Origin of the sequence: Haemophilus haemolyticus (assembly GCF_001008205.1) — a bacterium.
GTDB classification, from domain to species: Bacteria; Pseudomonadota; Gammaproteobacteria; order Enterobacterales; family Pasteurellaceae; genus Haemophilus; species Haemophilus haemolyticus_Q.
In genome coordinates this window covers 1-56,380 of record NZ_LCTK01000030.1, presented here as the reverse complement: position 1 = coordinate 56,380, position 56,380 = coordinate 1, and the positions used below count along the sequence as shown (strand labels likewise).

The window sequence follows — 56,380 nt, the reverse complement described above, 5'->3', positions numbered from 1 at the left end:
TTATCGTCTAGCTTGTCAAGTTAACGTGAAAGGTAATATGGAAGTTGAACTTCCTGAAGAAATCTTTGGCGTGAAAAAATGGGAATGTACTGTTATTTCTAACGATAACAAAGCAACCTTTATCAAAGAGCTTAAATTGGCTATTCCTGAAGGCGAGGAAGTACCTTTCCGCGCGGGTGGTTATATCCAAATCGAAGCTGATCCACATGTGGTGAACTATAAAGATTTTGATATTCCTGAAGAATACCACGAAGACTGGGATAAATATGATTTATGGCGTTATGTCTCTAAAGTGGACGAGCATATCATTCGTGCTTACTCAATGGCCTCATACCCTGAAGAGAAAGGCATTATTATGCTTAATGTTCGTATTGCAACGCCTCCGCCTCGTCAACCTGATGCACCTCCAGGTCAAATGTCTTCATACATTTGGTCATTAAAAGCAGGTGACAAAGTTACTATTTCTGGTCCATTTGGTGAATTCTTTGCGAAAGAAACTGATGCAGAAATGGTATTTATCGGCGGTGGTGCAGGTATGGCTCCAATGCGTTCTCATATTTTTGACCAATTAAAACGTCTCCACTCTAAACGTAAAATGTCATTCTGGTATGGTGCACGTTCTAAACGTGAAATCTTCTATCAAGAAGACTTTGACCAATTGCAAGCTGAAAATCCAAACTTTGTATGGCATGTTGCATTATCGGACGCATTGCCTGAAGATAATTGGACTGGCTATACAGGCTTTATTCACAATGTACTTTATGAAAACTACTTGAAAAATCATGAAGCACCAGAAGATTGTGAATACTATATGTGTGGACCTCCAGTGATGAATGCTGCTGTAATTAAAATGTTGAAAGATCTTGGTGTTGAAGATGAAAACATTTTATTAGATGACTTTGGTGGCTGATTTTAGTTAATCAATTCATCATAAAAACTGACCGCACTTTGTGATGAAGTGCGGTCAAAATTTAAGGTGTTTTTAGAAAATTTTCTATGATTACAGGTAAGTTTTGTTGAATTTGCCAGTAATTCACAGATGTAGGAAATCCAGATGAAAAAATTAATAAGTGGTATTATGGCTGTGGCAATGGTATTAAGTCTTGCAGCCTGTCAAAAAGAAACAAAAGTTATCTCATTAAGTGGTAAAACAATGGGAACAACTTATCATGTTAAATACCTTGATGAAGGCTCGATGAAAGCAACATCTGAAAAGACGCATGAAGAAATTGAAGCTATCTTAAAAGATGTGAACGCTAAAATGTCCACTTACAAAAAAGATTCGGAACTGAGCCGTTTCAATCAAAATACTCAAGTGAATACACCGATTGAGATTTCAGCAGATTTTGCCAAAGTATTGGCCGAAGCGATTCGTTTAAATAAAGTGACTGAAGGTGCACTGGATGTAACTGTTGGCCCAGTTGTGAATTTATGGGGATTTGGCCCAGAAAAACGCCCAGAAAAACAACCTACGCCAGAACAATTAGCTGAACGCCAAGCTTGGGTTGGTATTGATAAAATTGCCCTCGATATGAGTGGTGCAAAACCGACATTAAGCAAAGCACTTCCTCAAGTTTATGTCGATTTGTCCTCGATTGCTAAAGGCTTTGGTGTTGATCAAGTGGCTGAAAAGTTAGAAGAACTAAATGCTCAGAATTATATGGTTGAAATCGGCGGTGAAATTCGTGCGAAAGGAAAAAATATTGAAGGTAAACCTTGGCAGATCGCAATTGAAAAACCAACTACAACAGGTGAAAGAGCGGTTGAAGCTGTCATTGGATTAGACAATATGGGAATGGCAAGCTCTGGCGATTATCGGATTTACTTTGAAGAAAATGGTAAACGCTTTGCTCATGAAATTGATCCGAAAACAGGTTACCCAATTCAGCATCATTTAGCCTCAATTACGGTACTTGCACCAACTTCAATGACTGCAGATGGCCTATCAACAGGGTTATTTGTACTGGGTGAAGACAAGGCGTTAGAAGTGGCAGAGAAAAATAATTTTGCCATTTACTTAATCATTAAAACAGATAGTGGTTTTGTCACAAAATCATCCTCTGCGTTCAAAAAATTAACAGAAACAAAAGAATAGTTATGCAAACTTTATTTTTTACTTTAATCGCTTTCGTCGCAATTATATTGTTGATGTCTATTGGATTTATTATCAAAAAACAAAGTTTAAAAGGCAGCTGTGGTGGTTTATCTACCCTTGGTATTGCCAAAGCTTGCGATTGTGATAAACCTTGCGATACGCTTCAATCAAAATTAGATGCGGGCGATGAACAAGCGAAAGCTGAATATGAGCAAAAATTTGCAAAAAAAGATGATGACTCGCAATTTTATGAAGTGAAATAACTTGCTCAAAAATGACCGCACTTTATGTGCAAAATAAAATTAACGGCAAAATTATTTTGCCGTTTTCTCATTCAATAACCAATGTGCTTCGCCTTAACCGAAGTTACGGGAGAACTATGTTAATTTCAAATACTTATAATCAACACTTTCCTCAATTGACGCAAGAGCAGCTTGCGAGAAATGCGACAAAAAAAGTCATTTGTGGTATGTCTGGTGGTGTAGATTCTTCTGTGTCAGCGTTTATTCTTCAACAGCAAGGCTATCAGGTTGAAGGCCTGTTTATGAAAAACTGGGAAGAAGATGATGATACGGATTACTGCACTGCAGCAGCTGATCTTGCAGATGCTCAGGCTGTATGTGATAAATTGGGTATCAAATTACATAAAATTAATTTTGCTGCAGAATATTGGGATAATGTCTTTGAGCATTTTCTAACTGAATATAAAGCAGGGCGTACGCCGAACCCAGATATTTTGTGTAATAAAGAAATTAAATTTAAAGCATTTTTAGAATATGCTGCTGAAGATCTTGGTGCTCATTACATTGCAACAGGGCATTATGTACGTAGAGCTGGTGATGATGAAAATGCAAAATTATTACGTGGTCTAGATGCCAATAAAGATCAAAGTTATTTTCTTTATACCTTAAGCCACAAACAAGTGGGGCAAAGTTTATTCCCCGTTGGTGAAATCGAGAAGCCGATTGTTCGCGCTATTGCTGAAGATCTTGGCTTAATTACGGCGAAGAAAAAAGACTCTACCGGTATTTGTTTTATTGGTGAGCGTAAATTTAAGGATTTCTTAGCGCGTTACTTACCGGCTCAGCCTGGTGATATTCGTACTGTTGATGGTGAAATTATTGGTCGCCATGATGGTTTGATGTATCACACGTTGGGACAGCGTAAAGGATTAGGCATTGGTGGTTTAAAAAATGCGGGTGATGAGGCTTGGTATGTGGTAGATAAGGATGTAGAAAATAACGAACTTATTGTTGCTCAGGGGCATGACCATCCTCGTTTATTTTCAAAAGGTTTGATTGCTAGCCAATTACATTGGGTTGATCGCGAGCCAATTCATGAGTTATTACGTTGCACGGTGAAAACACGTTATCGCCAACAAGATATTCCTTGTGTGATTGAACCGATTGATGATGAAACTATTCGAGTGATTTTCGATGAACCTCAATCAGCCGTCACACCAGGACAATCTGCCGTATTTTACCTTGGTGAAGTTTGTTTGGGCGGTGGTATTATCGAAGAAAGAATATAAAATAAAGATACTAAAAGCGCATTTTATGCGCTTTTAGACTATTTATTCAAACCAAATGACACTTGCCATTCGGCCCGTTTGGTTGTCACGGCGATAAGAAAAGAACAATTCTTTTTCATTGAATGTACAGTGATTTCCACCATAAATTTGCGTAATGCCTAGATTGTTTAATCTCTGAGTTGCGATTTGATAAAGATTACCTAGGTACTTACCTTCTTCTATGGCATCAGGTTGAAAGGCGAGTTTGGCTTTTTCATCTATCGCAATAAACTGTTTTACAACATCAATTCCAACTTGAAATGCAGTTGGTCCAATTGCAGGGCCAAACCACGCGACAATACCTTCAGGTTTAGCCTGAAAGCATTTGACAGTTTCTTCTAATACGCCATCACATAAACCACGCCAGCCAGCATGTGCTGCAGCTACTTCATTGCCAGATGTTGTGGTGAATAGAACTGGCAAACAGTCTGCCGTCATAACAGCACAAACTTGATGAGGAACATTTGTATAAACTGCATCCGCTTCAAGATTTTGTCCTGAGTAAGGTAATTGAATCACTCGAGTACTGTGTGTTTGAGTTAGAAATATAGGTGTTTGTGGCAAACCAAATTTTTCTACTAATAAAGTGCGGTTAGTTTTTACCGCACTTTTGTTATCACCGACATGATCGCCTAAGTTGAAACTAAAATAAGACGCCAAGCTCACGCCCCCTTCACGAGTAGTAGTAAAGGCATGAATATTCTTTGGAACGTTCCAATTTGGGTTTATCGCTTGCATGTTAATAATCTAACTCATCTTGATGTTCGAGATAGTCGGCTTTGAGTGCATTAAGCAATTCAACAAAGTCATCTGGTAATGGTGCATACCATTCCATCATTTCACCTGTAATTGGATGAGCTAAGCGTAGCATGACCGCATGTAAAGCTTGACGTTTGAAATTACGCAATACTTCCATAAAGTCTTCACTTGCATTTTGGGGTGGACGAGGGCGTCCGCCATAGGTTTGATCGCCTAGTAATGGATGGGCAATATGTGCCATATGAACACGGATTTGATGTGTACGTCCCGTTTCTAAACGTAAACGTAAACGGGTGTAGTTACGGTAATTCTCCATAATACGATAATGGGTGACAGCTGGTTTTCCCATTGGATGAACCGCCATTAAAGTACGTTTGGTTGCATGACGAGCCATAGGTTGATCGACTGTGCCACCTTTAGTCATAATGCCTGATGCTACTGCTTCATATTCACGCGTAATTTTGCGTTTTTGTAAGTCGCGTACTAACTTGGTTTGTGCTGGAATAGTTTTCGCAACAACCATTAGACCTGTCGTATCTTTATCTAATCGATGCACAATTCCTGCTCTCGGTACTTCTGCAATTGGCGGATAATGATAGAGTAGTGAATTGAGCACAGTTCCATTTGGATTGCCAGCACCAGGGTGTACGACAAGATCTTTGGGTTTGTTAATCACAATAATGTCGTCATCTTCATACACGATATTCAATGGAATATTTTCTGGTTCAAAACGTGTCTCATCTTCCACTTCTACGGTGATTTCTATTTTTTCTCCTCCGAGCACTTTCTCACGCGGAATATTGGCAATGCGATCATTAAGTTTTACGAGATCGGCTTCAATCCACGTTTTTAATCGGGAACGAGAATATTCTGGGAACAACTCTGCAAGTGTTTGGTCTAAACGCTGTCCGATTTGTTCTGGCTGCACTTCAGCCGAAAGGGTAATTTGTGGCATAAATAGCTCTCAAAAATTTTAAAAGTTGGCTTATTGATTAATGTTCTATACAATAGCGGACAATTGTATCTTATTTATTGGTTTTCGTAAAAATTAAGGAAAAAACAATGCGTAAAATAAAATCTTTGGCATTGCTTGCCGTGGCAGCATTAGTTGTTGGATGTTCAAGTGGTTCAAAAGATGTTGAGCAAGCATCAGTAAATGAGTTGTACACTAAAGGTGTCACATCATTACAAGAAGGCGGCTATTCTGAAGCTATTCGTTATTTAAAAGCAGCGACTGAACGTTTCCCTGGTAGTATTTATCAAGAACAGGCGATGCTAGATTTAATTTATGCAAACTATAAAGCACAAGATTATACGCAAGTATTATTGACGGTAGATAGCTTTTTACATCAATTCCCACAAAGTCCGAACCAAGACTATGCAGTGTATATGGCGGGGTTAACCAACGCTGCAACAGGTGATAATTTTATTCAAGATTTCTTTGGAATTGATCGTGCGACACGTGAAACCACTTCTATGCGTACCGCTTTTTCTAATTTCCAAAATTTAGTTCGTGTATTCCCTAACAGCCCTTATGCTCAAGATGCTTTAGCGCGTATGGCTTATATTAAAGATGCGCTTGCTCGTCATGAGTTAGATATTGCAAAATTCTATGCAAAACGTGATGCTTGGGTTGCAGTATCAAACCGTGTAGTTGGAATGTTGAAACAATATCCTGATGCTAAAGCAACTTATGAAGGTTTATCTTTGATGAAAGAAGCTTATGAAAAAATGGGTTTAACAGCATTAGCCAATGATACCCAAAAAATTATTGATGCGAATAAAGATAAAACCTTTGCACCAATTGAAAAACCAGATGAGCCAGAATTAAAAGTTCCGACTGCTAAATAGTCATAAGATATGAATAAAAAGCCCGAATAACTTCGGGCTTTTTGCTATATATTATCCTCGATGTGCATTTTTCATAATGCGATCTTTTGTTACTTTCCATTCACGCTCTTTGATATCATCGCGTTTATCATGTTGTTTTTTACCTTTAGCTAAACCAATTTTGACTTTTGCCCATGCACTTTTCCAGTAAAGAGAAAGCGCTACGATGGTAAAACCGTCTCGGTTTGCTTTGCCAAATAGGGATGCTAGTTCACGTTTATTTAATAATAACTTACGAGTGCGAGTTGGATCACAAACAATGTGCGTTGATGCAACATTTAATGGCTGAATGCTTGCGCCGAATAAAAAGGCTTCGCCATTTTTGAAAATGACATAACTATCACTAATGTTTGCCTTGCCTGCGCGCATTGATTTGACTTCCCAGCCTTGTAGTTCAAGACCTGCTTCAATTTCATCTTCTATAAAATAATCATGTCTCGCACGTTTATTCAGTGCGATAGTATTTGATCCTGGTTTTACTTTTTTCTTTGTCATAATTTTTATACCTTATTTTGCTTGGCGCATTTTATCGGATATCTATTTTTATAGCAAAAAAGATCATCTAGGGAGAACTGGCAGTCGCGTTTATTTTCAAGCTTTAAAAGATTTATAGAAAACTCAAGAAAAAATCACCGCACTTTTGTAAGAAAAAACAGACACATTGCTGTGTCTGTTTAAGTGAGATAAAAAAGATGAATTAAGTTTTGGTGATTTATATAAAGTGAATAAACGATTATTCCAAACGTTTTGCCACTTTAAGCCAATCAGCCTTAAATACACGCTGCATATTATTAATGGCATCAATAATATCATGGTGAACAAGTTGTTCATTTTGGATGCCTACGCAGTAGCCACCTTTACCTTGTAGCAATAAATCTACCGCGTATGCGCCCATACGTGAAGCAAGAATACGGTCAAATGCACAAGGAGAGCCGCCACGTTGAATATGCCCTAAAACAGTTGCACGAGTTTCGTGCCCAACGCGAGCTTCAATTTCTTTTGCCAGAGAATGGACATCGGTTAAAAGTTCAGTGATTGCAATAATTGCATGGCGTTTACCACGAATAATGCTACGTTCAATTTGTTGAATTAATTCTTCTCGATTAAATTCAATTTCTGATGCGACGATATATTCACAACCGCCAGCGATGCCTGCAGAAATCGTTAAGTCACTACAGTGGCGACCCATAATTTCAACGATAGAAATACGTTGGTGTGAGCTTGAGGTATCGCGTAAACGGTCGATAGCATCGACTGCAGTTTGTAATGCGGTTTGATAGCCGATGGTATAGTCAGTACCTGCAACATCATTATCAATAGTGCCAGGTAAGCCAACACAAGGGAAACCATGTTCTTCAGTTAACAATTTTGCGCCCATGTAAGAACCGTCACCACCGATAACAACAAGTGCATCAATGCCGTGAGAACGTAAAATTTCAGCACATTTCGCACGAACATTTGGATCCTTAAATTCAGGAAAGCGTGCAGAACCTAAGAACGTACCGCCACGATTAATCACGTCTGATACGCTGTAGCGGTTTAGTTGCTTGATTTTATTGTTGTATAAGCCTTGGTAACCATCATAGATACCAAATACATCTAGACCTTCTGCAAGTGCTGAACGTACTACGCCACGAATTGCTGCATTCATACCTGGCGCATCGCCACCACTTGTTAAAACTGCAATTTTTTTGATCATATTTACCTACTTTTAACCGTAATTGGAAACTGGCATAAGATTACATCATTAGAGGTATCTGCTCTAGCAAAATCTGATGAGATTTTGATCCGGCATAATTTTTTACATTATTTTTGACAGAACAGTTGCCACTTCAAATCTTGTAAATGCTTTCTTTCTATATCCACAACGTATTTTTGCAAATGTTGTTGCACTTTATCGACGGATAAATGTTTAGAAAGTGTTGGTTGCTGTACTTTTTGTGAATATTGATACTGAACAAAGCCACATTGTGGTAATTGTCGTCCTTTCATCACATTGACTTGCCAAGATGGATTTTCCTTTGTTGGCGAATAGATGACATATCCATTTAATTCCTGTGGATTCATCGAATTTCCTGGAATAGCATCGAAATGGAAATCTTTTACGCCTGTATTACGATAAATACGTTCTCTCAATGCGATCCGCTCTTTAATTGAGCGCGCTGGTTGATTGCGATCAAAGAGAATTTCAATTTCAGATTGCCAATTTTCTAGCGTATCTGGCTTGGCTACATAAACATAGCGTGCAATGGTTTCTAAATCTTGGCTGCCAGTAAGAGCATAATTTTTACCATTGTGCTCTAACTGCGTAGGAATATTTAATTGAGTCAGTTTAGTTGCACAGCCAGAGAGTATAAGTGCGGTCAATATAACAAAAATTTTATTCATTGATATCTCGCTTAAATACAAATTCAGTTTCAGTTGATGATGCTGAATCAAACCAATAACCACCTAAATCAAATTCTTTTAACTGTTCAATGTTGGTTAAACGATTTTGAATAAGATAACGGCACATTAAGCCTCGAGCTTTTTTAGCATAAAAGCTAATTACTTTGTATTTTCCATTTTTATTGTCTAAGAAAACTGGCTTAATAATTTTGGCATTAAGCTGGTTTTCTTTAACCGATTTATAATATTCATCAGAGGCTAAATTTATCAGAACATTATCACCTTGTTCATCTATAGCTTGTTGAACCGCTTGGGTAATCACATTTCCCCAAAAGGCATACAGATCTTTTCCTTTCGGATTGGCTAATTTTGTTCCCATTTCTAATCGGTAAGGTTGCATTAAATCAAGTGGTTTTAAAAGCCCATAAAGCCCTGAAAGCATACGTAAATGGGATTGCGCAAAGGCAACATCATCTTCCGAAAGTGAATCAGCATCTAAACCAGTATAAACATCGCCTTTAAATGCAAATAATGCAGCGCGGGAATTGTTTTCATTGTGAATTTTTGTCCATTCTGCAAAGCGTGCGGCATTTAGACCGGCTAACTTATCGCTGATAGACATAAGCGATGAAAGATCTTGCGGAGAAAGTTTACGACAAACCTCAATAAGTTGTTCGCTGTAATCAGTAAAGTGCGGTTGAGAAACAGGAAAATTTTTTACCGCACTTTCAAAGTCAAGGGTTTTCGCAGGGGAGATAATGGCTAACATAATCGTCCTTTTATGAAAAAATAATGGGCGTATATTAGCATAAAAATTTATACTAAACGCGTTTATATAGCCCATTTTCACTCATGATGAGATCTTGCAATTCAAGATCGAGCAACTGAACAAGTAAAACATCGACACTCAAGTTAAATTCTTCAGCTAAATCATCAATGCTCACAGGCGTGTAACCGATACGCGAATAAAGTTTCGGGTGACTTGGTGCTTCTACCAATCGGCGAGGATCGGGTGGTGGCGTGTAATTAGGCACTGTGATCTGGTCAAAATCGATTTCAGTTTGGCTATGGATAGAATGTTGGTATAGGGTTTCCAAAATATCCTTTGCATTTTCCACCAACATTGCGCCTTGTTTAATTAGGCGATTACAACCTTGGCTAAATTCACTTTGAATATTGCCTGGCACAGCAAAAACCTCTCGGTTTTGTTCTAATGCATACCGAGCGGTAATCAGAGAACCGCTTTTTTCTGTGGCTTCCACCACTAATGTCCCGACCGAAAGCCCGCTAATAATTCTATTACGACGAGGGAAATTTGTCGCAATAGGTGCTTGGTTTGGTAAAAACTCAGAAATTAATGTACCGTTGTTTTGCAAAATGAGCTCTGAAAGTTTGCGATGCTTTACGGGATAAATTTGTTCTAATCCGCTTCCTAAAACTGCAATGGTTTGTCCTTGAATATCAACAACTGCTTGATGGCAATGCCCATCTATTCCCAATGCGAGTCCACTGGTAATCGTAAAGCCAGCCAATGAAAGTTCCGTAGCAAAATATTTAGCCCAATATTCACCATAAGCCGTGCAGTAGCGACTTCCCACCATCGCAATTTGACGTTGTGAAAGTGCGGTCAAATTTCCTTTTACAAATAGCAGAGGAGGAAAGCTTGCTATCTGTTTCAATAGAAAGGGATAAAAGGGGGAAAAAGAATTTACCAAATGATTCCCCTCTTTTTGAGACCACTCTAGCGCAGGCTCAATAAATTTTGCTTCAGGCTTGAACCAACGACGAATTTGAATGGCGCCCCATCCCATTTGTCGGAAAGCAACATCATCATAATTGAGCAACTCATCTAGCGTAATATTGGATAAAATTTTATCAATTCCCACTCCGCCAAGTTTAGGGACTTGCATTAGGCGGAGTAGTGTGTAGGTAATATCTTGCATGCTTTTTCCTTTTTGATTTGAAAATTTAGTATGGAAAAAAAGAGTGAAAGAAACGATTAACTTGAAAGCATTTTGCGATTTAGATCGCAAAAATTCTTTTTGATGAGTAAAAAATTGCAAAATTTTTCTTATTTTGAAAATGTAAAAAATTCAATAATAAAAATTTGCTGATTGCAATCAATTTGGTTGAATATTCTTTTTATTTTATATTTGTTAGTTAAATATATATTTTATATTGTGTATTAATGATTATTTTTGATATAAAACGCTAAAAAATAGTTTGACAGTCAGTTTTTTATTCGTAATATGGAAAACGTTTTACACAGAAGGATTTTTATTTATGTCTCGTATTGTTTCTTTATCTCTCAACCTGCTGCTCTCACATTCGGTGTGCGGCTAAGTTGTGGATGAAAAACAGTCAGATGTAAATACCCAATTTTAAACCCGCACTTTATAAGTTGCGGGTTTTTTGTCTAAAAAAATACAGGAAAATGCACCGCACTTTTGGAGTGATTTCAGAAGGACTTTTAGTAAGGAAATTGTTATGACAGATCGCGTTATTATTTTTGATACCACCTTGCGTGATGGCGAACAAGCGTTAAAAGCAAGCTTAACCGTTAAAGAAAAATTACAGATTGCTTTAGCGCTTGAACGTCTAGGCGTGGATGTGATGGAAGTCGGTTTTCCGGTTTCCTCGCAAGGGGATTTTGAATCCGTGCAAACGATCGCACGCCATATCAAAAATAGTCGTGTCGCGGCACTTTCCCGTGCGGTAATTAAAGATATTGATGCGGCAGCTGAAGCCTTAAAAGTGGCAGAAGCGTTTCGTATCCATACATTTATTGCAGTTTCAGCATTACACGTTGAAGCCAAATTAAAACGTACCTTTGACGATGTGGTTGAAATGGCTGTAGCCGCAGTAAAACATGCACGTAATTATACTGACGATGTAGAATTTTCTTGCGAAGATGCAGGCCGTACAGGTATCGACAATATTTGTCGTATTGTTGAAGCGGCAATTAATGCAGGTGCAACAACTGTAAATATTCCTGACACTGTTGGTTTCTGCTTACCTAATCAATTCGGCAATATTATTGCTGAAGTACGTAACCGCGTACCAAATATCGATAAAGCTGTGATTTCCGTACATTGTCACAATGACTTGGGTATGGCAACGGCTAACTCCTTAACCGCTGTACAAAATGGTGCACGCCAAATTGAATGTACTATCAACGGCATTGGTGAACGTGCGGGTAATACCTCACTTGAAGAAGTCGTGATGGCAATGAAAGTTCGCCAAGAATTTATGGGCGTGGATACACGTATCAACACGCAAGAAATTCACCGCGTCAGCCAAATGGTGAGCCAACTTTGTAATATGCCTATTCAGCCAAACAAAGCAATTGTGGGTGCAAACGCCTTTGCTCACTCTTCCGGTATTCACCAAGATGGTATGTTGAAAAACAAAAATACCTACGAAATCATGTCACCAGAAACTATTGGCTTGAAGAAAGAGAAATTAAACTTAACCGCGCGTTCTGGTCGCGCAGCAGTAAAAGGCCACATGGCGGATATGGGTTACACCGAACAAGATTACGATTTAGACAAATTGTATGAAGCCTTCTTAAAATTGGCGGATAAAAAAGGCCAAGTATTCGATTATGACTTGGAAGCCTTAGCCTTTATTGATATGCAACAAGGTGATGAAGATCGTTTAGTGTTAGATAAACTTTCTGCACACTCCACTAAAGAATATCCAGCAACTGCTTTTGTTCAAGTAGAATTGGATGGTAAAAAATTAAGTACCTCTTCTATCGGTGGTAATGGTCCGGTTGATGCTGTCTACAATGCGATCTTGAATTTAACCGGCTTAGATATCAAAATGTCCCACTATAACTTAACTGCAAAAGGCGAAGGTGCTGAAGCGTTAGGTCAGGTAGACATCGTGATTGAACACGAAGGCCGTAAATTCCATGGTGTTGGTTTAGCGACAGACATCGTTGAATCTTCCGCACTTGCTTTAGTTCATGCAATTAATGCCATTTATCGTGCGCATAAGGTGGCAGATATTAAGAATCATAAACATCATTAACTCAATCCCCCTCTTTAGCAAAGAGGGGTTAGGGGAGATTTGGCAGAAGTAACATCAACCTCAGTGGTGAATTTTATATCGTTAAAATCTCCCCCCAGCCCCTCTTTACAAAATAGGGGAGAAATATGAAGAAAATTAACCGCACTTTAGTGTGAAAGAAATAGGAAAAATAATATGCAATCATATAACATCGCTGTTCTACCGGGAGACGGTATCGGTCCGGAAGTCATGGCTGAAGCCATCAAAGTATTAAATAAAGTCCAAGAAAAATTTGGTTTCAAACTTAACTTCAACGAGTTTTATGTCGGCGGTGCCGCAATCGATAATTGCGGTTGCCCATTACCGGCAGACACCTTAAAAGGTTGTGATGATGCGGATGCAATTTTGTTTGGTTCTGTAGGCGGCCCTAAATGGACAAATTTACCACCAGATCAACAACCTGAACGCGGTGCATTGTTGCCATTACGTAAACATTTCAAATTATTCTGCAACCTTCGTCCTGCTACCCTTTATAAAGGACTCGAAAAATTCTGTCCATTACGTGCAGATATTGCAGCAAAAGGGTTTGATATGGTGGTTGTGCGTGAATTAACGGGTGGGATTTATTTCGGTCAGCCTAAAGGCCGTGAAGGCGAAGGCGCACAAACTAAAGCATTCGATACCGAAGTTTATTACAAATATGAAATCGAACGCATTGCGCGTGCGGCTTTTGATGCGGCAATGAAACGTCGTAAACATGTAACTTCTGTGGATAAAGCGAACGTATTACAAGCTTCAATCTTATGGCGTGAAACTGTGACTGAAGTGGCGAAAGACTACCCTGAAGTCACCTTAGATCATATTTATATCGATAACGCGACCATGCAGTTAATCAAAGCGCCTGAATCTTTCGATGTACTCCTCTGCTCTAACATTTTCGGCGATATTATTTCTGATGAAGCGGCAATGATCACCGGCTCTATGGGGATGTTGCCATCTGCTAGCTTAAATGAAGAAGGTTTCGGTTTATATGAACCGGCTGGCGGTTCTGCCCCTGATATCGCAGGCAAAGGCATTGCCAACCCAATCGCACAAATTCTTTCTGCCGCGATGATGTTACGTTACAGTTTCAACTTAAATGATGCAGCTGATGCGATTGAAAATGCTGTGCAAAAAGTCTTAGCAAACGGTCACCGTACCGGTGATTTAGCCGATGATTCTAAGCCCGTTTCAACTGCGGAAATGGGTACGTTAATCGCTAACGCAATCTAATAAAAAACAATTAAAGTGCGGTTTAAAAACATCCTGAAATTTAACCGCACTTACTACTCTAACAAAAGCCTCTAACGAATTGAGAAAAATTATGGCAAAAACTCTTTACGAAAAATTATTCGATGCCCACGTGGTGTACGAAGCTGAAGGCGAAACGCCGATTTTGTATATAAACCGTCATTTGATTCATGAAGTGACCAGTCCACAAGCCTTTGACGGTTTGCGTGTTGCAGGTCGTCAAGTACGTCAAGTAAGCAAAACTTTCGGCACCATGGATCACAGTATTTCTACTCAAGTACGTGATGTGAACAAACTTGAAGGCCAAGCAAAAATTCAAGTATTGGAACTCGCCAAAAACACAAAAGCGACCGGTATTCAATTGTTCGACATGACCACCAAAGAACAAGGTATCGTGCATGTCATGGGGCCTGAACAAGGCTTAACCTTACCGGGCATGACTATTGTTTGTGGTGACTCCCATACCGCCACTCATGGTGCGTTCGGTGCTTTGGCATTTGGTATTGGTACATCTGAAGTAGAACACGTATTAGCCACACAAACCTTAAAACAAGCTCGCGCAAAAAATATGAAAATTGAAGTGCGCGGCAAAGTAGCACCAGGCATTACCGCAAAAGACATTATTCTTGCCATTATCGGTAAAACAACTATGGCGGGCGGTACAGGCCATGTAGTGGAATTCTGCGGCGAAGCGATTCGTGACCTTTCTATGGAAGGCCGTATGACCGTTTGTAATATGGCAATTGAAATGGGCGCGAAAGCGGGCTTAATCGCACCAGATGAAACGACTTTCGAATACTTAAAAGGTCGTCCACATGCCCCGAAAGGGAAAGATTGGGATGATGCAGTTGCTTATTGGAAGACCTTAAAATCCGATGATGATGCGAAATTTGACACGGTCATCACATTAGAAGCGAAAGATATTGCGCCACAGGTAACTTGGGGAACAAACCCAGGCCAAGTAATCGGTATCGATCAGCCAGTGCCAAACCCAGCAGAAATGACTGATCCGGTGACTCGTGCTTCAGCAGAAAAAGCCTTGAATTATATTGGCTTAGACGCTAACACTGATTTAAAAGATATCCCTGTAGATCAAGTCTTTATCGGTTCTTGTACTAATGCTCGTATCGAAGATTTACGTGCGGCAGCGGCTGTCATGAAAGGCCGCAAAAAAGCCGATAATGTAAAACGTATTTTAGTCGTGCCAGGTTCCGGCTTAGTGAAAGAACAAGCAGAAAAAGAAGGCTTGGATAAAATCTTTATCGAAGCTGGCGCTGAATGGCGTAATCCGGGCTGTTCCATGTGTTTAGGGATGAACGATGACCGTTTAGGCGAATGGGAACGTTGTGCTTCTACTTCAAACCGTAACTTTGAAGGTCGCCAAGGTCGTAACGGTCGTACTCACTTGGTGAGTCCTGCCATGGCTGCCGCAGCGGGAATGTTCGGTAAATTCGTTGATATTCGTGACGTAACATTAAACTAAGGAGCAGAAAATGGCAGGATTTAAACAACTTTCAGGCTTAGTAGTGCCATTGGATGTAGCAAACGTGGATACGGATGCGATTATTCCAAAACAATTTTTACAAGCGATTACGCGCGTAGGTTTCGGCAAACACTTATTCCATGAATGGCGTTATTTGGATGTAGAAGGCACCAAACCGAATCCGGAATTTGTGTTAAACTATCCACAATATCAAGGTGCGACCATTTTATTAGCACGTAAAAACCTAGGCTGTGGTTCGTCTCGTGAACATGCGCCTTGGGCATTAGCCGATTACGGTTTCAAAGTGATGATCGCACCAAGTTTTGCGGATATTTTCTACAACAACAGCTTAAATAACCACATGTTACCGATTCGTTTAAGCGAAGAAGAAGTAGAAGAAATCTTCCAATGGGTGTGGGCAAATGAAGGCAAACAAATCCATGTGGATTTGGAAGCGATGACCGTAACCGTAGGTGATAAAGTCTATCACTTTGAACTGGATGAATTCCGCCGTCATTGTTTGTTAAACGGCTTGGATAATATCGGTTTAACCCTTCAGCATGAAGACAAAATCTCAGAATACGAGAAAAACATTCCAGCGTTCTTGCGCTAAAAAGGATAAAAGTGCGGTGATTTTTCACCGTGCTTTTTGATCTAATCTAACGTTTTAATGATTCCATTATCGACCGAAAACATTTTTCTGTTTTCGATTTGCATCTCTTTTAATTGTTCTTGAGTAATGGCTGTAACAAACACTTGTGAACCGCTTTGTTGTAATCGTTCTGCCAACAATGCTCGCTTATATTGATCCAATTCCGATGCAAAATCATCGATTAAAAAAATACAATGGCGTTGCTTTTCTTTCATTAAATGCTCGCCTTGAGCCAGTCTCAATGCGCACATTAAAAGTTTAAGTTGTCCACGAGAAAGTATATCTTCCACTGGCAATCCTTGCGCTTTGAAACGAAAATCAGCTTTTTGAGGGCCAGAAAATGTGTAATTTAAGGTACGATCTCGTTCAAAATTTTGCTCAAGAACCTCTGCGTAATCTGTATTTTTTTCCCATCCTTGATGAAAGCTGACATTAATTTCTAATTCAGGGAGGAAAAGTTGGCAAGTTTGCTCGATTTCAGGGCGTAGTGCTTCTGCATATTCGGCACGCCATTGACTCACTTGGTGAGCGAGTTTGGCAAGCTCGACATCCCAAACTTTAATAGCGGAGTAGGGCTGATTTTGTGCAAGCGCAGCGTTTCTTTGTTTGAGTAATCGATTAAGATTGCTCCAAGCAGCATAAAAACTTGTTTGATGGTGAAAAAGTCCCCAATCTAAAAATGCTCGTCGATAACTTGGCCCACCATTCAGTAAGGTTAAGCCTTCTGGGGTGATTAATTGCATTGGCAAAAGATGCGCAAGATCGGAAATTTTATTGCCATCTTCGCCGTTAATTTTTACTAACGTGTTGCCTTGACGAAGTTTTTGTAATCCCACTGACCATTGATGTTGGCTTTCTTGGATTTGTCCAAATAAGGTAAAGTGAGGTTCGTCGTAAGAAATGATGCGATTTGTTACCGCACTTTTGAATGATCGTCCGTGACCAAGATAAAAAATGGCCTCTAATAAGCTCGTTTTCCCGCTTCCATTATTGCCGACCAAAAAGTTAAAGCCGGGATCAAAATCAAGATCCACGGCTGTTAAGTTACGAAATTTTTCGACGAGTAAGCGCGAAATCGCCATATTATAAACGCATTGGCATAATTACATATTCGCTACTGCTGTCTTCGCAGTTTTCGATTAAGCAACTCGAAGAGGCATCAGTTAAGCGCATGCGAACTTGATTGCATTTAAGCGCATTTAGCACATCAAGAATATAGGTGACATTAAAGCCCACTTCTAATTCTTCGCCATTGTAATTGACATCTACGATTTCTTCCGCTTCTTCATGTTCGGTGTTGGAAGCAGTAATTTTTAGTTGGTTTTCGCTTAAGTTTAAACGCACGCTACGCACACGCTCATTCGATAAGATTGATGCGCGAACAAAGGCTTGTTTAAGAATTTCCCAGCTGCCTTCGACAATTTTCGTTGCGTTACGAGGCAACACTCGGCGATAGTCAGGGAAGCGACCATCAATTAATTTTGATGTAAATACAATGTTTTTTAAATGGATACGTAAATTGTTAGTACCGATTTGTAAACGTGCTGGTTCATCGCTTGTTTCTAATAAACGAACCAGCTCTAACACGCCTTTACGCGGTAAAATCACAGAATGATTTTGTAATTCTTGTTCAAGTGAGATAGTACACACCGCAAGTCTATGTCCATCTGTCGCCACAGTACGCAATAAATTGCCTTCTGTTTCAAACTTCATACCATTTAAGAAATAGCGGGCATCTTGGTTTGCCATGGAAAATTGAGTGGCTTCAATTAAACGGCGCAAGGTATTTTGCGGTAATTCAAAATCTACTTCAGACTGCCAATCCGTAAGGTTGGGATATTCTTCGGCAGGTTGGGTTGTTAGCGTAAAACGGCTACGTCCAGACTGCACTAATGCACGGTCTTCTTCAAAAGTAACTGTGATTTCTGAATCATCAGATAAAGTGCGGCAAATATCTAAGAATTTTTTTGCTGGAATAGTGAAGGTGCCATTTTCAGAAGACGATGAAAGCTGAGTTTGACTCGATAATTCGACTTCCAAATCTGTGCCTGTGATAGTCAATCGATTGTCTTCAATTTGCAACAACACGTTGTTTAATACAGGAATGTTTGGACGACTACTCAATACGCCACATACTTGTTGCAACGGTTTTAATAAATTTTCTCTTGAAATACTAAATTGCATTGCGTTCTCCTTCTATGCGGACAAAGTGCGGATCAAATTCGCCCAATCTTCTTGAATGCTATTGTCTTGCTCACGGAATTTTGGTACTTCGCGGCAAGCGTTTAATACGGTCGTGTGATCACGGTCAAATGCGCGACCGATTTCAGGCAAACTACGGTTTGTTAATTCTTTTGCTAAGGCCATTGCAATTTGGCGTGGACGAGTGACTGAACGTGCACGGCTTTTTGATTTTAAATCTGAAACCTTAATTCGATAATATTCAGCCACCACTTTTTGAATATTTTCAATAGTAACCAGACGTTCTTGCAGAGCCAAAATATCTTTCAAGGTATCACGTACGAAATCAATATCAATGTCGCCACCTTTGAAGTCTTGCATTGCTTTCACTCGATTTAACGCCCCTTCGAGTTCACGCACGTTGGTACGCAAGCGTTGAGCAATGAAGAAAGCAACTTCTTCTGGCAAGTTCATATTATGTTCTTCCGCCTTTTTCAATAAAATCGCTACACGCGTTTCAAGATCGGGCGGCTCGATGGCTGTTGTTAAGCCCCAGCCAAAACGTGATTTTAAACGTTCTTCAATTTTTTCAATTTCTTTAGGATAACGATCTGATGTTAAGATAATTTGGCGACCAGTTTCAAATAAGTTATTGAATATATGGAAGAATTCTTCTTGGGTTTTTTCTTTTTCAGCGAAAAATTGAATATCATCCACTAAAAGCGCATCGAGAGAACGATAGAATTTTTTGAACTGATCCATTTTATTATCACGCACTGCTTTTACCATATGTTGCATAAAGTTATTTGCGTGAATATAAAGCACCCGCGCATTCGGTTTATTGGCTAAAATGCCGTTGCCAATTGCGTGTAACAAGTGGGTTTTCCCTAAACCTGTACCACCATATAAAAAGAAAGGATTGGCCGAAGGTTCGCCTGGTGCTTGAGCAAGTTTTTGACCAACTGCACGTGCGAGTTGGTTCGATTTACCTTCAACAAAGTTATCAAATAAGTGTTTAGTATTGAGATGCGATTCAAATTTTGTTGAAGCATTAGATTCAGCTTGAAAATCTACCGCACTTTCTACTACTTTAGGTGCAGGTTTGACCCCTTCTTTTAAAGAAATGCGAAGTTCAGGATTTTGTGCTAGTGTTTGACAAATTTGCTGGATTTGTGCGAGATAATGAGTTTCCACCCAGCCTTTCACAAACATATTAGAAGCATATAAAACAATATGGTTATCCGCCACCACATCAGCCTGTAAAGGACGAAGCCAAGTACTAAGATCGCTGGCTGAAACTTGATCTTGAAGTTGTAACAGGCAACTTTGCCAAAGGTTTGAGAGATTCACAAAAGGATCCTTGTTGTTTTTGTAATAGAGAAAAGTGCGGTAAAAATTGGCGGAGATTTTACAATAAATGCGTGGAAAGATCTTCTAAAAAATCGGCTTGAGATTTATACAAAAATCCGTATAATCCCCCCGATTTTGGAAGTCCGAGAGTTTTTCCCGAAAAATTTCCGTTTCTTATTTGACGAACGCGTATTTTATGATTAAAATTGCGCTCTATTTTTATTAACTCATAATCTGGATTTAGGTAGATTACAATGAAACGTACATTTCAACCTTCTGTATTAAAACGTAGTCGTACTCACGGTTTCCGTGCTCGTATGGCAACTAAAAATGGCCGTCAAGTTTTAGCGCGTCGTCGTGCTAAAGGTCGTAAAAGTTTATCTGCATAATCACCGTTCTTAGTGGTTAAGCTGAACTTTTCAAGGGAGTTACGTTTGTTAACTCCCGTTCAATTCAAAAATGTCTTCGAACAACCGTTCAGAGCTAGCACTCCAGAAATAACCATCCTCGCCAGAAAAAATAATCTTGAGCACCCTCGCTTGGGTTTGACTGTCGCTAAAAAACATTTAAAACGAGCTCATGATCGTAATCGTATTAAACGCTTAGTACGAGAAAGTTTTCGTTTATCGCAACATCGTTTACCCGCATGTGATTTTGTTTTTGTTGCAAAAGGGGGTATTGGTAAGCTTGATAATAGCTCTTTTGTACAAATCTTAGAAAAATTATGGCAACGACACATTCGTTTGGTGCAAAAATCTTAATTGGATTTATTCGTTTCTATCAAGTTGTTATTAGTCCTCTTATCGGACCGCGTTGTCGGTTTGTGCCTACTTGTTCTTGCTATGGCATTGAAGCGTTAAAAACACATGGATTGTTAAAAGGTAGTTGGCTTACTCTAAAACGTGTATTAAAATGTCACCCCTTGAACGCTGGTGGATTCGATCCTGTTCCACCTAAAATCAATAATAACGATGAGAAAAAATAATGGACTCAAGACGTAGCCTATTAGTGTTAGCGCTAATTTTTATTTCTTTCTTTGTTTATCAGCAATGGCAGTTGGATAAAAATCCACAGGTGTCAACTGAGCAAACAACTTCAATGACTGCCAATTCTGATGTTCCGGCAAGTTCTCCTTCTTCTAATTCGCAAGTTGTAGCAGATTCTCAAACTCATGGCCGTATTATTACTCTTGAAAACGATGTATTCCGTTTGAAAGTTGATACTTTAGGCGGTGATGTAATTAGTTCTGAATTACTAAAATATGATGCTGAATTGGATTCAAAAACACCGTTTGAGTTATTAAAAGACACCAAAGAACATGTGTATATTGCACAAAGTGGTTTAATTGGTAAAAACGGTATCGATACTCGTTCTGGTCGTGCGCAATATCAAATTGAAGGCGATAATTTTAAATTAGCAGAAGATGGTCAAGAGTCTCTTTCAGTTCCTCTTCTTTTTGAAAAAGATGGTGTGACTTATCAAAAAATCTTTGTATTAAAACGTGGTAGCTATGATTTAGGTGTGGATTACAAGATTGATAACCAAAGTGGTCAAGCTATTGAAGTCGAGCCTTATGGTCAATTAAAACATTCTATTGTTGAAAGCTCTGGTAATGTCGCAATGCCAACTTACACTGGTGGCGCATATTCTTCTTCAGAAACTAACTATAAAAAATATAGTTTTGGCGATATGAAGGATAATAATCTTTCTATTGATACTAAAGCTGGTTGGGTTGCAGTATTACAGCATTATTTCGTATCTGCCTGGATCCCTAATCAAGATGTAAATAATCAGCTTTACACAATTACAGATACTAAAAATAATGTCGCTTCCATCGGTTATCGTGGCCCAGTTGTTACTATTCCTGCTGGTGGTCAAGAGACGATTACAAGTTCATTATGGACTGGCCCTAAACTTCAAAATCAAATGGCTACTGTGGCAAATCACTTAGATTTAACGGTTGATTATGGTTGGGCTTGGTTTATTGCTAAACCGTTATTCTGGTTATTAACCTTTATTCAAGGGATTGTGTCTAACTGGGGGTTAGCGATTATTTGTGTAACAATCGTAGTGAAAGCAATTTTGTATCCACTTACGAAAGCACAATATACTTCAATGGCTAAAATGCGTATGTTGCAACCGAAAATGCAAGAAATGCGTGAACGTTTCGGTGATGATCGCCAACGGATGAGCCAAGAAATGATGAAACTTTACAAAGAAGAAAAAGTAAATCCACTTGGCGGTTGTTTACCAATTCTTCTTCAAATGCCAATCTTCATCGCATTGTATTGGACATTTATGGAAGCAGTTGAATTACGTCATGCTCCGTTCTTTGGTTGGATTCAAGATTTATCAGCACAAGATCCTTATTATATTTTCCCTATTTTAATGGGTATCTCAATGTTCTTGTTGCAAAAAATGTCTCCAACACCAGTGGCTGATCCAATGCAGCAAAAAGTGATGAACTTTATGCCATTAGTCTTTATGTTCTTCTTTTTATGGTTCCCTGCTGGTTTAGTGTTGTACTGGTTAGTTTCTAACTTAATTACAATTGCACAACAGCAATTAATTTATCGAGGGTTAGAGAAAAAAGGGTTACATTCCCGTAAGAAATAGTCACTAACTGGCAAAAAGAAAGGCACGAATAGTGCCTTTCTTTATTATTTGATCTTAATATATTCCGCATTTTGTAGAGATAGAGTTTTTTTAGTAGAAACAGGGATAAGCGTTATCCCTCTAAATTAAAAGTGCGGCTAGATTTTAAAGAGTTTTTTATGAAAGAAACAATCGTTGCTCAAGCTACTGCGCCAGGTCGTGGTGGTATTGGGATTTTAAGAGTCTCTGGGCCTTTAGCAACAGAAGTTGCACAAGCGGTGTTGGGAAAATGTCCTAAGCCAAGAATGGCTGATTATCTCCCTTTTAAGGATGCTGATGGCACTGTTTTAGATCAAGGGATTGCCCTTTACTTCAAATCACCAAATTCATTTACCGGTGAGGATATATTAGAGTTGCAAGGCCATGGTGGGCAGGTTGTATTAGATTTATTACTCAAACGTATTTTACAAATTGATGGAATCCGTTTGGCGAGACCGGGTGAGTTTTCTGAACAGGCTTTTTTGAATGATAAATTGGATCTTGCTCAAGCGGAAGCCATTGCTGATTTAATTGATGCAACATCAGAACAGGCAGCACGTTCCGCATTAAAATCTTTGCAAGGTGAATTTTCAAAGAAAGTAAATGAATTAGTTGATTCTGTGATTTATTTGCGCACCTATGTAGAAGCTAGCATTGATTTTCCTGATGAAGAAATTGATTTCTTGGCGGATGGAAAAATTGAAGCAAACTTACGCGGTATTATTAATCAGTTGGAAGATGTTCGCTCTGAAGCCAAACAAGGTTCTATTTTACGTGAGGGTATGAAAGTGGTGATTGCCGGTCGTCCGAATGCAGGCAAATCCAGCTTGTTGAATGCCCTTGCCGGCCGTGAAGCAGCTATTGTGACGGATATTGCCGGCACGACACGCGATGTGTTACGTGAGCATATTCATATCGACGGTATGCCATTGCATATTATTGATACCGCGGGTCTTCGAGATGCAACCGATGAAGTCGAGCGCATTGGCATTTCTCGCGCATGGACGGAGATCGAACAAGCCGATCGTATCATTTTGATGTTAGATAGTAGCGATCCTGAAAGTGCAGATTTAAGCAAAGTGCGGTTAGAATTTTTAGCAAAATTACCCACAACATTGCCTGTCACTATTGTTCGAAACAAAATTGATTTAAATGACGAACAAGCAAGTGAAAGCGAACAGGGCGGTTATCAAATTATTAGTCTTTCTGCTCAAACGCATGATGGTATACAACTTTTACGTGAGCATTTGAAACAAGCAATGGGTTTCCAAACTGGCATGGAAGGGGGCTTTTTAGCTCGTCGTCGTCATTTAGATGCACTTGAGAAAGCGGCAGAGCATTTACAAATCGGTTTGGTTCAACTTACTGAATTTCACGCAGGAGAACTTTTAGCGGAAGAATTACGCTTAGTACAAACGTACTTGAGTGAAATTACAGGAGAATTCACATCTGATGACTTGCTAGGTAATATTTTTAGTTCTTTCTGTATTGGAAAATAATTTCTAAATTATGAGCTTTTATACACTTTGTATTATTGCACTGGGCTTATCAATGGATGCTTTTGCTGTATCCATTTCTAAAGGTGTTGCATTAAGATCTTTTCGTTGCAAACAAGCTCTTTATATTTCTCTCTGTTTTGGATTTTTCCAAGGTATCATGCCTGCAATAGTTTTTTTGTAGGCTTGCAATTCAGTTCAATGATTCAAGATTGGGATCATTGGATTGGTTTTGTTTTACTTGCATTAATTGGCATTAATATGGTGCGTGAGGGATTAAATGCTGATTCCGAAGCAAGTGTAGAGTCATCTATAAATTTGAAACGTTTATTGACTTTGGGTTTAGCTACGAGTGTGGATGCCTTAGCAATTGGCATATCTTTTGCTTTTCTTTCTGTCGATATTTTTTCGGCTATGGTAATTATTGCACTGACTACTTTTATCGTTTCATTATTCGGTGTAAAGAGCGGTCATTTTCTTGGGCAAAAATTTAGATCAAAAGCGGAGATTTTTGGTGGAATAGTGCTGATTGGAATGGGTATTAGCTTGCTTTATGAGCACGGTGTTTTCACTTTTTAAGATGCTAATTTTCTACGTTTAGATTATAATCGGGGAAAATTTTATGTTTATAACAAGGGTTATAGAATGTTAATTGAAAAAATGCACAATTTATCAAATTCAAAGGCAGCTAAGTTTATTTTGGGTTTGATTACTTTATCGTTTTTAGTTGGCGGTATGTCCGGCTATCTTTTTAGTTCAAATGATACTTACGCTGCAAAAGTTAATGGTGAAGTGATTTCGCAACAAGATTTTTTAAATCGCTACAACCAAGAATTTGAGGCTCGTGCACAACGCGAAGGCGAAGCATTTATGGCTCAGTCTGATTCTCCAGAATTTGTTACCGCACTTCGTCAAAGCACCATCAATCGAATGATTGATCAAGAATTGCTTCGTCAATATGCGAAAGAATTAAAATTAGGCGTCAGTGATGAAATGATTAAACGAGCAATCGTGACAGATCCTAATTTTCAAGTTAATAGCAAATTTGATAACGCTGTTTATCAACAAGTATTACAACAAAATCGTTTAACGTCAGATGGTTATGCGGCTATTTTGCGTGGCGCATTAACCCTTGAACAAATGCAAAGTGGTGTTGCTAACAGTGAGTTTATCGTGCCTGTTCAAGCAAAAAATACCTCAGAAGTTTTCTTTCAAAAGCGTTCAGCTCGTTTAGCAACATTATCTCTTGCTGATGAAATGGCAAAGCAAGCGGTATCTGATGATGAAATTAAAGCTTATTACGAGTCTAATCAAAAATCTTTTGTTCAGCCAGAACAAGTGAAGGTTCAATATATTGATCTCTCAGGTAGCCAAATCGAAAAAGGTATTGAAGTTAAAGATGTAGAAATTGCGCAATATTATCAAGATAATAAAGCTCAATTTATGACTCAGCGTTTAGCTCATATTCAATTTGCAAATGAGCAAGATGCTAAGTCTGCTTACGATGAATTACAAAAAGGTGTAAATTTCGCTGATGTAGCTAAAGCTAAATCTTTAGATAAAGTTTCTGGTGAGAATGGTGGTGATTTGGGTTGGGTAAATGCGAATGAATTACCAAAACCCTTTGAAGATGCTGCAGCTGCGTTGCAGGTGGGGCAATATAGCCAGCCAATCAATGTGGATGGCAATTACCATATTGTTTTAGTGCAAGAGCGTAAAGCTCAAACTTTAGATGAGGTGAAAGCACAGGTTGCTGATTTAGTGCGTAAATCCTTATTAGAAAATCGTTATTACGCAATTGAAAAGCAAGTGCGTGATAAGGCTTTTGAAGATAGCAAATCTCTGAATACCGCGGCACAAGTTGTAGGTGTTAAAGTTCAAGAGAGCGGTTATTTTTCTCGTCAAAATGTACCTGCAGAATTAAATTTCCCTAATGTAGTTTCTGCCGTTTTTGAATCTGATATTGCCAATGGTGGCGCTAATTCAGAGCCTTTGAATGTCGGCGATTATCACGCTATTGTAGTGCGTGTGTTAGAACATAAACCTGAAGGTGTGAGAACATTGGAAGATGCAAAAGTGGATATTGAAATGTTCTTAAAACGCCAGAAAGCTGAAAATGTGCTTAATGAAAAAGCTCAACAAGCAGTAAAAGCATTAAACGAAAATGCTGAATCGAAAGTGGATGGAATTAATTTCTCAAGTGAGCAAATTTTTACTTTAAGTGAAAATAAAGATCCAATTTTAACAAATGGCGTATTCTCAATTGCTAAACCAGAATCAGGTAAAATGGTTTACCAAGTTGCTCGTAATGAGAAAGGCGATGTAGTTATTGTTGCTCTAAATAAAGTAGAAGACGGCGTGCTTAACGATAAAGAATTAAGTCAATTTAGCACTCAATTATTACGTACAAGTCAGGCAGAAGTTCAAGCGCAATTAATGCAAGGATTGCGTGAGAGAGCAAAAATTGAAGTAAATGATTCTTTCATCAATCAAGATGATGAAGCACAGCAATAATTGATTAAATTGCAATCTCAGATAAATTTTGATAAAAAGTGCGGTAAATTCACCGCACTTTTTTATAGGGAGCAAATAATGGCAGAAGAAACAATTTTCAGCAAAATTATCCGTAAAGAAATTCCTGCAAATATCGTCTATCAAGATGAATTAGTCACAGCGTTTCGTGATATTTCACCACAAGCTAAAACACATATTTTGATCATTCCAAATAAAGTAATCCCAACAGTGAATGATGTGACGGAGCAAGATGAAGTAGCGCTAGGTCGATTATTTAGCGTAGCGGCTAAACTCGCCAAAGAAGAGGGTGTTGCGGAAGATGGGTACCGCCTAATTGTGAATTGCAATAAACATGGTGGGCAAGAAGTATTCCATTTGCATATGCATTTAGTCGGTGGTGAACCTTTAGGTAGAATGTTAGCGAAATAATGAAAAAATATTTTTTAATTTTGGTGAGCCTTGTGCTCGCTGCTTGTTCAAGTTCAGTAGAAAACTTAACTTATTCAACGAAGCCGATTTTAAATATCACATCTAATCTTTCACCTTTAATTCAAGTTGAAACGAGTCAAAAATCAGCGCTTATAAAAAATAAAAGTCAGCAACTTTTGAATATAAGTTACTACTTGTATTGGTACGATCATTTAGGGGTAACCCAAACTTGGGAAAATCAGCAAGAAAGCTATTCTGCTCAATTTTTGCTAAAACCACAAGAAGAGAAATTGATCGATTTAATTAAACCTACTGTAGAAAGTAAAAATTATCGCCTTTATTTAAAATAATTTATGAGCACGTTGTTAATTGATTTAAAAGGAAAAGAGTTGGAACAAGAGGAAGTTGAGTTACTTTCTCATCCTCTTGTTGCGGGATTGATTTTATTTACTCGAAATTTTGAAGACAGAGAACAAATTCAAGAATTAATTCGTTCTGTTCGTCAACGAGTGAAAAAGCCTTTATTGATTACGGTGGATCAAGAAGGTGGACGAGTTCAACGTTTCCGTGATGGATTCACGATGTTACCTTCAATGCAGGCTTTTCAAGAAATATTGTCGGCAACTGAACAAGTGAACTTTGCTAAAGAAGCAGGCTGGCAAATGGCTGCAGAAATGATTGCCTTGGATATTGACTTGAGTTTTGCGCCGGTGTTGGATTTGGGGCATGAATGTCGAGCGATTGGTGATCGCAGTTTTTCATCTGATGTAAAAAGTGCGGTAAATTTAGCAACTGCTTTTATTGATGGTATGCATCAAGCAGGTATGGCATCTACAGGTAAACATTTCCCCGGTCATGGCCATGTATTAGCTGATTCTCATTTAGAAACACCTTATGATGATCGCGTAAAAGACGAAATTTTTAGTTGCGATCTCCAACCTTTCCAGCAGTTGATTTCACAAAATAAACTTGATGCTATTATGCCTGCGCATGTTATTTATAGACAATGTGATAGTCAACCAGCAAGTGGTTCAGAATATTGGCTGAAAGAAATCTTACGAAAACAATTAAATTTCCAAGGTGCGATTTTTTCCGATGATCTCGGCATGAAAGGCGCTGGCGTAATGGGCGATTTTGTAGAGCGTAGCAAAAAAGCGCTCAATGCAGGTTGTGATCTTTTGTTATTGTGCAATGAACGTGAAGGTGTCATTCAAGTATTAGATAATCTAAAACTTACTGAAAATGAACCGCACTTTATGACTCGTCAAGCTCGCTTAAAAAATTTATTTAAACGTAGAGTGTTCAAGTGGAATGACTTGATTTTAGATCAACGTTGGAAATTGAATTACCGAAATCTCGCAGACATTCAAAGCCGTTGGCTAGATATTCAGGCTACAAGAAAATGATTGATTGTCGATACTATCAACAAAATGAATGTCGTTCTTGTCAATTGCTTGAAATACCTTATAGTCAGCAGCTAACTGAAAAACAACATCATTTAAAGCAGCAACTGATTTCTATTAATTGTGATGGAGCTCAATGGTTGGCTCCTTTTCAATCTGATGAACAAGGCTTTCGTAATAAAGCTAAAATGGTTGTTAGTGGTAGTGTTGAACGCCCGATACTTGGCATTTTAAAAAATCCTAATGATCCACAAAGTGCGATTGATTTGTGTGATTGCCCCCTTTATCCAACTCATTTTTCATTGATTTTTCCTGTTTTGAAGGATTTTATTGGCCGTGCTGGTTTAGTACCTTATAACATTGCTAGACAAAAAGGCGAGCTTAAATATATTCTGCTCACAGAAAGTATCGCGACGGGAAAATTAATGTTGCGTTTTGTATTACGCACAGAAAATAAATTGTCATTAATTCGTCGAGAATTACCAAAATTATTGGAAAAATTACCGCACTTAGAAGTGGTTAGCATTAATTTACAGCCACAGCACGCGGCCATCTTAGAAGGTGAACAAGAAATTTTTCTGACAGAACAACAATTTTTGCCTGAGAATTTCAATAGTATTCCGCTCTTTATTCGCCCACAAGGTTTCTTTCAAACCAATCCTAAAGTGGCGGCGGGATTATATGCAACCGCTCAGCAATGGGTGAGCGAATTACCAATCTATAAAGTCTGGGATTTATTTTGTGGTGTGGGAGGATTTGGCTTACATTGCGCGAAAGCTTTACAGGAAAAATGGGGAAAAAGTATAGAGTTAACTGGAATTGAAATTTCCTCATCCGCTATTTTCGCTGCGAGCCATTCCGCTAAAATATTGGGTTTAGAACATGTAAATTTCCAATCACTAGACGCGGCAAGTGTGATGAAAAATCAGAATGAGAATAAGTCAGATCTTGTGATTGTAAATCCACCACGTCGTGGAATTGGAAAGGAATTAAGTGAATTTCTTAACCGAATTCAACCGCACTTTATCTTGTATTCCAGCTGCAATGCCGTGACAATGGGTAAAGATTTACAGTATCTCACTTGTTATAAACCATTGAAAATTCAACTTTTTGATATGTTTCCGCAAACATCTCATTATGAAGTATTAGTTTTACTAGAAAGAAAAAAGATTAATTAAGGTGAGATAGAAAAAGCTAAGGGATTTGAAAGAAGGGTGGTGGAACTAAGCAGAATTGGTCTTAACAGCAAGTGGCTTACTGCACGCATCCCTGCGGGATTTCTACCTAGCCCACCATAGATTAAAAAATGCATCTTGGTGTTCTAGCTTTTGCGGCATAAAACTATGCAATAAGGTTATAAACCTTTAAAGCCACTATATCAGGAGACCAATCCTGTCTTCCCACTATATTTGTAAGAAGTTGGGTAATGATAGAATCCTTTATATTAATTGTCAATTAATGTTTTGAATATTATTTCTAATTAAACAAAAACCATCCAAATTGATTTTGGATGGTTTCATTTTGAATGATTTATGATGAAAAATTATCTTGCGCCATATACAACAATGGTTTTTCCATGAGCGTGGATAAGATTCTGATCTTCTAACATCTTAATAATACGTCCTACAGTTTCTCGTGAACAACCAACCATTTGCCCTATTTCTTGACGTGTAATTTTGATTTGCATCCCATCAGGATGTGTCATTGCTTCAGGCTGTTTAGCTAAGTTCATTAGCGTTTGAGCAATACGGCCTGCGACATCTAAGAATGCTAAATTACTGACTTGGCGTGAAGTATTTTGTAAACGTCTTGCCAATTGTGCGGTTAAAAACATTAAGATTTCTGGGTTTGCTTGAATTAATTGACGATATTTTTTATAAGAAATCTCAGCAATTTCACATATTGTTTTTGTTTTTACCCAAGCAGAGCGTTTTGATCCTTCATCAAACAATCCTGCTTCACCAAAGAATTCTCCTGCACCCAAATAAGTGAGAATCATCTCTTTACCTTCATCATCTTTTGCTGACACCATTACAGAGCCTTTAATGACATAATAAAGTGTCGTTGCATCTTCACCTGCGTGAATTAAAGTCGATTTTGCGGGATATTTATGTAAATGGCAGTGAGTAAGAAACCAATCTAAAACTGGATCTCGTTGAGTTGCCTCTTCTTCTTGAGAGGAGGTTACAACTTCATCAAGTTCGGTTAATTCATTTGACATTCGTGCTCCTTACATTCCTGTTTCAAAAATTCCGTTTTATTTTTGATGTCAATGGATTCATGCAATTCAGACCATACAATCACCGCAATTCCATTGCGAATTTGAGTCAGTAAAAGTTGTTTTTTTTGGTTGAGTGAAAGTTCTTCTATACCGTAATCGGTTCCTTCGCGTAAAATTACGCTTTCTACGATATTATCTAATGTTTCTGCTTCCAGTTCTTGCCAAGGAATAATCATATATTTACTCGGTAAAGTCAATTAGGCAAAAAGTGGCTCGATAAAACGCCATTGTTGTTCGAAAGACTGGCTTGCATTCAGACGGAAATTAGTACGAACATAGCGCATAAATTGTCCTTCACATAGTGTCACTAAATGCGAAGCAATTATGCGTTCATCCACATTAAAGCCTCGCCCTTCACGCAATTTTCGCATCTGTAAGATATTGACAAACTGCATTTCAAGACGATTAAAAAATTGCGCGACTCGAACTTGTAATTGTGCATCTTCAAACATTAATGCATGGCCCGTTAGAATTCGAGTTAACCCTGGATTTTTACGGGCAAAATCTAAAATCGTTTGTAAAATATCATGAATGCGATTCATTGTTTGGGTTTCGTTACGCATAGAAGCGGTAATACGGCTTAATAAGGTATTTTCGATGTGCTCGATTAAGGCTTCAAACATTTTTGTTTTGCTTGGAAAGTAACGATATAACGCAGCTTCTGATACCCCAACTTCTTTTGCTAGACGAGCCGTTGTCATACGTTCCATGCCGCGTTCGGAATGAAGCATATGTATCAATACAGTAAGCACTTGTTGACGACGTTCTTTTACCGTTCTTTTTTCAATTTTTGGTGTTTCAATTTTAGGCGTAATGTCTTCTACGCCTGATAAAGATAATTGTTCTTCTACCATAAATTATTGTTTACCTGAATGACCGAAACCGCCTTCACCACGTTCGGTTTGTTGAAAATCTTCTACAATATTAAATTCAGCTTGTACTATTGGCACGAAAACAAGTTGAGCAATGCGATCACCGACTTCAATGTTGAATGGCTCATTTCCACGGTTCCACATTGATACCATTAATGGCCCTTGATAATCGGAGTCAATTAATCCCACAAGGTTTCCTAGCACAATGCCGTGTTTATGACCAAGGCCCGAGCGAGGCAAAATCACTGCAGCTAAATTTGGATCCGCAATATAAATTGATAGCCCCGTCGGAATTAATTTGGTTTCACCAGGTTGAATTTCAAAGCTTTCATCGACCAAAGCACGTAAATCAAGACCTGCAGAGCCTTCAGTTGCATAAGTTGGCAGAGGAAATTCATTTCCAATGCGAGAATCTAAAATTTTTACGTCAATTTTTTTCATGTAATACTCCGTTTGAAATTCATTTTTAGGTAAAAGTGCGGTTGGAATTATAAGGTTTTTTGATAGCGTTCAATGATTTCATTGACTAAATCAGTTGCAAGTTCCACTTTTGATTTTAGCGATAATTTTTTATGACCATTTTTCCAGAAAAGCTCCAAGGCGTTTTCATCAGCGTTAAAAACTTGTCCGCCAGATACATCGTTGGCACAAATCATATCAAGATTTTTGCGTTCAAGTTTATCTTTTGCATAATCATCAACATTTTGGGTTTCGGCCGCAAATCCAACAGTAAAAGGACGATGTGTTTTTAAATGTCCTACATCTGAGATAATATCGGGATTTTTAATTAACTTGATAGATATTTCATCCCCAGATTTTTTGATTTTTTGGTCAGCAACTTCAGCTACTCTGTAATCAGCAACGGCCGCACAGCCAATAAAAATTTGATTTTTCACCGCATTTTCAAGAGAAACTTGCCACATATCTTGTGCTGAGATGACATTGATTCGATTCACATTTTTGGGTGTTGTTAAATTCACTGGTCCTGAAATTAGCGTGACGTTCGCCCCACGTTCGGCAAATGCTTCAGCAATTGCAAATCCCATTTTCCCTGAACTATGGTTAGAAATATAACGAACTGGATCGATTGCCTCACGCGTTGGTCCTGCTGTAATGGCGACATTTAATCCTTGTAGATCTTGTTTTTGAGAGAAAAAGTCAGAAAGTGCGGTAAAAATTTCCTCTGGTTCTGACATACGCCCTTTCCCCATATCGCCGCAAGCTTGAAAACCACTATTCGGGCCAATAAGCTCAATTCCACGCGTTTGAAGAGCCGTTAAATTTTGTTGAGTAATGGATTGGTGATACATCTGCTGATTCATTGCTGGGGCAAGAAAAATTGGCGCATCAGTAGCAAGACAAATTGTTGAAAGTAAATCATTCGCCATGCCTACAGTAAGACGGGCAATAAAGTCTGCACTAGCTGGCGCAATAATAATCGCATCAGCCCATTTGGCAAGTTCAATATGACCCATTGCCAGCTCAGCTTGTGGATCAAGTAAAGATTGTGCGACAGAATTGCCAGAAATGGCTTGAAGCGTTAAAGGAGTAACAAATTCTGCCGCAGCTGGGGTTAATACTACACGTACTTCAGCTTCTGCTTTGCGTAATAAACGAATCAACTCTATTGTTTTATAGGCCGCAATACCGCCAGTTATGCCAACTACAATATGCTTTCCGTTTAATTTCATGTTTCAACCTTTGTTAGTGCTTAGCCACAATTCTGTTATTTTACTTTAATTTTATTGAATGCCCAATGCTATTTTTGCGATACATATCGTAGACTTTACATAAGTTACTCGTAAAACAAGAAAAGAGCGGTCAAAATTTTTTCTATTTTGCGTTTAATATTTTATGGAAAACAATGATGATTTAATGCCACGGGAAAAATTGCTTAAATTTGGCGTAGACACTCTTGCTGATTATGAATTGCTGGCGATCTTTTTACGAACTGGCATAAAAGGTTGCCCAGTCATTCAGCTTTCGAAAAATGTCTTATCGCATTTTGGTTCCTTGCATGCGTTACTTTCTGCAGATGAGAAATCCTTTTGTTCTGTGAAAGGCTTAGGCATTACGCAATTTATTCAATTGCAAGCAATTACGGAAATGACCAAGCGTTATTTAAAGCAAGAGATGTTAAGTACGCCAATTATTAATGATCCTGAAACGGTAAAACTTTTTTTACTCACTGAATTGCAAAATGAGGAAAGAGAAGTGTTTATGGTTTTATTTTTGGATAATCAACATCGTCTGATTAAAAAAGAGCGGTTATTTTTAGGTACAATTAATGTATCAGCGGTTTATCCTCGGGAAATAATTAAAGAAGCACTTTATTGTAATGCAGCTGCTTTAATTTTGGCGCATAATCATCCTTCGGGTATAACGGAGCCGAGTTATTCGGATCAGCTTATTACTAAAAAAATTCAGGAGTCAGCAGAATTAATGGAAATCAGAGTGCTTGATCACCTAATTGTCGGAAAAACAGATTGCTATTCTTTTGCAGAGAACTTTTTATTATAAATTTTTATAATGTTGACCATTTTTTTACCGATTACATTCAGGAAAATCGCATTTGCACTTGAGAAATGAAAACAAAGCCAGTATAATTTGCGACCTTTAATATAGTAAGCGGGTCGGATTAGCGCGACCTGACGAGGTAGCAAGCTGGTTTTAACTGGCTTTAAACAATCCGAACCGTAAGCTCGAGCTTATATTTAATTATTGGAGATTATTATGTCTAGAGTTTGTCAAGTAACAGGCAAGCGTCCAGCTGTGGGTAATAACCGCTCACACGCAATGAATGCGACACGTCGTCGTTTTCTTCCAAACCTTCATACTCACCGTTTCTGGGTTGAAAGTGAAAACCGTTTCGTAACCTTACGTTTAACTGCGAAAGGTATGCGTATTATTGATAAAAAAGGCATTGATGCAGTATTAGCTGAAATCCGTGCTCGTGGCGAAAAAATCTAAGGAGCTAAAAAATGGCAGCTAAAGGCGCTCGTGAGAAAATCCGTTTAGTTTCTACTGCAGAGACCGGTCACTTCTACACAACTGATAAAAACAAACGTAATATGCCTGAAAAAATGGAAATTAAAAAATTTGATCCAGTAGTGCGTAAACACGTTATCTATAAAGAAGCAAAAATCAAATAATTTTGCTCATTTAGAAAAAGCCCGACATTGTTCGGGTTTTTTTGTATCACAAATTTATTAAGGAACAAATCATGCCGGAACTTCCCGAAGTCGAAACTGCACTACGTGGTATTAGCCCTTATCTTAAAAATTTTACGATTGAAAAAGTTGTCGTGCGCCAGCCTAAATTGCGCTGGGCCGTATCGGAGGAATTGATAACTCTAAAAAATGTAAAAATTGTCGATCTCACTCGTCGAGCAAAATATTTGATTATTCACACGGAAAAAGGCTATATCATCGGGCATTTGGGCATGTCAGGTTCAGTGCGAATTGTGCCACAGGATAGCGCAATAGATAAACATGATCATATTGATATTGTGATGAACAATGGCAAATTATTACGTTATAACGATCCTCGTCGTTTTGGTGCATGGTTGTGGACGGAGAATTTAGATGACTTTCATCTTTTCTTAAAGCTGGGGCCTGAACCGCTTTCTGATGAATTTAATGCAGAATATTTATTCAAAAAATCTCGTCAAAAATCCACCGCACTTAAAACCTTCTTGATGGATAACGCTGTGGTGGTGGGCGTTGGTAATATTTATGCGAATGAAAGTTTGTTTATTTGTGGTATTCATCCATTAAAACTCGCTAAAAATCTGACCCGTAATCAATGTATTTCCTTAGTGAACACAATTAAAGATGTATTGACAAAAGCCATTATTCAAGGTGGAACGACACTTAAAGATTTCTTACAGCCGGATGGGCGCCCAGGATATTTTGCACAAGAATTATTGGTATATGGCAATAAAGATAAACCTTGTCCGAAGTGCGGTGGAAAAATTGAAAGTTTAGTGATAGGCCAGCGTAATAGTTTCTTTTGCCCGAAATGTCAGAAAATGGGCTAGGGTGAATAGCTGTTCAATGGAAAATAGAATGAAAATAGCGGTCAGAAACGACCGCTATTTTTAATTTACTGGAAATTCTTCAATGACAACAGGAAGTTGTAATATTTTGCCTAATCGTAGAATGGTGACGAGAACTTTTGAATTAGGTTTTGTATTTGCGATAATTTGCATCATTTCTCGGGCTGAAATGCCTTCTTGATTATTTAATTCCAAAATGACATCGCCTAATTGAATGCCTGCTTTTGCTGCTGGGCTATTCGGGCTTACACCAGTGATGACTATGCCTTCTTCACTACTTGAACTGATGTCACTTTGCACACCAAAATATCCTCGGATAACACGTCCATCTCGTATAATTTTCTGTAAAACATCATTTGCAATATCCATTGGAATGGCAAAATTTAGTCCTTCAGCGATTTCATTGGCGGTTTTACCAATACTAAGGGTGCTGATTCCAACTAATTCACCTGCAGAATTAATTAATGCACCGCCTGAGTTGCCTCGGTTAATTGAAGCATCGGTTTGGATGAAGTTTTGTCTGCCAACAGAATCACCTACTGCATTACGTCCTACAGCGCTAATAATACCTTGTGATACGCTTTGCCCTAAGTTGTAGGGATTACCGATTGCTAATACCACATCACCAACGTGAGCTTGACGATTTGAGTTTTGTGGAATGGTTGAAAGATTATTTGCACGAATTTTGAGAACAGCGAGATCAGTGAGATTATCTGAACCAACAAGACTAGCCTCAAAAATATTTCCGTTTTGCAACGCTACTACAATTTGATCCGCATTTTGGATAACGTGTTTATTCGTCAGAATATAGCCATCTTTACTCATAATCACGCCAGAACCTAAGTTATTCACTTGTAGCTGATCATTATCATTAATGCTGGCAGATGAAAAAGAGCGGTTATAAACATTCACTACCGCAGGTGAGGCAATACGCACCGCATTTTTGAACGATACAATATCGTCTGAAGTGAAAATATTGCTGTTATTCAGTCTTGGAACCGCAAACAAAATCACGCCTGCAGCCGCCAAGCCCCAAAGTGCGGAATGGAAAAGTTTTTTAAGCATTTAGATTCCTTTCGGTGTGTAAGTTAATTTTATATCGTCACCGATTTGTTCTAATTCATTGAGTTGCCATAATGGTGCATCGGCAAGTTTAGTTAAATTCGGTAATTGGCATAAACCACGAGCATTGTCGCCAAGTAATTTGGGCGCAATGTAAATAATTAATTCATCGACTAATTTCGCATCAATTAAACTACCCGCTAAATTTGCTCCAGCTTCTACCCAAAGGGTATTTATTTGTCGTTTTCCCAGTTCTCGCATTAATTCTTTTAGTAGATTTTCTTTTGGAAGAATAATTTGTTCGCAGAAATCAGGAAAGCCTGTTAAATCTCGTGTTTCACTAGAGACTAACCAAACGGGAGAATGCGTTAAAAAAAGTTTATGAGTCGGCTGAATGCGATGTTGTGAATCTAAAATGACTCGCACAGGCTGGCGAAGATCTTCTTTTTTATATTCTGTTTTTAGATTTTCAGGGAATTCATCCCAGCGTACGTTCAGGCTTGGATTATCTGCAAGTACTGTTGCTGAAGTAGATAAAAGTGCGGATGATTTTGCTCGCATTTTTTGTACGTCCGAACGAGCATCAGAGCCTGTAATCCATTTACTTTCTCCGCTTGCCATTGCTGTTCGTCCATCTAAACTCATTGCAAGTTTGAGTTGAACAAAAGGCATACCTTGACGCATTCGTTTTAAAAAGCCTTTATTTATTTTTTCCGCTTGATCGTTTAATAAATTCACCGCACTTTCGATGCCTGCATCAGACAACATTTTCAAACCTTTTCCTGCGACTTGAGGATTCGGATCTTGCATAGCTGCAATGACTTTCACTACGCCAGCCTCGATTAATCCTAATGCACAAGGCGGTGTGCGACCATAATGAGAACAAGGCTCAAGCGTAACATAAGCTGTCGCACCTTTCGCATTTTCACCCGCTTGAGCTAAGGCAACGCGTTCAGCATGAGGTTGCCCAGCTTTAAAATGAAAGCCTTCCCCCACAATTTCACCATTTTTTACCAATACGCATCCCACTGATGGGTTCGGAGTAGTGGTATATTGACCTTTGGTGGCTAAATCCAAGGCGCGTTGCATAAATTTGCGATCTTGTGCGGAAAATTCGCTCATGGTTAATCCTTTAAGCTCTCAATTTCTTTGGTGAATTGATTAATATTATCGAAACTCAAATAGACCGATGCAAAACGAATATAAGCCACTTTATCGAGTTTTTTTAACTCATTCATCGCGAGTTTTCCAACCAGTTTACTTGGTACTTCACGTTCACCCGTCGCGCGTAATTGAAAAATTATATGGTTAATTGCTTGTTCAACATCATCCGCACTTACAGGGCGTTTTTCCAACGCATGCTGAATACCACTGCGTAATTTATCTTCATTGAACGGCTCTCGAGTGCCGTCAGTTTTAATAATTTTTGGTACGATTAATTCGGCTGTTTCAAAGGTAGTAAAACGCTCATGACAATGACCGCACTCACGACGGCGACGAACCTGATAGCCATCCGATACCAAACGGCTATCAATTACCTTGGTTTCTTCTGTAAAACAAAATGGACAGCGCATAGACAATTCTCCGTAAAAAGGCTGTTATCTTAGCAAAAAATCGGTTCTTTGACGATGAGCTTTATGCCTTTCTTGTCTTCTTTTGTACGAATAATAAGCCAAACCAATCTTTTGTTTGTTTTAATAATTTTTCGATATTTCCAGTTTGTTCAAATCTTGAGGTTTGCGCCAATACGCGTGACCAATATGGATCTGCTTGAGCGCCGGATTTGCTGTCTTCACGTAGTTCCTGAAGTTTTCTAGAAATATTGTCAAAATCAACCGTGATTTCATCGTTCACAATAAAATCATTAATATTTTTTATGGTTGGTACTAATTGGATTTCTATTTGGCTTTGTAAATAATCTTTTACGTAAATTTTTAATTGAGCGAGAGCGGTTTCACGCTCAATAGGCGGTAGTTCGATAACTTGATCTTGCGTAATTAATTTTGGTGGTACCGCATTTTCTTGTGTGACACATTGAATCAAATAATAAATCCAAGGACGGATGCAATAGCGATCTTTGTATTTCGCAAAATGCCAGTGAATCACCTGTGAATCATCGCCAAATAAAGGCTCCATATAACCAAATAGACGAATTTCTTGATTTTCATTTTGCCAATCTGCGGAGAGATTGAAATCGACGGAAGCGTGTTTGGCTTCACCAAGATCTGATATTTTCTTTTTAAATTCCAAAACATTGTCTCGAATATTTTCAGCATAAACTTTTCCAAATTCGGCTCGAGGTAACACGCCTTTAACTTCTGCTTGTCTAAAATAATCAGCAAAATTTTGTTCATCAAGGTAGATTAAGTCATTATTGAGAGAGTAATTATCTAATCCACTTAAGGTGAAGTTTTCACTGTCGGCAATACGAGCATCTTCATCACGGAAATAGACACCGAGTTGTTTTTCAAAGAAAAATTTCACAGGGTTTTCCACAAAGCTGACTAAACGATCCAGTTCAATTTCTTCGATTTTTTCTGGGTTTTCTGTCATGGTGACGGCAAATTCTGAATTGCTAGCAGTCGCGTCAAATTGTGCTATTGGCAACCATTTTGTCGCAAAAGAGCGGGTAAATTTCTCGTTATATTTGAAATTATCTGGGCTAAATGCCGTCATCGGATGCTCAATCACCGTAAGGGTATTTTCGCTTTGCCCTTGATTAATATAATCTAGGAGTTGGCTTACCAATACAGAAGGTTCTTTCGGTTGATTATCTGTAATGGAACGGCCAACATAGCTGATATAGCAATAATCACGCGCTGCCAATAAGGCTTCTAAGAACAAATAGCGATCATCATCACGGCGAACACGGTCGCCTTTTTGATGGTGATATTGCATTAAATCAAAACTGTTTGGTGTTTGTGTTCTAGGGTAATCCGCATCATTCATTCCAAGTAAACAAACTACTTTGAATGGCACAGAACGCATTGGTAATAAGGTGCAAAAATTTACTTTCCCTGCAAGGAATTTGAGGCTATTTGGCGCATCTTCCAATTTCATTGTGATGACATCGGCAATCACGTCAGCTTGTAATTCTTCAGTAAAATGGAGCGCTTTTAGATGCTCAGCTAATTCATTAATTTTCTCTTGAATATAGAAAATCGTGTCGCTTGTGTCTTCATTTTGCACGAAGAAATTTGATAAAAGTGCGGTTAAGATTTCCTGCCATTTTTCAATAGAATGCGCTTGTTGCAGCGTTTCATGTAGAGCGGAAAGTGCGGTGAAAAAGTGAGATAAATTTCCAGCAAGTTCACCCTTTAAGCCATAACTACTGTTTAACCCGAGACTATCTTGCCAAATGCCGTGTTCTTCACGCATTGCATAGCCTAAAATCATTCGTTCTAATCCAGCTTGCCAAGAATTGAAATTGATGCCATCTTGATTTTTTTGCAAACCGAAACGAATCCCTGAATCCGCCACCCATTCTCTCACTAATGGTAAATCAGCAAGAGAAATATTAAATCGTTCTCTCATCGCAGGAATATCCAACAATGCTAAGACATCTTCCGCACTAAAATTGCTTTCTTTTAAGCGTAATAAAGTTAAGTAACTTGAGACCAACACATCGCTTTCTGCAAGTTTATTATCCGAAAGTGAAAATGGAATTTGTGGCGCATCTCCATTTTTTTGCCCGAAAACCGACTGAATATAAGGCGTGTATTGGTTTATATCTGCCACCATAACAACCACATCTTTTGGCGTAAGGTTAGGATCTTGATTGAATAAATCTAATAAATAATCGTGCAATACTTCCACTTCTCGCATAGCACTGTGGCAAGAATGTAAGGTTAAAGTGCGGTCATTTTTTGCGATATTTAGCGGTTTATTTTCTAAATGTAGAATTTGAGACTGTAATTGTCCAAGCAAACTGTTCGATTCAATTTCTTGATAGGCATTGATGGGATAAGTTGGAATATGTTCTTCATCTCTCACCAATGTATAGAGAAAATCTCGCCCCATTTTTCCCCAAGCCGCCAGTAACGGATTACCTACTTGAAGGTTTTCTTTTTGATAAGTGACATCAAACTGAGCGTTTTCTAGTTGAGAAAGTTGATCCTCGTTAAAGAGCGGTTGATTTTCATCTTGTTTATTGAATTGATAACGCTGACGAGAACGCAAATAATCTAGGCGTAAATCACTAATATCTCCCCAATACTCTTGGCATGGATTATTAAAAAATAAATGAATATCCACTTCTGATGACATCGCTTGCAAAATATTGAGATAAGCAGTTGGGAGCGCAGGAATACCAAAAATAAATATGCGTGAAGGTAATTTTTTCGGTGCTTTTTTATCGGCAAGCAAGGCTAAGAACTGATTATGCAAAGCCGCTCGATGGGTGGCTTCACCCACATCTGATTTAACATCGACAACCAATGCACGCCATAACTCACCTTGCCATTTTGTATTGCCTTGAATTTGCTCAAACAACGTATTGTTGAGGTTAGGTTGTTGTTTTTGTATTTGAGCAGTGATTTGTTCATCTTCGCCTTTTTCCCAAGCAAAAATCCATTCAGGTCGATAAACCAAATATTGGTCAAATAAATCGGCAATTTTGCTGCTGAGTTGATAAAGTTTGTATTGTTCTGAATGTGGCGAGGACGCTAAATAATTGCGTAAAGGTGAAAAATTTTCTTTCTCGAGAAAAGTCGGGATTAATCGCATTAAGCGCCATGTCATTGAATCTTTATCAAAAGGGTTTTCCAATGCCGTTGCGGATAAATTTTGAGCATAAAGTTGCCAAATAAAACTTGCTGGCATAGGAAATTTGAGGTTTGCTGAAATGCCTGTTTCTTTCGCTAATTCAATTTGCAGCCATTGCGCCATTCCCGGGCTTTGCACCAGGATAATATCTTGCTGAAAAGGATCTTCTGGCGGTAACGATTTGAATAAGGAAGAAAGGATTTCTTTTTGTTTTTCGAGTTGATTGGAATAATAAACAATGAACACAATGGCGACCTTTTGTGATGATTTAATCTAGAAAAAGACAATGCCATTCTACTTAGTTTTTATCGAAATTTCACCCATAGGATAACGCACAATGACGCGTTCGTTTTGACATTGAACACGAAAAGTTAAGCCATTTTGTTGTATCAATTGTTCACAAGGTAACCCTAAAAATTGGCGTTGAGCTTGATTCTCCGCAACCTGTATCGCCTGAAAATCTTGATAAGTTTTCACCGCACTTTTTCGCTGGCTTGCCGTCCATTGATTGAAAGCAATAAATAAAACGCTAAATAAAGCTAAAGAAAATAATAGGGTCGTGAGCGACATGCCTTTATTCATCTGGAACATTAAAATCACTCCAACTTTTTTCTGCTAGCTGCCACTGACTATATTGTTGCACTAAGGTTGTTACGACAGATTTGCCATAGGCCAACGTCACCCCATCTAAAGTTAAATTTCCGTTGGTGATCACTGCTCCACTAATCCGTCCTTTGCCTGTTAGTTTTAAATCTCCCTCTGCAATTAATACGGTAGAGACGGTGCCATTAATTTCAACTTCCGCTTGTGAATCTGAAAACCAATAAAGTTTAGGTGTTTTATTCGCGTTTAAAATTTTGGGCGGAGAAGAAAAGTGCGGTCTAAACTCGGTGAGTTTTTCTGTGTGAATAAAATCTTTCAATGCACCTTGATTATCGCCTCGTGTAGGCGATTTTTTAAATAGACTCATTCTTTCACACCAAAGAAAATATTGAATTGCATCGGTGGCACCACCAAGTGTGATGCTGATTTGCTTTACACTTTCATTATTATTTAACGGTAAATCAATACAGGCAGTTTGTTTTTTCTCCTCTGTCATTTTTTGCAGTTGTAATGTTCTTTCCACATAGTGCCCTCGTTGATTTTGTTGCGCACGAAAAAAACTTAAATGGCTGTCATCCAACAATAAGATTGCGGTTAATAATCCCGATATAAAAATCAGAATAGTCAGCGTAATAATGCCTTTTTGTATTGTCATTATTTTTGATTCCGTTATTTTTGATTCCATAGTGCAACGACAAGGGATGTTTCATAACTGATGTTTGGGGTTTGTTTTAAATTTCCTTTTAGCTTGATTTCTAATCCTTTGCCTTCAATTAACCAATTAAATTGTAGGGTAGTGACTTCGTATTCATTGTTGTCTAATAAATCTGTCCAACCACCCCCTGCGTTGCAAGCGGTTTGTTGAAAAGCTCGTTTACAAGTTTCTGCTGTGCAATTAGTAGGAATAACACTTTGATAAGTCAGTTTGGTTTTTATCGTTTTGTTACTCACTTTATAACCGAATAATTCTTCAGTGCTGTTTTTCGATGTATTTTTCCCATTTTTCATACAGGTTTTTGGTGAATCTTTGCCAATACACCCATTTTTATTTAAATCATAAAAGAACAACACGCAGCTATTAAGTGGGGCGTTATCTTCTTGGCTAATGAAAATGGCAGTGCCTTGTTCATCTAATTCAAATAAAGATAAATTGCTTTCTGTTCCTTTTGTATTTAATGCTCTAAATCCTAATCGCCGAAGATCTTTACCAATGAGCTGTAATGTTCGTTGTAATTCTGCTTGTAGTTTTAAATGCAATAACATGTGTTGATTTTGAGTTTGTATTTGCACATAAAAATGTGAAATGCTTAGCAATAATAAAGATGATAACGCCAGCGAAATCATTAGTGCTAATAGGGTTTGCCCTTTTAATAATATTTTCATGATTGATTGCATGCACTAGCCGCTTGATTGGTTTTCAAACGAATACTGCCAACATTGAAAAATGAAAATAATGTACGTTCATTTTCCGCTTGCAGAATAAAGCAACGAGTCACACTGGTATTACGCGCACCATAAAACCTCGTGATTTCTTTGGGATAAATATAATGGCTTTGAATCATCGTTTTTTTAGGAAAATAAGGATAGTAAAAATGAGCATAGGCTTCTTTCGGGCAGTTTATTGGGTTTAAACAATCGCAAGTTTGATCATTTTTTACTTGTGCCGTTAAGCACCATTGTTGTGTCGCAAGGTTACGATTTATCAGCAGGAACCAGACTTCTGATGAATTTTCTGCCCGAGCTTGAATTTGTCGTAGAAATAAATACAGGCGATGTTGCTCTTTGGCTAAAATCGTTTTAGGTGAGTCTGTTTGCCATAATGGCACGGCAAAACTCAGCGCAATGCTGATAATTGCTAGCCCAATCAATAATTCCACTAATGTCACACCTTTCTGCATAAAACTCTCCAATTTTCTACCGCACTTTAATGGTAAATAATTAATGGAAAAATCACTTCATGCTATTTTTGCGATCCGTATCACAAAGTTTTCCTGAAAACCTATAAAAACCATTGTTTTATAATTTTCAACTGGTTATTTTGGCAAATCTCGCTATAATGGCGCGTAATTTTTCTGTTCTTTAAAATCTGGTGGAAATATGAATCCAATGTTAAATATCGCAATTCGTGCGGCACGAAAAGCGGGCAATGTGATTGCTAAAAATTATGAACGCCGTGATGCTATCGAAAGCACACAAAAAGGTATTAATGATTATGTGACAAACGTTGATAAAGCGGCAGAAGCAGAAATCATTGAAATTATTCGTAAATCTTATCCTGACCACACCATCATCAGTGAAGAAACGGGTGCGCTTGAAGGCAAAGATAGCGATGTACAATGGGTGATTGATCCACTAGATGGTACCCGTAATTTTATGACGGGCCTTCCTCATTTTGCCGTCTCTATCGCAATTCGTGTAAAAAATCGTACTGAAGTTGGGGTTGTTTACGATCCAATCCGCAATGAATTATTTACCGCTGTGCGTGGTGAAGGCGCAAAATTAAATGAAGTACGTTTACGTGTAGATAGTAAACGTGAAATTCAAGGTTCAATTTTAGCGACCGGTTTCCCATTCAAACAACCAAAATTAATGCCAACTCAATTTGCAATGATGAATGCCTTAATTGAAGATGCCGCGGATTTCCGTCGCACTGGTTCTGCAGCATTAGATTTATGCTATGTAGCGTCAAATCGTATTGATGGTTATTTTGAAATGGGCTTAAAAGCATGGGATTGCGCAGCGGGCGATTTAATCGTGCGTGAAGCGGGTGGTTTAGTCTGTGATTTTGATGCAGGTAACGGCTACTTACGCAGTGGTAATATCATTGCCGCACCATCACGCGTAATAAAAGAAATGTTAAATAAAATCCGCCCTTGTTTAGGTGCTGAATTTAATAATTAATTCTTTGATAACTGGAATAGCGCCAATAGGGCGCTATTTTTTTATGAAAAATCTACCGTACAAATCATATTTATCCTATTGAAGTGAATCACAAACTGCGTGCAAAAGTTAGGATTTTCGGTAGAATTTGGGTGAGAAAAATGCACTTTCATACGGATTTAAATTGGCGTGTGTTTTTTAATTAGTAAATAACTCGTCAATGGACGAATCTGAACCTCAACGAAGAAAACGACGACATTATGCTTCCAGAACTTGGCTTTTTCCTTCTTTTGCTCGCAACAGCTAGCGCATTTTTTCTTGCGTTAGTGCCACAATTTGGGTTATTCAAAAAAAATTCGACTTTAATTAATGCCGCTTGGCCGCTTAGTTATATTTTTACCCTTGCGACGACGTTCTCAATTGGTTTGCTTGCTTATTCTTTTGCGGTGGATGATTTCACCCTTGAATATGTAGCGGCACATTCTAATTCCCAATTACCTACATTTTTTAAAGTGGCTGCCACTTGGGGCGGACATGAAGGTTCAATGTTGTTTTGGTTATTTTCATTGAGTTTATGGCTTGCTGCTTTTGCTTTTTTTAATCGAAAAAATGACCGCACTTTTTCCGCTCAATCTTTATCTTTATTGGGATTGATTTGCTTTGGTTTTGTGGTGTTTATTTTATTTTATTCCAATCCATTTGGACGCATTTTCCCTGCACCCGCAGAAGGGCGCGATCTCAATCCAATGTTGCAAGATGTGGGACTTATTTTCCATCCACCGTTGTTATATCTTGGCTATGTGGGCTTTGCGGTGAATTTTGCAATGAGTTTGAGTGCCTTGATTTATAACCAATCTGCACGACAAATTGCGCGCTCAATGCGTGGTTGGGTGTTGGTTTCTTGGTTGTTTTTAACCATTGGTATTGTGCTCGGCGCGTGGTGGGCATATTACGAACTCGGCTGGGGCGGTTGGTGGTTTTGGGATCCCGTAGAAAATGCGTCTTTAATGCCTTGGTTGCTTGGTTTAGCGTTATTGCACAGTTTAATGGTGACGGAAAAACAAGGCGTATTTAGTTATTGGACAACGCTTTTTTCTATGCTTACTTTTGCCTTTAGTGTATTAGGCACGTTTATTGTTCGTTCTGGAGCTCTCACTTCTGTGCACGCTTTTGCATTGGATAACACGCGCGGTTATGTGTTGTTATTAATTTTCTTTGTTTTGACGGTGTTAGCCTTTGGATTATTCGCCTTACGAGCAGGCAGTTCATCAGAAAGAGCGGTGAAATTTCAGTTCGTTTCTAAATCGGGTGGTATTTTATTGCTGAATATTTTGCTGACCATCGCCACTGTTTCTACCTTTTTAGGCACCTTTTACCCCATGTTATTCCAAGCGATGAATTGGGGATCAATTTCGGTGGGAAGTCCTTATTTTAATAGTATTTTCTTTCCAATTATTACGGTCATTTTAATCCTAATGGTGATTTCACTCACCATTCGTTGGATGCAATTTGATCGCACATTATTGATACGTTGCGTATGGTTGTTGATTCCGTCTTTAATCCTTGCTGGCTTGATGATTTGGCAACAGATACGAAATAATTCTGCGTTGAATTTCCATGCTTTCGCCTTTGTGTTATTAACTCTTGCGATTTGGCTTTTATTTGTCACTTTATGGCAAAATTGGCAACAAATTCGCTTGTCTCAATTTGGTATGATTTTAGCGCATTGTGGCGTGGCGATTGTGACTATCGGTGCGGTGATGAGCGGTTATTTTGGCAGTGAAATTGGTGTGCGTTTAGCACCGCAACAAAGTCAAATGCTGGGGCAATATGAATTTCACTATCGCCAATTTTCTAATGAAATCGGGCCAAATTTTACGGCAGAAGTTGCCTTTTTTGACGTAACTGAAAATGGCAAACCTTACGCAGAAATTATCCCTGAGCACCGTTATTACGATGTGCGAACAATGACAATGAGCGAAGTGGGGCTTGATGGCGGTTTTTGGGGGGATTTATATATTGTGATGGGCGATTCTCTCGGCAAAGGAGAATTTACTTTCCGCTTACATTATAAACCTCTGATTCGTTGGCTTTGGGCTGGCGGTATTTTAATGGCCTTTGGCGCACTTTGTAGCGTTTTCGGATTACGCAGAAAACAGGAAAAATAATGAACAAAAAACTTATCTTTTTTGCACCGCTCTTTGTGCTCTTAGGTGTGTGTGTATTATTAATTGCAGGGTTAAATCAAGATCCGAAAAAAATTGCTTCGGCTTTAATTGATAAACCTGTTCCGGAGTTTTATCAGGATAATTTACATGAGCCGTCACAAATCGTAAGCCCGAAAGATTTTCCCAAACAGCCATTTTTATTAAATGTATGGGGCAGTTGGTGTGGTTATTGCAAGGAAGAACATCCTCTGTTGATTGAGATTGCAAAAACGTTGCCTATTGTAGGTGTGGATTATCGCGACAATCCGCAAAATGGCATTGAAATGCTTAAACGAATGGGCAATCCGTTCGTCTTAACCATTGATGATAGTCATGGGGAATTGGGATTAAAATTGGGCGTCGATGGTGCGCCAGAAACTTATCTTGTAGATGAAAATGGTGTGATTCGTTATCGCCATTCGGGTTTACTGGATAAAGAAACTTGGCAAACGGTATTTTTGCCAAAAATTGAAGCAATGAAGAACAAATGAAAAGCATATTAGATATTTTTACTCGCGGTTTTATTCAGGTTCAAAAAATAGTCTTTTTTGCGACCGCACTTTTATTCGCATTTTCCTTATTCGCCCAAGCGGAAATGGTGGATACCTATCAATTTCAAAATCAAGATGATCGTACTCGCGCCGTAGAGTTGGCAAAATCTTTACGCTGTCCACAATGTCAGAACCAAAATTTGGTGGAATCTAATTCGCCTATTGCTTATGACTTGCGTCTTGAAGTGTACAAAATGGTGGATGAGGGCAAAAGTAATCAGCAAATTATCGATCAAATGACCGCTAGATTTGGTGATTTTGTGAATTATAAACCACCGTTCAAATGGAATACGGCATTGTTGTGGCTATTGCCAGTCGCTCTTTTAATTTTAGCTGCAGCATTGCTTTATTTCTCAAATAGAAAAAAATCGGCTTTATCTTCAGTCGAACAGAGAAGCGTGTTGGAAAAAGAACAACGATATTTTTCTGTTAATGCTGAGTCTCATTCGGATCCTAAGCAAAAGGAACAAAAGACAGATTTTTTCGGGAAAACTAATCACAAACTTTCTTTTGTGGTTTTCTTTTTATTAATGGCCATTCCAACCGCTTATTATTTTTCCCTTGATCGTTTTAGTCGTGTTCAACAAGGTGAGCAATCAATGATTGAGCAACATAATCAAAATGTTGAAATGAATGATGAACACAAAAATGAAAATATGATTGAGAAGATCCAAAATAAACTGCGTACTGATCCGAATAATGCGGAAACTTGGCTTCAACTTGGGGAAGCCTATGTGCAGAATAATGAATTTGACAGTGCGCTTATTGCTTATTCTAATGCAGAAAAAATATCAGGCAGTAAACCTAATATTTTAGGCTTGGCAGCTACCGCACTTTATTATCAAGCAGGTCAGCAAGTGACCTCAAAAGTAGAGCAACTTTTGAATGAAGCTTTGGCAAAAGATAAAAATGAAGTATCGAGTCTTTCTTTGCTAGCGACGATTGCCTTAGAAAATCGCCAATATCAACAAGCCAGTGCGTATTTACAGCAGTTATTAGATTCTGGGAATGCGGCAGTGGATCGTCGTTCAGTTATTCAACGAATGAAGATGTTGGATTTTTTACAACGTGGTGAAAAAGGGCAAAATCCGTGAGCCAATATTCTGAAAACATTATTATTGGTGCAGGTGCGGCAGGATTATTTTGCGCGGCACAGTTGGCTAAGTTAGGCAAGTCAGTGACAGTTTTCGACAACGGCAAAAAAATCGGACGTAAGATTTTGATGTCGGGCGGTGGGTTTTGTAATTTCACGAATTTAGAGGTTACGCCTGCTCATTACCTTTCGCAAAATCCTCATTTCGTCAAATCGGCACTGGCTCGTTATACCAACTGGGATTTTATTTCTTTAGTGGCGGAGCAGGGGATTGCTTATCACGAAAAGGAATTGGGGCAATTATTTTGCGATGAGGGCGCAGAACAAATCGTTGAAATGCTGGAATCTGAATGCGATAAATATGGCGCTAAGATTTTATTGCGTAGTGAAGTTTCTCAAGTTGAACGGATTCAAAATGATGAAAAAGTGCGGTTTGTTTTACAGGTAAATTCAACCCAATGGCAATGTGAAAATTTGATTGTCGCGACGGGCGGGCTTTCTATGCCAGGGCTTGGTGCAACGCCATTTGGTTATCAAATCGCGGAACAATTTGGCATTCCTGTTATTCCTCCACGAGCGAGTTTGGTACCTTTTACGTATCGAGAAACAGATAAATTTTTAACCGCACTTTCAGGTATTAGCTTGCCAGTCACGATCACAGCGCAGAGCGGAAAATCTTTTCATAACCAGCTTTTGTTTACTCATCGCGGTATTTCAGGCCCTGCGGTATTGCAAATTTCCAATTATTGGCAGCCCACTGAGTCAGTGGAAATTGATTTATTACCGAACCACAATTTAGAAGAGGACATTAATCAAGCAAAACAACATTCACCAAAACAAATGTTGAAAACCATCTTGGTTCGATTATTGCCGAAAAAATTGGTTGAACTCTGGATTGAACAAGGCCTTGTGCAAGATGAAGTTATCGCTAATATCAGCAAAGTGCGGGTAAAAAATCTGGTGGATTTTATTCATCACTGGGAATTTACTCCAAATGGTACGGAAGGCTATCGTACGGCTGAAGTGACAATGGGCGGTGTGGATACTAAAGTAATTTCTTCTAAAACAATGGAAAGCAACCAAGTCAGCGGTTTATATTTTATTGGTGAAGTATTGGATGTGACTGGCTGGTTAGGTGGCTATAATTTCCAATGGGCGTGGAGCTCGGCTTATGCTTGTTCACAAGGAATTAGTGAAAAATAGAAGGGGTGTAGAAAATACGTTAGAATTCTTTTAATTAAATCATAAAATAAGGAAGTAAAATATCAAAAAATCTCCCATTACATGCAGCCACAGTAGGCTCTTATTTACGCTCACAAGCATTAAAAGAGGCTCGTTTAAAATTTGGATAAGGTGAAATTTCTCGTGAACAATTAACTGAGATTGAAGATCAAGAAATTACAAAGTTATTCCAAGCATCAGTTAGATGCAGGTATCCAAATCATCTATTTATTGAGCATTTTAAGAAATTGAATGCTATTGTTGGTGATCGTGGCATAGTTAAATACACCATCCCTAGTCCCAATCAATTAATGTATCCTATCCTGTGGGATATGGGCATTTATGCTACACGCGAAGAAATCGCTAAAGAGGTTTGGGACGAAGATTAATTTGATTTTATTGGTAGATAATAATGGCTCCTTATGGAGCCATTTATTAACGCTGAATTAAGTAACGCAATTTTGTTCCATCTTGCTCTACACTTAGCAGTGTATAGCCATGATTTTTAGTATCAATAGGAATGTTATTGATAGATTGTGCGCAATCGCTTAATAGTTCTAAAATTTCACCTTTTTGTAATTGTGGCATGGTTTCTAACATTACAATAGCGGGGTAAGGGCAGGGTTCGCCTAACGTATCTAATGTATAATCGGGTGAAATGTCTTTTGGATCTTTATCTAATTTTTGAACAATAGTAAATGCCATGATTATGCTCCTTTTGGTTAATTACATCCACAGCCAGTTTGTGCGGTTATTTGAGATTTTGCTTTGGCTAAGAAACGACGTTCCCACCAGACTACGGCAATTAAACATAAAATTAATAAACCGTAATTCACAAGTAAGCCACCTACGGGCCCGAAAGATTTTAGTAAATTAAGTTTTTCGTAATCAAGTGCTAAAACAGGGGCGATATCATCCCAAACATAGGCGAGATAAGTTGAACCGACTACATTACCTAAGCCAACCCACATAAAGTGTACTTGACCTTCCATTGAGCGATACATCCAACCTGTTTCACAACCACCAGCGAGTACAATACCAAAGCCGAATAATAAACCGCCAATAATCGCATTGGGGCCAGCCCACATAATCTTAGGCGAAACGCCAAGTTGAATGTAGCTAAATACACCAATGGTACCCACTAATATTCCAAAAATAATCGCTTTTGCCATATAAGCACGCCCAGTTACCCATAAGTCACGGAAAGCTGAGGTAAAACAAATTTGAGCTCGTTCAATTAATAACCCGAAAGCCAAACCACAAACCATAGCAAAACCAAGTTTAATAGATTGAGTCATGACATAAAGTGAAGCAATAAGATAAGCAAAAAATACAACCATACCAATCCAGAAAAGGCGTTGTGCTTGTTTAGGATCTGTTTCTTTTATTTTCGCTGCGCCTTTTTTCAGTTCTAATTTAATGCGAAATATTGGTAATAATGTGACTTTCACACCAGCATAAGTACCTATTGCTGTTGCGATAGTGAAGAACCAAGCGTGTACCGAAAATTGTGGGATACCCGTAAAAAGTGAAGCTAAATTACATCCCATTGCTAAACGTGCACCAAATCCTGCTAATGCACCGCCAATTAAAGCTTGAACAATCCGACGTTTATGTGGTTGGTTGCGCCATTTTACATTATTTGCCCAAAGTGCTGCAGAAATACAACCTGCAAACATGCCTAAGATCATGACACCATCAACACGTGAGAAGATATTACCTTGCATTCCTATGATTTTGTAGTAACTCCATTCAGATACATCAACGCCTAATGCTTGTAATGCATGTCCTCCCCACCGAGTAAATTCCCCTGTAACAGCCCAATAAGTGCCTGTTACCCCAAAGTAATAAGCGGAAAGCAAACCTGCTGCAGTCACTGCGACAATCGGATTCCAGTATTTAATTAAATAATCTTGTTTAAATTGTAGCCAAATCTCTTTCATAAGATAACCTAAATTTATTGAAAAGAAAGATTTGCAAGAAAGGTATAAATAATGAATGCAGTGAAAAAAGAAGTGCCCATTTTCCTATACACAAAACTTGCGATATAAGACAAATGAAATTTGTCAGGTAAAATGATAACATTATTTTAACAATAAAGGCAAAACCTTTATAGCTTTGCCTTTATAGATATCATATTTTTCGATTAAAGAATATCTAATAATTCTACTTCAAATACGAGTGTTGAGAATGGCGGAATTGATGCGCCAGCGCCACGTTCACCGTAAGCAAGTTCGTGTGGAATAGTGAGTTTCCATTTAGAACCAACGGGCATCATTTGTAATGCTTCAACCCAACCACGAATTACACCATTTACTGGGAATTCAGCTGGTGTGCCGCGAGCAACAGAACTGTCGAATACGGTGCCATCTGGTAAGGTACCCGTGTAGTGTACACGCACTTTATCTGTTGCAGATGGTTTTGCGCCATTGCCTTCAGTCATGATTTCGTATTGCAAACCGCTGTCGGTTACGTTCACACCTGCTTTTTTCGCATTTTCTTCTAAGAATTTTTTGCCTTCTTCTTCAATGGCTTTAAATTGCGCTTGTTGTGCTTCAGCGGCTTGTTGTTGAAGAGCTTGAACAGAATGCATTAACTCATTGATGTCTAATGCAGGTTGATTATGATTTAATGCGTCAAAGATACCTTTCGCTACAGCTTCAACGGTGATTTCCATTTGGCTATCGGCTAATTGTTGGCCAATTTGCAAACCAATCCCGTAGCTACCTTTTTCAGAAACGCTTTCTAATTTTACTTGTTCAAAATTCATTTGATGTTTTCCTTTCGTTAAAAATTATTTTTTATATGCCAAGATTTCGCCCATGCGAACAGGTTCGTTGACGCTTAAATGATCAGCTAAACGGACTTGATTTGCTTGGAATAAATTAATCACTGTCGAACCAAGTTGGAACCAACCCATTTCTTGACCTTTCAATAATTTGACCGCACTTTCGCCTTCATAAGTCCAAGTTTTCACTTCGTTGTGGCGTGGTGGATTAATTACGCCCGCCCAAGTTGTGCCAATACTTGCAGTGATGGTTGCACCGACCAAAATTTGTACCATTGTGCCAAATTCAGTATCAAAAACACAAATCACTCGTTCATTACGCGCAAATAAATTGGGTACATGTTGAGCTAAAAATGGATTCACAGAGAACAAATCCCCTGGCACATAAATCATTTTGCGTAGCGTACCATCACACGGCATATGCACTCGGTGGTAATCACGAGGAGAAAGATAAGTAGTGGCAAATTCACCATTTTTAAAGGTTTCCACTAATTCTTTATCTTCTGCCAGTAAGTCTTCTAGGCTGAAAAAATGGCCTTTAGCTTGCAATAAAAGATTATCGTCAATATGACCGCACTCGCTAATGCGACCGTCTGCTGGTAAACAAAGTGCGGTAGGATTTTGATTAATTGGACGCGCGTTTTCTTTTAACGGACGAATAAAAAATTCATTAAAACTTGCGTAATCAGAAAATTGTTCTTTTTGCGCAATGCTCATATCAATGTTGTATTTTTTTGCAAAAGCTTTAATTACAACATGGGTTAGTACACCCCATTTTTGTTTAGCAAACCAGCCTGCAATTTGAGTTAAATAAATTTGTGGCATGACATATTGAAATGCCACTTTCAAGCGTTGCCAATAAGAATTTGAAGTCATCATTATCTTTCCTTGTTAAAAAAGAGGCGTGATTATAGCAATTTTTGTTATAGTTCCAACCTTTTTAGTTAGCGGATAATTTCCTTTATTGAGTTATCCAATAAAAAATGTGATTTCCCTTTGACTATCTTCGCAACAACAGGTAATATTCACGCCCTATGCAAAAGGTAAAACTACCCCTAACCGTTGATCCGGTAAAAGATGCTCAAAGACGGCTTGATTATGTTGGCTATTATGCTGCTAATCAGCTTGAGCGTTTGGCCGAATCAGTGGTAAACGTGCTCAGCGATGCGCAGGTAACATTATCGTTTTATATTGATCCACAAAAATTAGTGGTGATGAAAGGTAATGTACAAGTTGATGTTGAATTAGAATGTCAGCGTTGTAACGAGCCTTACAAACAAACATTGGAATGTGAGTTTACTTATAGTCCAGTGGCTAATTGGGATCAAGCTGATGTATTGCCGGAAATTTATGAGCCAATCGAGTTCAATGAGTTTGGCGAAATAGATTTAATTGGCACGGTGGAAGATGAGCTAATTTTAGCTTTGCCGCTTGTACCAATGCATTCATCTGAACACTGTGAAGTGTCCGCGCAGGAACAGGTTTTTGGCGAATTGCCTGACGAATTGGCAAAAAAACCGAACCCGTTCGCTGTATTAGCTAATTTAAAGCAAAAGTAAATTAAATTTAGGAGTATGGCCAATGGCTGTTCAACAAAATAAAAAATCTCGTTCACGTCGTGACATGCGTCGTTCACACGATGCGTTAACTACTGCTGCAGTATCAGTGGATAAAGCAAGCGGTGAAACTCACTTACGCCACCACGTAACTGCAGATGGTTACTATCGTGGTCGTAAAGTGATCAATAAGTAATTTTTACTTATAGGTATTCACTTGACTCGTCTAACCTTGGCGTTAGATGTGATGGGCGGGGACATTGGTCCCCGTATTCCTATCTCTGCCTCTCTTTTAGCGTTGGAAAATGATCCTGAGCTTTCTTTAATCCTCTTTGGCGATAGCCAACAAATTTCTCCTCTTCTCAATAACTGTTCTCAATCAGTTTTAGAACGAATACAAGTTCAACATTGCTCAAGTGTTATCGAAAATAATCAAGGCATATCTTATGCGTTGCGTCATAGTAAAGGTACATCAATGCGTTTAGCATTAGAAACGGTACAACGTGGCAAAGCGCAAGGTTGTGTCAGTGCGGGCAATACAGCGGCATTAATGGGATTGTCGAAGATTTTATTGCAGCCTTTACAAGGCATTGCACGTCCTGCATTGATTTCTTTTATTCCGACCATTGATGGTGAAAAATCAGTGATGTTGGATCTTGGTGCAAATATTGAGTGTAGTGCGGAAAATCTTTATCAATTTGCTATAATGGGTGCGATTTTTGCTGAAGCTCGACTTAATTTGGTGTATCCGAGAATTGGATTATTGAATATTGGTATTGAAGAAATCAAAGGCCATCAATCTATTCGTGATGCTGCTAATTTACTGCAAAAATCAACCGCACTTAATTATGTCGGATTTATCGAAGGTGATGTTTTATTGAATGGGAAAGCCGACGTAATTGTGAGTGATGGATTTGCAGGCAATGTCGCGTTGAAAACCTTAGAAGGGGCGGTGAGAAATTTGTTATCTTTGTTTAAAGATAAAGCGAATTCACGTTTTATAAAGCCCATTCTTGCTTGGCTTTTTCGCTTTGTATTTAAACAATGCTATAAACGCTTGAAACGAATTAACCCTGATGAATATAATGGCGCATCACTTATTGGCTTAAAAGCTGTGGTGGTAAAAAGTCACGGTAGTGCAAACGTGAATGCTTTTGCACATGCTATTGCTGATGCCGCTTTCCAAGCTCGCCAGCAACTTCCAGAAAAAATATTGGCTGGGCTTTCTCGTTATTAATGACTTAATTTTTATTTATTATGAATAGCAGAATTTTATCTACTGGTAGTTATTTACCAAGCTACATCCGCACAAATGCGGAATTGGAAAAAATGGTTGATACATCAGATGAATGGATTGTCACTCGTTCCGGTATTCGTGAACGTCGTATCGCAGCGGCAGATGAAACTGTTGCAACAATGGGATTTGAGGCAGCAAAAAATGCGATCGAGGCTGCTCAAATTAATCCTCAAGATATTGAACTGATTATTGTTGCAACTACAAGTAATTCACATGCTTATCCAAGTGCCGCGTGCCAAGTGCAAGGTTTATTAAATATTGATGATGCGATTTCTTTTGATTTAGCCGCAGCTTGTACAGGCTTTGTCTATGCATTGAGCGTGGCAGATCAATTTATTCGTGCAGGCAAGGTGAAAAAAGCCTTGGTGATTGGTTCAGATCTCAATTCTCGTAAATTAGATGAAACAGATCGCAGCACTGTTGTGCTATTTGGTGATGGTGCTGGAGCGGTCATTCTTGAAGCGGGTGAACAAGAAGGGATTATTTCTACTCATTTACATGCTTCAGCAGATAAAAATAATGCCCTTGTTTTAGCTCAGCCAGAACGTGGTATAGAAAAATCTGGATATATTGAGATGCAAGGTAATGAAACCTTCAAATTAGCAGTTCGTGAGCTTTCAAATGTGGTGGAAGAAACGCTTTTAGAAAATAATTTAGATAAAAAAGATTTAGACTGGCTTGTGCCACACCAAGCAAATTTACGTATTATTACAGCGACAGCTAAAAAATTAGAAATGGATATGTCGCAAGTGGTGGTAACGTTAGATAAATACGCTAACAACAGTGCAGCAACTGTGCCTGTAGCCTTAGATGAGGCTGTTCGAGATGGCCGTATTCAACGTGGGCAGTTATTATTATTAGAAGCCTTTGGCGGTGGTTGGACTTGGGGTTCAGCGTTAGTACGCTTCTAATTAGTTTGTTAGAATATGTAAGCGGTTTAAAAAGTGCGGTTAATTTTGACCGCACTTTTGGTATTTTGTTGTCAGGTTTCGCCTGATGG

At 38.5% G+C, this 56,380-nt stretch carries 59 protein-coding genes and 2 pseudogenes (1 of these 61 cut by a window edge); 34 read left to right on the top strand and 27 right to left on the bottom strand.

What is annotated here, in order from left to right; genetic code table 11:
* The 4 genes from nqrF to mnmA all read left to right on the top strand — a co-directional run.
* Positions 1-910, top strand: the 3' portion of a protein-coding gene (gene nqrF, locus AAX18_RS06570) for an NADH:ubiquinone reductase (Na(+)-transporting) subunit F (RefSeq protein ID WP_005629183.1). Its footprint begins 326 nt before the window's first position; the window shows 910 of its 1,236 coding nt (coding positions 327-1,236); its start codon lies off the left edge, out of view; its stop codon occupies positions 908-910.
* 144 nt (positions 911-1,054) lie between these two features.
* On the top strand, positions 1,055-2,095 hold the full coding sequence (locus AAX18_RS06565; protein WP_005629185.1) for an FAD:protein FMN transferase: 1,041 nt from the start codon (positions 1,055-1,057) through the stop codon (positions 2,093-2,095).
* Between the two features lie 2 nt (positions 2,096-2,097).
* A complete protein-coding gene (gene nqrM, locus AAX18_RS06560) occupies positions 2,098-2,358 on the top strand; it encodes a (Na+)-NQR maturation NqrM (RefSeq protein ID WP_005629187.1) in 261 nt (86 codons plus the stop codon).
* 116 nt (positions 2,359-2,474) lie between these two features.
* The gene (gene mnmA / locus AAX18_RS06555) at positions 2,475-3,626 is read left to right on the top strand and encodes a tRNA 2-thiouridine(34) synthase MnmA (protein ID WP_114892576.1); all 1,152 of its coding nucleotides are present in this window, start codon (positions 2,475-2,477) and stop codon (positions 3,624-3,626) included.
* Positions 3,627-3,668: 42 nt separating this feature from the next.
* Here the strand turns inward: mnmA and pgeF are convergent, their stop codons facing one another.
* Together pgeF and rluD are read right to left on the bottom strand one after the other, a co-directional pair.
* A complete protein-coding gene (pgeF, locus tag AAX18_RS06550) occupies positions 3,669-4,403 on the bottom strand; it encodes a peptidoglycan editing factor PgeF (protein WP_005627440.1) in 735 nt (244 codons plus the stop codon).
* 1 nt (position 4,404) lies between these two features.
* Positions 4,405-5,379: a 23S rRNA pseudouridine(1911/1915/1917) synthase RluD gene (gene rluD, locus AAX18_RS06545; protein ID WP_046953343.1), complete on the bottom strand. Its 975-nt coding sequence runs from the start codon at positions 5,377-5,379 to the stop codon at positions 4,405-4,407.
* 107 nt (positions 5,380-5,486) lie between these two features.
* On the opposite strand from rluD, the gene AAX18_RS06540 reads away from it, so the two are divergent.
* Positions 5,487-6,275 carry an outer membrane protein assembly factor BamD gene (locus tag AAX18_RS06540; protein WP_005636887.1) on the top strand — a complete coding sequence of 263 codons (789 nt, stop codon included), beginning with the start codon at positions 5,487-5,489 and terminating at the stop codon, positions 6,273-6,275.
* Positions 6,276-6,326: 51 nt separating this feature from the next.
* On the opposite strand, the gene smpB is transcribed toward AAX18_RS06540, so the two are convergent.
* From smpB to dprA, 5 genes are all read right to left on the bottom strand, one after another.
* The gene (smpB, locus tag AAX18_RS06535; RefSeq protein ID WP_005633362.1) at positions 6,327-6,809 is read right to left on the bottom strand and encodes an SsrA-binding protein SmpB; all 483 of its coding nucleotides are present in this window, start codon (positions 6,807-6,809) and stop codon (positions 6,327-6,329) included.
* Between the two features lie 238 nt (positions 6,810-7,047).
* Complete coding sequence (pfkA, locus tag AAX18_RS06530; protein ID WP_005627427.1) at positions 7,048-8,013, bottom strand: 6-phosphofructokinase; 966 nt, start codon at positions 8,011-8,013, stop codon at positions 7,048-7,050.
* A gap of 107 nt (positions 8,014-8,120) precedes the next feature.
* The gene (locus AAX18_RS06525; protein WP_046953342.1) at positions 8,121-8,702 is read right to left on the bottom strand and encodes a hypothetical protein; all 582 of its coding nucleotides are present in this window, start codon (positions 8,700-8,702) and stop codon (positions 8,121-8,123) included.
* Entirely contained in the window at positions 8,695-9,471 is a 777-nt protein-coding gene (yaaA, locus tag AAX18_RS06520) for a peroxide stress protein YaaA (protein ID WP_046953341.1), read from the bottom strand. The genes AAX18_RS06525 and yaaA overlap by 8 nt, the downstream gene beginning before the upstream one ends.
* Positions 9,472-9,523: 52 nt before the next feature.
* Positions 9,524-10,645 carry a DNA-processing protein DprA gene (dprA, locus tag AAX18_RS06515; RefSeq protein WP_046953340.1) on the bottom strand — a complete coding sequence of 374 codons (1,122 nt, stop codon included), beginning with the start codon at positions 10,643-10,645 and terminating at the stop codon, positions 9,524-9,526.
* Between the two features lie 544 nt (positions 10,646-11,189).
* Between dprA and leuA the strand changes: the two genes are divergently transcribed.
* From leuA to leuD, 4 genes are all read left to right on the top strand, one after another.
* Positions 11,190-12,737: a 2-isopropylmalate synthase gene (gene leuA / locus AAX18_RS06510; protein ID WP_046953339.1), complete on the top strand. Its 1,548-nt coding sequence runs from the start codon at positions 11,190-11,192 to the stop codon at positions 12,735-12,737.
* 174 nt (positions 12,738-12,911) lie between these two features.
* Complete coding sequence (gene leuB / locus AAX18_RS06505; protein WP_046953338.1) at positions 12,912-13,988, top strand: 3-isopropylmalate dehydrogenase; 1,077 nt, start codon at positions 12,912-12,914, stop codon at positions 13,986-13,988.
* A 91-nt stretch (positions 13,989-14,079) separates the two neighbouring features.
* On the top strand, positions 14,080-15,489 hold the full coding sequence (gene leuC, locus AAX18_RS06500) for a 3-isopropylmalate dehydratase large subunit (RefSeq protein WP_046953337.1): 1,410 nt from the start codon (positions 14,080-14,082) through the stop codon (positions 15,487-15,489).
* Positions 15,490-15,499: 10 nt separating this feature from the next.
* The gene (gene leuD, locus AAX18_RS06495) at positions 15,500-16,102 is read left to right on the top strand and encodes a 3-isopropylmalate dehydratase small subunit (protein WP_046953336.1); all 603 of its coding nucleotides are present in this window, start codon (positions 15,500-15,502) and stop codon (positions 16,100-16,102) included.
* A 41-nt stretch (positions 16,103-16,143) separates the two neighbouring features.
* Here the strand turns inward: leuD and recF are convergent, their stop codons facing one another.
* The 3 genes from recF to dnaA are packed head-to-tail and all read right to left on the bottom strand — an operon-like array spanning position 16,144 to position 19,672.
* Positions 16,144-17,223 carry a DNA replication/repair protein RecF gene (recF, locus tag AAX18_RS06490; RefSeq protein ID WP_046953335.1) on the bottom strand — a complete coding sequence of 360 codons (1,080 nt, stop codon included), beginning with the start codon at positions 17,221-17,223 and terminating at the stop codon, positions 16,144-16,146.
* A gap of 1 nt (position 17,224) precedes the next feature.
* Entirely contained in the window at positions 17,225-18,325 is a 1,101-nt protein-coding gene (gene dnaN, locus AAX18_RS06485) for a DNA polymerase III subunit beta (RefSeq protein ID WP_046949657.1), read from the bottom strand.
* A 12-nt stretch (positions 18,326-18,337) separates the two neighbouring features.
* Positions 18,338-19,672 (bottom strand): chromosomal replication initiator protein DnaA, encoded by a 1,335-nt coding sequence (gene dnaA / locus AAX18_RS06480; RefSeq protein WP_046953334.1) that lies wholly within the window; start codon positions 19,670-19,672, stop codon positions 18,338-18,340.
* A 254-nt stretch (positions 19,673-19,926) separates the two neighbouring features.
* On the opposite strand from dnaA, the gene rpmH reads away from it, so the two are divergent.
* The 11 genes and pseudogenes from rpmH to rlmC all read left to right on the top strand — a co-directional run bounded on the left by rpmH (position 19,927) and on the right by rlmC (position 29,326).
* Complete coding sequence (rpmH, locus tag AAX18_RS06475; RefSeq protein WP_005539760.1) at positions 19,927-20,061, top strand: 50S ribosomal protein L34; 135 nt, start codon at positions 19,927-19,929, stop codon at positions 20,059-20,061.
* Positions 20,062-20,073: 12 nt separating this feature from the next.
* Positions 20,074-20,433: a ribonuclease P protein component gene (rnpA, locus tag AAX18_RS06470; protein ID WP_032803246.1), complete on the top strand. Its 360-nt coding sequence runs from the start codon at positions 20,074-20,076 to the stop codon at positions 20,431-20,433.
* Complete coding sequence (gene yidD, locus AAX18_RS06465; RefSeq protein WP_005627402.1) at positions 20,397-20,657, top strand: membrane protein insertion efficiency factor YidD; 261 nt, start codon at positions 20,397-20,399, stop codon at positions 20,655-20,657. Before rnpA ends, yidD begins: the two co-directional genes overlap by 37 nt.
* Positions 20,657-22,288, top strand: a complete 1,632-nt coding sequence (yidC, locus tag AAX18_RS06460) for a membrane protein insertase YidC (protein ID WP_046953333.1) — start codon at positions 20,657-20,659, stop codon at positions 22,286-22,288. Before yidD ends, yidC begins: the two co-directional genes overlap by 1 nt.
* 158 nt (positions 22,289-22,446) lie before the next feature.
* Positions 22,447-23,805, top strand: a complete 1,359-nt coding sequence (gene mnmE, locus AAX18_RS06455) for a tRNA uridine-5-carboxymethylaminomethyl(34) synthesis GTPase MnmE (RefSeq protein WP_005629369.1) — start codon at positions 22,447-22,449, stop codon at positions 23,803-23,805.
* 10 nt (positions 23,806-23,815) lie between these two features.
* Positions 23,816-24,381 (top strand): annotated as a pseudogene (locus tag AAX18_RS06450) (manganese efflux pump MntP).
* A gap of 66 nt (positions 24,382-24,447) precedes the next feature.
* The gene (gene ppiD, locus AAX18_RS06445; RefSeq protein ID WP_046953332.1) at positions 24,448-26,316 is read left to right on the top strand and encodes a peptidylprolyl isomerase; all 1,869 of its coding nucleotides are present in this window, start codon (positions 24,448-24,450) and stop codon (positions 26,314-26,316) included.
* A gap of 78 nt (positions 26,317-26,394) precedes the next feature.
* A complete protein-coding gene (hinT, locus tag AAX18_RS06440) occupies positions 26,395-26,745 on the top strand; it encodes a purine nucleoside phosphoramidase (RefSeq protein ID WP_005627389.1) in 351 nt (116 codons plus the stop codon).
* Positions 26,745-27,095, top strand: coding sequence for a YcfL family protein (locus tag AAX18_RS06435; RefSeq protein WP_046953331.1), 351 nt, complete (start codon positions 26,745-26,747; stop codon positions 27,093-27,095). The genes hinT and AAX18_RS06435 overlap by 1 nt, the downstream gene beginning before the upstream one ends.
* A 3-nt stretch (positions 27,096-27,098) precedes the next feature.
* Positions 27,099-28,151 carry a beta-N-acetylhexosaminidase gene (gene nagZ, locus AAX18_RS06430; RefSeq protein WP_046953330.1) on the top strand — a complete coding sequence of 351 codons (1,053 nt, stop codon included), beginning with the start codon at positions 27,099-27,101 and terminating at the stop codon, positions 28,149-28,151.
* Positions 28,148-29,326, top strand: a complete 1,179-nt coding sequence (gene rlmC, locus AAX18_RS06425) for a 23S rRNA (uracil(747)-C(5))-methyltransferase RlmC (RefSeq protein ID WP_046953329.1) — start codon at positions 28,148-28,150, stop codon at positions 29,324-29,326. Before nagZ ends, rlmC begins: the two co-directional genes overlap by 4 nt.
* A gap of 365 nt (positions 29,327-29,691) precedes the next feature.
* Here the strand turns inward: rlmC and crp are convergent, their stop codons facing one another.
* Genes crp through coaBC form a run of 5 tightly spaced genes read right to left on the bottom strand, consistent with a single transcriptional unit; the run spans position 29,692 to position 32,992 of the window.
* Positions 29,692-30,369 carry a cAMP-activated global transcriptional regulator CRP gene (crp, locus tag AAX18_RS06420; protein WP_046953328.1) on the bottom strand — a complete coding sequence of 226 codons (678 nt, stop codon included), beginning with the start codon at positions 30,367-30,369 and terminating at the stop codon, positions 29,692-29,694.
* Positions 30,354-30,605: a YheU family protein gene (locus AAX18_RS06415; protein WP_005631427.1), complete on the bottom strand. Its 252-nt coding sequence runs from the start codon at positions 30,603-30,605 to the stop codon at positions 30,354-30,356. Before AAX18_RS06415 ends, crp begins: the two co-directional genes overlap by 16 nt.
* 21 nt (positions 30,606-30,626) lie before the next feature.
* Positions 30,627-31,283 (bottom strand): nucleoid occlusion factor SlmA, encoded by a 657-nt coding sequence (slmA, locus tag AAX18_RS06410; protein ID WP_005627377.1) that lies wholly within the window; start codon positions 31,281-31,283, stop codon positions 30,627-30,629.
* Between the two features lie 3 nt (positions 31,284-31,286).
* Positions 31,287-31,742: a dUTP diphosphatase gene (dut, locus tag AAX18_RS06405; protein WP_005627376.1), complete on the bottom strand. Its 456-nt coding sequence runs from the start codon at positions 31,740-31,742 to the stop codon at positions 31,287-31,289.
* A 47-nt stretch (positions 31,743-31,789) separates the two neighbouring features.
* The gene (gene coaBC, locus AAX18_RS06400) at positions 31,790-32,992 is read right to left on the bottom strand and encodes a bifunctional phosphopantothenoylcysteine decarboxylase/phosphopantothenate--cysteine ligase CoaBC (RefSeq protein ID WP_046953327.1); all 1,203 of its coding nucleotides are present in this window, start codon (positions 32,990-32,992) and stop codon (positions 31,790-31,792) included.
* 163 nt (positions 32,993-33,155) lie between these two features.
* On the opposite strand from coaBC, the gene radC reads away from it, so the two are divergent.
* The 4 genes from radC to mutM all read left to right on the top strand — a co-directional run bounded on the left by radC (position 33,156) and on the right by mutM (position 35,340).
* Entirely contained in the window at positions 33,156-33,821 is a 666-nt protein-coding gene (gene radC, locus AAX18_RS06395) for a RadC family protein (RefSeq protein ID WP_046953326.1), read from the top strand.
* A gap of 213 nt (positions 33,822-34,034) precedes the next feature.
* Positions 34,035-34,271 carry a 50S ribosomal protein L28 gene (gene rpmB / locus AAX18_RS06390; RefSeq protein WP_005542826.1) on the top strand — a complete coding sequence of 79 codons (237 nt, stop codon included), beginning with the start codon at positions 34,035-34,037 and terminating at the stop codon, positions 34,269-34,271.
* Between the two features lie 11 nt (positions 34,272-34,282).
* Positions 34,283-34,453, top strand: coding sequence for a 50S ribosomal protein L33 (rpmG, locus tag AAX18_RS06385; RefSeq protein ID WP_005613503.1), 171 nt, complete (start codon positions 34,283-34,285; stop codon positions 34,451-34,453).
* 71 nt (positions 34,454-34,524) lie between these two features.
* Positions 34,525-35,340 (top strand): DNA-formamidopyrimidine glycosylase, encoded by an 816-nt coding sequence (gene mutM, locus AAX18_RS06380; protein ID WP_046953325.1) that lies wholly within the window; start codon positions 34,525-34,527, stop codon positions 35,338-35,340.
* A gap of 60 nt (positions 35,341-35,400) precedes the next feature.
* On the opposite strand, the gene degS is transcribed toward mutM, so the two are convergent.
* The 8 genes from degS to AAX18_RS06340 form a co-directional block, all read right to left on the bottom strand.
* Positions 35,401-36,423, bottom strand: a complete 1,023-nt coding sequence (gene degS, locus AAX18_RS06375; RefSeq protein WP_005627365.1) for an outer membrane-stress sensor serine endopeptidase DegS — start codon at positions 36,421-36,423, stop codon at positions 35,401-35,403.
* A complete protein-coding gene (gene ribD / locus AAX18_RS06370; protein WP_046953324.1) occupies positions 36,424-37,542 on the bottom strand; it encodes a bifunctional diaminohydroxyphosphoribosylaminopyrimidine deaminase/5-amino-6-(5-phosphoribosylamino)uracil reductase RibD in 1,119 nt (372 codons plus the stop codon).
* A gap of 2 nt (positions 37,543-37,544) precedes the next feature.
* Positions 37,545-37,994 (bottom strand): transcriptional regulator NrdR, encoded by a 450-nt coding sequence (gene nrdR / locus AAX18_RS06365; RefSeq protein ID WP_005627362.1) that lies wholly within the window; start codon positions 37,992-37,994, stop codon positions 37,545-37,547.
* Positions 37,995-38,055: 61 nt separating this feature from the next.
* Complete coding sequence (recC, locus tag AAX18_RS06360; RefSeq protein ID WP_046953323.1) at positions 38,056-41,430, bottom strand: exodeoxyribonuclease V subunit gamma; 3,375 nt, start codon at positions 41,428-41,430, stop codon at positions 38,056-38,058.
* 48 nt (positions 41,431-41,478) lie between these two features.
* Positions 41,479-41,766, bottom strand: coding sequence for a DUF5374 domain-containing protein (locus AAX18_RS06355; protein ID WP_032825578.1), 288 nt, complete (start codon positions 41,764-41,766; stop codon positions 41,479-41,481).
* Entirely contained in the window at positions 41,759-42,442 is a 684-nt protein-coding gene (locus AAX18_RS06350; protein ID WP_046953322.1) for a DUF2572 family protein, read from the bottom strand. The genes AAX18_RS06355 and AAX18_RS06350 overlap by 8 nt, the downstream gene beginning before the upstream one ends.
* Positions 42,443-42,456: 14 nt before the next feature.
* The gene (locus AAX18_RS06345; protein WP_032825585.1) at positions 42,457-43,173 is read right to left on the bottom strand and encodes a PulJ/GspJ family protein; all 717 of its coding nucleotides are present in this window, start codon (positions 43,171-43,173) and stop codon (positions 42,457-42,459) included.
* Entirely contained in the window at positions 43,167-43,685 is a 519-nt protein-coding gene (locus tag AAX18_RS06340) for a type II secretion system protein (protein WP_046953321.1), read from the bottom strand. Before AAX18_RS06340 ends, AAX18_RS06345 begins: the two co-directional genes overlap by 7 nt.
* 199 nt (positions 43,686-43,884) lie before the next feature.
* Between AAX18_RS06340 and suhB the strand changes: the two genes are divergently transcribed.
* The 6 genes and pseudogenes from suhB to AAX18_RS09010 all read left to right on the top strand — a co-directional run.
* On the top strand, positions 43,885-44,688 hold the full coding sequence (gene suhB / locus AAX18_RS06335; RefSeq protein WP_005633301.1) for an inositol-1-monophosphatase: 804 nt from the start codon (positions 43,885-43,887) through the stop codon (positions 44,686-44,688).
* A gap of 239 nt (positions 44,689-44,927) precedes the next feature.
* On the top strand, positions 44,928-46,835 hold the full coding sequence (nrfE, locus tag AAX18_RS06330) for a heme lyase NrfEFG subunit NrfE (protein WP_046953320.1): 1,908 nt from the start codon (positions 44,928-44,930) through the stop codon (positions 46,833-46,835).
* Positions 46,835-47,365: a DsbE family thiol:disulfide interchange protein gene (locus tag AAX18_RS06325; protein ID WP_046953319.1), complete on the top strand. Its 531-nt coding sequence runs from the start codon at positions 46,835-46,837 to the stop codon at positions 47,363-47,365. The genes nrfE and AAX18_RS06325 overlap by 1 nt, the downstream gene beginning before the upstream one ends.
* A complete protein-coding gene (gene nrfF / locus AAX18_RS06320) occupies positions 47,362-48,519 on the top strand; it encodes a heme lyase NrfEFG subunit NrfF (protein ID WP_046953318.1) in 1,158 nt (385 codons plus the stop codon). Before AAX18_RS06325 ends, nrfF begins: the two co-directional genes overlap by 4 nt.
* The gene (locus AAX18_RS06315; protein ID WP_046953317.1) at positions 48,516-49,721 is read left to right on the top strand and encodes a BaiN/RdsA family NAD(P)/FAD-dependent oxidoreductase; all 1,206 of its coding nucleotides are present in this window, start codon (positions 48,516-48,518) and stop codon (positions 49,719-49,721) included. Before nrfF ends, AAX18_RS06315 begins: the two co-directional genes overlap by 4 nt.
* A 59-nt stretch (positions 49,722-49,780) precedes the next feature.
* A pseudogene (locus AAX18_RS09010) lies at positions 49,781-50,113 on the top strand (5-methyltetrahydropteroyltriglutamate--homocysteine S-methyltransferase); the annotation flags it as partial.
* Positions 50,114-50,174: 61 nt separating this feature from the next.
* Here the strand turns inward: AAX18_RS09010 and yedF are convergent.
* From yedF to asd, 4 genes are all read right to left on the bottom strand, one after another.
* Positions 50,175-50,444, bottom strand: a complete 270-nt coding sequence (yedF, locus tag AAX18_RS06310; RefSeq protein WP_005627337.1) for a sulfurtransferase-like selenium metabolism protein YedF — start codon at positions 50,442-50,444, stop codon at positions 50,175-50,177.
* Positions 50,445-50,461: 17 nt separating this feature from the next.
* Positions 50,462-51,682 carry a selenium metabolism membrane protein YedE/FdhT gene (gene yedE / locus AAX18_RS06305; RefSeq protein ID WP_046953316.1) on the bottom strand — a complete coding sequence of 407 codons (1,221 nt, stop codon included), beginning with the start codon at positions 51,680-51,682 and terminating at the stop codon, positions 50,462-50,464.
* A gap of 203 nt (positions 51,683-51,885) precedes the next feature.
* Positions 51,886-52,509 (bottom strand): FKBP-type peptidyl-prolyl cis-trans isomerase, encoded by a 624-nt coding sequence (locus AAX18_RS06300; RefSeq protein ID WP_046953315.1) that lies wholly within the window; start codon positions 52,507-52,509, stop codon positions 51,886-51,888.
* A gap of 24 nt (positions 52,510-52,533) precedes the next feature.
* Positions 52,534-53,403 (bottom strand): archaetidylserine decarboxylase, encoded by an 870-nt coding sequence (asd, locus tag AAX18_RS06295; RefSeq protein ID WP_032803387.1) that lies wholly within the window; start codon positions 53,401-53,403, stop codon positions 52,534-52,536.
* A 158-nt stretch (positions 53,404-53,561) separates the two neighbouring features.
* Here asd and yceD point away from each other — a divergent pair, with 158 nt between their 5' ends.
* Genes yceD through AAX18_RS06275 form a run of 4 tightly spaced genes read left to right on the top strand, consistent with a single transcriptional unit; the run spans position 53,562 to position 56,291 of the window.
* Entirely contained in the window at positions 53,562-54,086 is a 525-nt protein-coding gene (yceD, locus tag AAX18_RS06290) for a 23S rRNA accumulation protein YceD (protein ID WP_005627329.1), read from the top strand.
* A 22-nt stretch (positions 54,087-54,108) separates the two neighbouring features.
* A complete protein-coding gene (rpmF, locus tag AAX18_RS06285; RefSeq protein WP_005544470.1) occupies positions 54,109-54,279 on the top strand; it encodes a 50S ribosomal protein L32 in 171 nt (56 codons plus the stop codon).
* Positions 54,280-54,300: 21 nt separating this feature from the next.
* Positions 54,301-55,320: a phosphate acyltransferase PlsX gene (gene plsX / locus AAX18_RS06280; RefSeq protein WP_005627327.1), complete on the top strand. Its 1,020-nt coding sequence runs from the start codon at positions 54,301-54,303 to the stop codon at positions 55,318-55,320.
* Positions 55,321-55,340: 20 nt separating this feature from the next.
* A complete protein-coding gene (locus tag AAX18_RS06275) occupies positions 55,341-56,291 on the top strand; it encodes a beta-ketoacyl-ACP synthase III (protein WP_046953314.1) in 951 nt (316 codons plus the stop codon).
* The last annotated feature ends 89 nt before the right edge of the window (positions 56,292-56,380 follow it).

What these genes read in the sequence shown, in the direction of transcription:
- AAX18_RS06565 (WP_005629185.1), top strand. Translation starts at nt 1,055, where the DNA reads ATGAAAAAATTAATAAGTGGTATTATGGCTGTGGCAATGGTATTAAGT.
- nqrM (WP_005629187.1), top strand. Translation starts at nt 2,098, where the DNA reads ATGCAAACTTTATTTTTTACTTTAATCGCTTTCGTCGCAATTATATTG.
- mnmA (WP_114892576.1), top strand. Translation starts at nt 2,475, where the DNA reads ATGTTAATTTCAAATACTTATAATCAACACTTTCCTCAATTGACGCAA.
- pgeF (WP_005627440.1), bottom strand. Translation starts at nt 4,403, where the DNA reads ATGCAAGCGATAAACCCAAATTGGAACGTTCCAAAGAATATTCATGCC.
- rluD (WP_046953343.1), bottom strand. Translation starts at nt 5,379, where the DNA reads ATGCCACAAATTACCCTTTCGGCTGAAGTGCAGCCAGAACAAATCGGA.
- AAX18_RS06540 (WP_005636887.1), top strand. Translation starts at nt 5,487, where the DNA reads ATGCGTAAAATAAAATCTTTGGCATTGCTTGCCGTGGCAGCATTAGTT.
- smpB (WP_005633362.1), bottom strand. Translation starts at nt 6,809, where the DNA reads ATGACAAAGAAAAAAGTAAAACCAGGATCAAATACTATCGCACTGAAT.
- pfkA (WP_005627427.1), bottom strand. Translation starts at nt 8,013, where the DNA reads ATGATCAAAAAAATTGCAGTTTTAACAAGTGGTGGCGATGCGCCAGGT.
- AAX18_RS06525 (WP_046953342.1), bottom strand. Translation starts at nt 8,702, where the DNA reads ATGAATAAAATTTTTGTTATATTGACCGCACTTATACTCTCTGGCTGT.
- yaaA (WP_046953341.1), bottom strand. Translation starts at nt 9,471, where the DNA reads ATGTTAGCCATTATCTCCCCTGCGAAAACCCTTGACTTTGAAAGTGCG.
- dprA (WP_046953340.1), bottom strand. Translation starts at nt 10,645, where the DNA reads ATGCAAGATATTACCTACACACTACTCCGCCTAATGCAAGTCCCTAAA.
- leuA (WP_046953339.1), top strand. Translation starts at nt 11,190, where the DNA reads ATGACAGATCGCGTTATTATTTTTGATACCACCTTGCGTGATGGCGAA.
- leuB (WP_046953338.1), top strand. Translation starts at nt 12,912, where the DNA reads ATGCAATCATATAACATCGCTGTTCTACCGGGAGACGGTATCGGTCCG.
- leuC (WP_046953337.1), top strand. Translation starts at nt 14,080, where the DNA reads ATGGCAAAAACTCTTTACGAAAAATTATTCGATGCCCACGTGGTGTAC.
- leuD (WP_046953336.1), top strand. Translation starts at nt 15,500, where the DNA reads ATGGCAGGATTTAAACAACTTTCAGGCTTAGTAGTGCCATTGGATGTA.
- recF (WP_046953335.1), bottom strand. Translation starts at nt 17,223, where the DNA reads ATGGCGATTTCGCGCTTACTCGTCGAAAAATTTCGTAACTTAACAGCC.
- dnaN (WP_046949657.1), bottom strand. Translation starts at nt 18,325, where the DNA reads ATGCAATTTAGTATTTCAAGAGAAAATTTATTAAAACCGTTGCAACAA.
- rpmH (WP_005539760.1), top strand. Translation starts at nt 19,927, where the DNA reads ATGAAACGTACATTTCAACCTTCTGTATTAAAACGTAGTCGTACTCAC.
- yidD (WP_005627402.1), top strand. Translation starts at nt 20,397, where the DNA reads ATGGCAACGACACATTCGTTTGGTGCAAAAATCTTAATTGGATTTATT.
- yidC (WP_046953333.1), top strand. Translation starts at nt 20,657, where the DNA reads ATGGACTCAAGACGTAGCCTATTAGTGTTAGCGCTAATTTTTATTTCT.
- mnmE (WP_005629369.1), top strand. Translation starts at nt 22,447, where the DNA reads ATGAAAGAAACAATCGTTGCTCAAGCTACTGCGCCAGGTCGTGGTGGT.
- ppiD (WP_046953332.1), top strand. Translation starts at nt 24,448, where the DNA reads ATGTTAATTGAAAAAATGCACAATTTATCAAATTCAAAGGCAGCTAAG.
- hinT (WP_005627389.1), top strand. Translation starts at nt 26,395, where the DNA reads ATGGCAGAAGAAACAATTTTCAGCAAAATTATCCGTAAAGAAATTCCT.
- AAX18_RS06435 (WP_046953331.1), top strand. Translation starts at nt 26,745, where the DNA reads ATGAAAAAATATTTTTTAATTTTGGTGAGCCTTGTGCTCGCTGCTTGT.
- nagZ (WP_046953330.1), top strand. Translation starts at nt 27,099, where the DNA reads ATGAGCACGTTGTTAATTGATTTAAAAGGAAAAGAGTTGGAACAAGAG.
- rlmC (WP_046953329.1), top strand. Translation starts at nt 28,148, where the DNA reads ATGATTGATTGTCGATACTATCAACAAAATGAATGTCGTTCTTGTCAA.
- crp (WP_046953328.1), bottom strand. Translation starts at nt 30,369, where the DNA reads ATGTCAAATGAATTAACCGAACTTGATGAAGTTGTAACCTCCTCTCAA.
- AAX18_RS06415 (WP_005631427.1), bottom strand. Translation starts at nt 30,605, where the DNA reads ATGATTATTCCTTGGCAAGAACTGGAAGCAGAAACATTAGATAATATC.
- slmA (WP_005627377.1), bottom strand. Translation starts at nt 31,283, where the DNA reads ATGGTAGAAGAACAATTATCTTTATCAGGCGTAGAAGACATTACGCCT.
- dut (WP_005627376.1), bottom strand. Translation starts at nt 31,742, where the DNA reads ATGAAAAAAATTGACGTAAAAATTTTAGATTCTCGCATTGGAAATGAA.
- coaBC (WP_046953327.1), bottom strand. Translation starts at nt 32,992, where the DNA reads ATGAAATTAAACGGAAAGCATATTGTAGTTGGCATAACTGGCGGTATT.
- radC (WP_046953326.1), top strand. Translation starts at nt 33,156, where the DNA reads ATGGAAAACAATGATGATTTAATGCCACGGGAAAAATTGCTTAAATTT.
- rpmB (WP_005542826.1), top strand. Translation starts at nt 34,035, where the DNA reads ATGTCTAGAGTTTGTCAAGTAACAGGCAAGCGTCCAGCTGTGGGTAAT.
- rpmG (WP_005613503.1), top strand. Translation starts at nt 34,283, where the DNA reads ATGGCAGCTAAAGGCGCTCGTGAGAAAATCCGTTTAGTTTCTACTGCA.
- mutM (WP_046953325.1), top strand. Translation starts at nt 34,525, where the DNA reads ATGCCGGAACTTCCCGAAGTCGAAACTGCACTACGTGGTATTAGCCCT.
- degS (WP_005627365.1), bottom strand. Translation starts at nt 36,423, where the DNA reads ATGCTTAAAAAACTTTTCCATTCCGCACTTTGGGGCTTGGCGGCTGCA.
- ribD (WP_046953324.1), bottom strand. Translation starts at nt 37,542, where the DNA reads ATGAGCGAATTTTCCGCACAAGATCGCAAATTTATGCAACGCGCCTTG.
- nrdR (WP_005627362.1), bottom strand. Translation starts at nt 37,994, where the DNA reads ATGCGCTGTCCATTTTGTTTTACAGAAGAAACCAAGGTAATTGATAGC.
- AAX18_RS06355 (WP_032825578.1), bottom strand. Translation starts at nt 41,766, where the DNA reads ATGAATAAAGGCATGTCGCTCACGACCCTATTATTTTCTTTAGCTTTA.
- AAX18_RS06350 (WP_046953322.1), bottom strand. Translation starts at nt 42,442, where the DNA reads ATGACAATACAAAAAGGCATTATTACGCTGACTATTCTGATTTTTATA.
- AAX18_RS06340 (WP_046953321.1), bottom strand. Translation starts at nt 43,685, where the DNA reads ATGCAGAAAGGTGTGACATTAGTGGAATTATTGATTGGGCTAGCAATT.
- suhB (WP_005633301.1), top strand. Translation starts at nt 43,885, where the DNA reads ATGAATCCAATGTTAAATATCGCAATTCGTGCGGCACGAAAAGCGGGC.
- nrfE (WP_046953320.1), top strand. Translation starts at nt 44,928, where the DNA reads ATGCTTCCAGAACTTGGCTTTTTCCTTCTTTTGCTCGCAACAGCTAGC.
- AAX18_RS06325 (WP_046953319.1), top strand. Translation starts at nt 46,835, where the DNA reads ATGAACAAAAAACTTATCTTTTTTGCACCGCTCTTTGTGCTCTTAGGT.
- nrfF (WP_046953318.1), top strand. Translation starts at nt 47,362, where the DNA reads ATGAAAAGCATATTAGATATTTTTACTCGCGGTTTTATTCAGGTTCAA.
- yedF (WP_005627337.1), bottom strand. Translation starts at nt 50,444, where the DNA reads ATGGCATTTACTATTGTTCAAAAATTAGATAAAGATCCAAAAGACATT.
- yedE (WP_046953316.1), bottom strand. Translation starts at nt 51,682, where the DNA reads ATGAAAGAGATTTGGCTACAATTTAAACAAGATTATTTAATTAAATAC.
- AAX18_RS06300 (WP_046953315.1), bottom strand. Translation starts at nt 52,509, where the DNA reads ATGAATTTTGAACAAGTAAAATTAGAAAGCGTTTCTGAAAAAGGTAGC.
- asd (WP_032803387.1), bottom strand. Translation starts at nt 53,403, where the DNA reads ATGACTTCAAATTCTTATTGGCAACGCTTGAAAGTGGCATTTCAATAT.
- yceD (WP_005627329.1), top strand. Translation starts at nt 53,562, where the DNA reads ATGCAAAAGGTAAAACTACCCCTAACCGTTGATCCGGTAAAAGATGCT.
- rpmF (WP_005544470.1), top strand. Translation starts at nt 54,109, where the DNA reads ATGGCTGTTCAACAAAATAAAAAATCTCGTTCACGTCGTGACATGCGT.
- AAX18_RS06275 (WP_046953314.1), top strand. Translation starts at nt 55,341, where the DNA reads ATGAATAGCAGAATTTTATCTACTGGTAGTTATTTACCAAGCTACATC.